General features: G+C 71.8%; 52 protein-coding genes and 3 pseudogenes (1 of these 55 cut by a window edge). 28 read left to right on the top strand and 27 right to left on the bottom strand.

What is annotated here, in order from left to right:
- On the bottom strand, window positions 1–284 hold the 5' end (the start) of the coding sequence (locus tag AB4K12_RS29980; protein WP_368437832.1) for a serine protease. 670 nt of this gene lie to the left of the window's left edge; 284 of the gene's 954 nt are visible here — the first part of the coding sequence; its start codon is at window positions 282–284; the stop codon falls past the left edge of the window.
- A 213-nt stretch (window positions 285–497) separates the two neighbouring features.
- Here AB4K12_RS29980 and AB4K12_RS29975 point away from each other — a divergent pair, with 213 nt between their 5' ends.
- The 6 genes from AB4K12_RS29975 (at window position 498) to AB4K12_RS29950 (ending at window position 7,569) form a co-directional block, all read left to right on the top strand.
- Window positions 498–1,874, top strand: coding sequence for a M14 family metallopeptidase (locus AB4K12_RS29975; RefSeq protein ID WP_368437830.1), 1,377 nt, complete (start codon window positions 498–500; stop codon window positions 1,872–1,874).
- A 156-nt stretch (window positions 1,875–2,030) separates the two neighbouring features.
- The gene (locus AB4K12_RS29970; RefSeq protein WP_368437828.1) at window positions 2,031–2,612 is read left to right on the top strand and encodes a hypothetical protein; all 582 of its coding nucleotides are present in this window, start codon (window positions 2,031–2,033) and stop codon (window positions 2,610–2,612) included.
- Window positions 2,613–2,800: 188 nt separating this feature from the next.
- Complete coding sequence (locus tag AB4K12_RS29965; protein ID WP_368437827.1) at window positions 2,801–4,087, top strand: alanine racemase; 1,287 nt, start codon at window positions 2,801–2,803, stop codon at window positions 4,085–4,087.
- Between the two features lie 153 nt (window positions 4,088–4,240).
- Window positions 4,241–5,845: an amidohydrolase family protein gene (locus tag AB4K12_RS29960; protein WP_368437826.1), complete on the top strand. Its 1,605-nt coding sequence runs from the start codon at window positions 4,241–4,243 to the stop codon at window positions 5,843–5,845.
- Window positions 5,846–5,921: 76 nt separating this feature from the next.
- On the top strand, window positions 5,922–7,133 hold the full coding sequence (locus AB4K12_RS29955; protein ID WP_086569915.1) for a pyridoxal phosphate-dependent aminotransferase: 1,212 nt from the start codon (window positions 5,922–5,924) through the stop codon (window positions 7,131–7,133).
- Between the two features lie 49 nt (window positions 7,134–7,182).
- Window positions 7,183–7,569 carry a hypothetical protein gene (locus tag AB4K12_RS29950; protein WP_362252062.1) on the top strand — a complete coding sequence of 129 codons (387 nt, stop codon included), beginning with the start codon at window positions 7,183–7,185 and terminating at the stop codon, window positions 7,567–7,569.
- A gap of 52 nt (window positions 7,570–7,621) precedes the next feature.
- On the opposite strand, the gene AB4K12_RS29945 is transcribed toward AB4K12_RS29950, so the two are convergent.
- A complete protein-coding gene (locus tag AB4K12_RS29945; protein ID WP_368437825.1) occupies window positions 7,622–9,451 on the bottom strand; it encodes a phosphoenolpyruvate carboxykinase (GTP) in 1,830 nt (609 codons plus the stop codon).
- Between the two features lie 263 nt (window positions 9,452–9,714).
- Here AB4K12_RS29945 and AB4K12_RS29940 point away from each other — a divergent pair, with 263 nt between their 5' ends.
- Together AB4K12_RS29940 and AB4K12_RS29935 are read left to right on the top strand one after the other, a co-directional pair.
- Window positions 9,715–10,428, top strand: coding sequence for a hemolysin III family protein (locus AB4K12_RS29940; protein ID WP_368437823.1), 714 nt, complete (start codon window positions 9,715–9,717; stop codon window positions 10,426–10,428).
- A gap of 376 nt (window positions 10,429–10,804) precedes the next feature.
- Window positions 10,805–11,431: a TetR/AcrR family transcriptional regulator gene (locus tag AB4K12_RS29935; protein WP_368437822.1), complete on the top strand. Its 627-nt coding sequence runs from the start codon at window positions 10,805–10,807 to the stop codon at window positions 11,429–11,431.
- Window positions 11,432–11,503: 72 nt separating this feature from the next.
- On the opposite strand, the gene AB4K12_RS29930 is transcribed toward AB4K12_RS29935, so the two are convergent.
- From AB4K12_RS29930 to AB4K12_RS29895, 8 genes are all read right to left on the bottom strand, one after another.
- Entirely contained in the window at window positions 11,504–13,531 is a 2,028-nt protein-coding gene (locus tag AB4K12_RS29930) for a thioredoxin domain-containing protein (RefSeq protein WP_368437820.1), read from the bottom strand.
- Window positions 13,532–13,620: 89 nt separating this feature from the next.
- Window positions 13,621–14,916 carry an MFS transporter gene (locus AB4K12_RS29925; RefSeq protein ID WP_368437819.1) on the bottom strand — a complete coding sequence of 432 codons (1,296 nt, stop codon included), beginning with the start codon at window positions 14,914–14,916 and terminating at the stop codon, window positions 13,621–13,623.
- A 116-nt stretch (window positions 14,917–15,032) separates the two neighbouring features.
- On the bottom strand, window positions 15,033–15,875 hold the full coding sequence (locus tag AB4K12_RS29920; RefSeq protein WP_368437817.1) for a PhzF family phenazine biosynthesis protein: 843 nt from the start codon (window positions 15,873–15,875) through the stop codon (window positions 15,033–15,035).
- Between the two features lie 7 nt (window positions 15,876–15,882).
- Complete coding sequence (locus AB4K12_RS29915; RefSeq protein WP_368437816.1) at window positions 15,883–16,764, bottom strand: phytanoyl-CoA dioxygenase family protein; 882 nt, start codon at window positions 16,762–16,764, stop codon at window positions 15,883–15,885.
- 314 nt (window positions 16,765–17,078) lie between these two features.
- The gene (locus AB4K12_RS29910; RefSeq protein ID WP_368437814.1) at window positions 17,079–17,828 is read right to left on the bottom strand and encodes an iron-containing redox enzyme family protein; all 750 of its coding nucleotides are present in this window, start codon (window positions 17,826–17,828) and stop codon (window positions 17,079–17,081) included.
- A gap of 67 nt (window positions 17,829–17,895) precedes the next feature.
- On the bottom strand, window positions 17,896–19,212 hold the full coding sequence (locus tag AB4K12_RS29905; RefSeq protein ID WP_368437813.1) for an acetyl-CoA carboxylase biotin carboxylase subunit family protein: 1,317 nt from the start codon (window positions 19,210–19,212) through the stop codon (window positions 17,896–17,898).
- A gap of 32 nt (window positions 19,213–19,244) precedes the next feature.
- A complete protein-coding gene (locus tag AB4K12_RS29900) occupies window positions 19,245–20,336 on the bottom strand; it encodes a DUF1611 domain-containing protein (RefSeq protein ID WP_368437811.1) in 1,092 nt (363 codons plus the stop codon).
- A 56-nt stretch (window positions 20,337–20,392) separates the two neighbouring features.
- On the bottom strand, window positions 20,393–21,634 hold the full coding sequence (locus AB4K12_RS29895) for an acetyl-CoA carboxylase biotin carboxylase subunit family protein (protein WP_368437809.1): 1,242 nt from the start codon (window positions 21,632–21,634) through the stop codon (window positions 20,393–20,395).
- Between the two features lie 290 nt (window positions 21,635–21,924).
- On the opposite strand from AB4K12_RS29895, the gene aroA reads away from it, so the two are divergent.
- Window positions 21,925–23,508 (top strand): 3-phosphoshikimate 1-carboxyvinyltransferase, encoded by a 1,584-nt coding sequence (gene aroA / locus AB4K12_RS29890; protein ID WP_368437807.1) that lies wholly within the window; start codon window positions 21,925–21,927, stop codon window positions 23,506–23,508.
- Window positions 23,509–23,747: 239 nt separating this feature from the next.
- Complete coding sequence (gene hisC, locus AB4K12_RS29885) at window positions 23,748–24,815, top strand: histidinol-phosphate transaminase (RefSeq protein ID WP_368437806.1); 1,068 nt, start codon at window positions 23,748–23,750, stop codon at window positions 24,813–24,815.
- Window positions 24,816–25,072: 257 nt separating this feature from the next.
- On the opposite strand, the pseudogene AB4K12_RS29880 reads toward hisC, so the two are convergent.
- The 5 genes and pseudogenes from AB4K12_RS29880 to mca all read right to left on the bottom strand — a co-directional run.
- A pseudogene (locus AB4K12_RS29880) lies at window positions 25,073–25,270 on the bottom strand (LuxR C-terminal-related transcriptional regulator); the annotation flags it as partial.
- Between the two features lie 111 nt (window positions 25,271–25,381).
- Window positions 25,382–25,558 (bottom strand): annotated as a pseudogene (locus tag AB4K12_RS29875) (response regulator transcription factor); the annotation flags it as partial.
- Between the two features lie 575 nt (window positions 25,559–26,133).
- Window positions 26,134–26,553 (bottom strand): annotated as a pseudogene (locus AB4K12_RS29870) (DUF255 domain-containing protein); the annotation flags it as partial.
- Window positions 26,554–26,693: 140 nt separating this feature from the next.
- Window positions 26,694–26,924, bottom strand: a complete 231-nt coding sequence (locus AB4K12_RS29865; protein ID WP_368437804.1) for a hypothetical protein — start codon at window positions 26,922–26,924, stop codon at window positions 26,694–26,696.
- A gap of 4 nt (window positions 26,925–26,928) precedes the next feature.
- Entirely contained in the window at window positions 26,929–27,798 is an 870-nt protein-coding gene (gene mca / locus AB4K12_RS29860; RefSeq protein ID WP_362252103.1) for a mycothiol conjugate amidase Mca, read from the bottom strand.
- A 159-nt stretch (window positions 27,799–27,957) separates the two neighbouring features.
- On the opposite strand from mca, the gene AB4K12_RS29855 reads away from it, so the two are divergent.
- The gene (locus AB4K12_RS29855) at window positions 27,958–28,368 is read left to right on the top strand and encodes a DUF4307 domain-containing protein (RefSeq protein ID WP_368437801.1); all 411 of its coding nucleotides are present in this window, start codon (window positions 27,958–27,960) and stop codon (window positions 28,366–28,368) included.
- A 290-nt stretch (window positions 28,369–28,658) separates the two neighbouring features.
- Entirely contained in the window at window positions 28,659–29,156 is a 498-nt protein-coding gene (gene greA, locus AB4K12_RS29850; RefSeq protein WP_362252108.1) for a transcription elongation factor GreA, read from the top strand.
- A 104-nt stretch (window positions 29,157–29,260) separates the two neighbouring features.
- Here greA and AB4K12_RS29845 read toward each other — a convergent pair whose 3' ends face one another.
- The 3 genes from AB4K12_RS29845 to AB4K12_RS29835 form a co-directional block, all read right to left on the bottom strand.
- Window positions 29,261–30,121: an ABC transporter permease gene (locus AB4K12_RS29845; protein WP_368437799.1), complete on the bottom strand. Its 861-nt coding sequence runs from the start codon at window positions 30,119–30,121 to the stop codon at window positions 29,261–29,263.
- Window positions 30,118–31,098, bottom strand: a complete 981-nt coding sequence (locus tag AB4K12_RS29840) for an ATP-binding cassette domain-containing protein (protein WP_368437797.1) — start codon at window positions 31,096–31,098, stop codon at window positions 30,118–30,120. Before AB4K12_RS29840 ends, AB4K12_RS29845 begins: the two co-directional genes overlap by 4 nt.
- Window positions 31,099–31,245: 147 nt before the next feature.
- Window positions 31,246–32,541 (bottom strand): threonine ammonia-lyase, encoded by a 1,296-nt coding sequence (locus AB4K12_RS29835; RefSeq protein WP_368437796.1) that lies wholly within the window; start codon window positions 32,539–32,541, stop codon window positions 31,246–31,248.
- 149 nt (window positions 32,542–32,690) lie between these two features.
- Between AB4K12_RS29835 and AB4K12_RS29830 the strand changes: the two genes are divergently transcribed.
- Genes AB4K12_RS29830 through AB4K12_RS29820 form a run of 3 tightly spaced genes read left to right on the top strand, consistent with a single transcriptional unit; the run spans window position 32,691 to window position 33,938 of the window.
- A complete protein-coding gene (locus AB4K12_RS29830) occupies window positions 32,691–33,194 on the top strand; it encodes a MarR family transcriptional regulator (RefSeq protein WP_362252116.1) in 504 nt (167 codons plus the stop codon).
- 31 nt (window positions 33,195–33,225) lie between these two features.
- Window positions 33,226–33,675 carry a sigma factor-like helix-turn-helix DNA-binding protein gene (locus AB4K12_RS29825; protein ID WP_368437793.1) on the top strand — a complete coding sequence of 150 codons (450 nt, stop codon included), beginning with the start codon at window positions 33,226–33,228 and terminating at the stop codon, window positions 33,673–33,675.
- Complete coding sequence (locus tag AB4K12_RS29820) at window positions 33,672–33,938, top strand: hypothetical protein (RefSeq protein ID WP_368437791.1); 267 nt, start codon at window positions 33,672–33,674, stop codon at window positions 33,936–33,938. Before AB4K12_RS29825 ends, AB4K12_RS29820 begins: the two co-directional genes overlap by 4 nt.
- Before the next feature lie 63 nt (window positions 33,939–34,001).
- On the opposite strand, the gene AB4K12_RS29815 is transcribed toward AB4K12_RS29820, so the two are convergent.
- Entirely contained in the window at window positions 34,002–35,147 is a 1,146-nt protein-coding gene (locus AB4K12_RS29815) for a cystathionine gamma-synthase (protein WP_368437790.1), read from the bottom strand.
- Window positions 35,148–35,270: 123 nt separating this feature from the next.
- On the opposite strand from AB4K12_RS29815, the gene AB4K12_RS29810 reads away from it, so the two are divergent.
- From AB4K12_RS29810 to AB4K12_RS29785, 6 genes are all read left to right on the top strand, one after another.
- Window positions 35,271–36,362, top strand: coding sequence for a hypothetical protein (locus AB4K12_RS29810; RefSeq protein WP_368437788.1), 1,092 nt, complete (start codon window positions 35,271–35,273; stop codon window positions 36,360–36,362).
- Window positions 36,363–36,426: 64 nt separating this feature from the next.
- Window positions 36,427–37,095: a peptide-methionine (S)-S-oxide reductase MsrA gene (gene msrA / locus AB4K12_RS29805; RefSeq protein ID WP_368437785.1), complete on the top strand. Its 669-nt coding sequence runs from the start codon at window positions 36,427–36,429 to the stop codon at window positions 37,093–37,095.
- The gene (locus AB4K12_RS29800) at window positions 37,088–37,567 is read left to right on the top strand and encodes a hypothetical protein (RefSeq protein ID WP_368437783.1); all 480 of its coding nucleotides are present in this window, start codon (window positions 37,088–37,090) and stop codon (window positions 37,565–37,567) included. Before msrA ends, AB4K12_RS29800 begins: the two co-directional genes overlap by 8 nt.
- A gap of 12 nt (window positions 37,568–37,579) precedes the next feature.
- On the top strand, window positions 37,580–38,269 hold the full coding sequence (locus AB4K12_RS29795) for a hypothetical protein (RefSeq protein WP_368437781.1): 690 nt from the start codon (window positions 37,580–37,582) through the stop codon (window positions 38,267–38,269).
- Window positions 38,266–39,552 carry a nucleotidyl transferase AbiEii/AbiGii toxin family protein gene (locus AB4K12_RS29790; RefSeq protein WP_368437779.1) on the top strand — a complete coding sequence of 429 codons (1,287 nt, stop codon included), beginning with the start codon at window positions 38,266–38,268 and terminating at the stop codon, window positions 39,550–39,552. Before AB4K12_RS29795 ends, AB4K12_RS29790 begins: the two co-directional genes overlap by 4 nt.
- A 70-nt stretch (window positions 39,553–39,622) precedes the next feature.
- Entirely contained in the window at window positions 39,623–40,054 is a 432-nt protein-coding gene (locus AB4K12_RS29785) for a thioesterase family protein (protein WP_086566354.1), read from the top strand.
- Window positions 40,055–40,125: 71 nt separating this feature from the next.
- Here AB4K12_RS29785 and AB4K12_RS29780 read toward each other — a convergent pair whose 3' ends face one another.
- Window positions 40,126–41,367: a DUF2786 domain-containing protein gene (locus AB4K12_RS29780; protein ID WP_368437777.1), complete on the bottom strand. Its 1,242-nt coding sequence runs from the start codon at window positions 41,365–41,367 to the stop codon at window positions 40,126–40,128.
- A gap of 200 nt (window positions 41,368–41,567) precedes the next feature.
- Window positions 41,568–42,848, bottom strand: a complete 1,281-nt coding sequence (locus tag AB4K12_RS29775) for an Ig-like domain-containing protein (protein ID WP_368437775.1) — start codon at window positions 42,846–42,848, stop codon at window positions 41,568–41,570.
- Window positions 42,849–43,167: 319 nt separating this feature from the next.
- Between AB4K12_RS29775 and AB4K12_RS29770 the strand changes: the two genes are divergently transcribed.
- Window positions 43,168–43,437: a hypothetical protein gene (locus tag AB4K12_RS29770; protein ID WP_368437773.1), complete on the top strand. Its 270-nt coding sequence runs from the start codon at window positions 43,168–43,170 to the stop codon at window positions 43,435–43,437.
- Window positions 43,438–43,600: 163 nt separating this feature from the next.
- On the opposite strand, the gene hutH is transcribed toward AB4K12_RS29770, so the two are convergent.
- The 5 genes from hutH to AB4K12_RS29745 all read right to left on the bottom strand — a co-directional run bounded on the left by hutH (window position 43,601) and on the right by AB4K12_RS29745 (window position 49,855).
- Window positions 43,601–45,139 carry a histidine ammonia-lyase gene (gene hutH / locus AB4K12_RS29765; protein WP_086566348.1) on the bottom strand — a complete coding sequence of 513 codons (1,539 nt, stop codon included), beginning with the start codon at window positions 45,137–45,139 and terminating at the stop codon, window positions 43,601–43,603.
- A gap of 92 nt (window positions 45,140–45,231) precedes the next feature.
- Window positions 45,232–46,446 (bottom strand): diguanylate cyclase, encoded by a 1,215-nt coding sequence (locus AB4K12_RS29760; RefSeq protein WP_368437919.1) that lies wholly within the window; start codon window positions 46,444–46,446, stop codon window positions 45,232–45,234.
- 229 nt (window positions 46,447–46,675) lie between these two features.
- Entirely contained in the window at window positions 46,676–47,482 is an 807-nt protein-coding gene (locus AB4K12_RS29755; protein WP_368437771.1) for an enoyl-CoA hydratase/isomerase family protein, read from the bottom strand.
- Between the two features lie 95 nt (window positions 47,483–47,577).
- The gene (locus AB4K12_RS29750) at window positions 47,578–48,678 is read right to left on the bottom strand and encodes an adenylate/guanylate cyclase domain-containing protein (RefSeq protein WP_362252192.1); all 1,101 of its coding nucleotides are present in this window, start codon (window positions 48,676–48,678) and stop codon (window positions 47,578–47,580) included.
- 325 nt (window positions 48,679–49,003) lie between these two features.
- Window positions 49,004–49,855 (bottom strand): biotin--[acetyl-CoA-carboxylase] ligase, encoded by an 852-nt coding sequence (locus AB4K12_RS29745; RefSeq protein WP_368437769.1) that lies wholly within the window; start codon window positions 49,853–49,855, stop codon window positions 49,004–49,006.
- Between the two features lie 147 nt (window positions 49,856–50,002).
- Between AB4K12_RS29745 and AB4K12_RS29740 the strand changes: the two genes are divergently transcribed.
- From AB4K12_RS29740 to AB4K12_RS29720, 5 genes are all read left to right on the top strand, one after another.
- Window positions 50,003–51,601: an acyl-CoA carboxylase subunit beta gene (locus AB4K12_RS29740; RefSeq protein WP_368437767.1), complete on the top strand. Its 1,599-nt coding sequence runs from the start codon at window positions 50,003–50,005 to the stop codon at window positions 51,599–51,601.
- Window positions 51,602–51,682: 81 nt separating this feature from the next.
- Window positions 51,683–51,889 carry an acyl-CoA carboxylase subunit epsilon gene (locus AB4K12_RS29735; RefSeq protein WP_086574544.1) on the top strand — a complete coding sequence of 69 codons (207 nt, stop codon included), beginning with the start codon at window positions 51,683–51,685 and terminating at the stop codon, window positions 51,887–51,889.
- Between the two features lie 83 nt (window positions 51,890–51,972).
- A complete protein-coding gene (gene mmpB, locus AB4K12_RS29730) occupies window positions 51,973–52,101 on the top strand; it encodes a morphogenic membrane protein MmpB (RefSeq protein ID WP_278186344.1) in 129 nt (42 codons plus the stop codon).
- Between the two features lie 99 nt (window positions 52,102–52,200).
- Window positions 52,201–53,652, top strand: coding sequence for a peptidoglycan D,D-transpeptidase FtsI family protein (locus tag AB4K12_RS29725; protein ID WP_368437764.1), 1,452 nt, complete (start codon window positions 52,201–52,203; stop codon window positions 53,650–53,652).
- 29 nt (window positions 53,653–53,681) lie between these two features.
- On the top strand, window positions 53,682–54,290 hold the full coding sequence (locus tag AB4K12_RS29720; RefSeq protein WP_086574540.1) for a nucleoside triphosphate pyrophosphatase: 609 nt from the start codon (window positions 53,682–53,684) through the stop codon (window positions 54,288–54,290).
- A 63-nt stretch (window positions 54,291–54,353) separates the two neighbouring features.
- Here the strand turns inward: AB4K12_RS29720 and AB4K12_RS29715 are convergent, their stop codons facing one another.
- Window positions 54,354–54,719 carry a hypothetical protein gene (locus AB4K12_RS29715; RefSeq protein ID WP_368437762.1) on the bottom strand — a complete coding sequence of 122 codons (366 nt, stop codon included), beginning with the start codon at window positions 54,717–54,719 and terminating at the stop codon, window positions 54,354–54,356.
- A gap of 161 nt (window positions 54,720–54,880) precedes the next feature.
- Here AB4K12_RS29715 and AB4K12_RS29710 point away from each other — a divergent pair, with 161 nt between their 5' ends.
- Window positions 54,881–55,639, top strand: coding sequence for an IclR family transcriptional regulator C-terminal domain-containing protein (locus tag AB4K12_RS29710; protein WP_362263432.1), 759 nt, complete (start codon window positions 54,881–54,883; stop codon window positions 55,637–55,639).
- Window positions 55,640–55,948: the final 309 nt, after the last annotated feature.

The raw sequence follows: 55,948 nt of genomic DNA, 5'->3' as shown, positions 1-55,948 counted from the left end.
GCGGGGTCGTTGTCGCCCGAGCCGGGGAGCCGGATCAGCGAACCGGAACAGTTGCTGAGCGCGACGGTGCCGGCGAAGTCGACGGCCTTGGGCTTCGCGGCGGCGGCCGGACCCGTGGCGGACACGGCCTGGGCGGACGCGACCCGGGCGGACGCGGGCGCGGCCTTCGCGGGCGCGGCCGGGGAGTCGCCCTGCGGGGTGGCGGCCGTGGCGGTGCCGGCGCCCGCGACGCCGGCACCGGCGAGCAGCAGCGTGGTGAGCGCACCGACGAGAGGTCGTCTCATGGGGGGTGGTCCTCTCAGATCACATGCTCGTCTGTTTTGACGTGTGCATTGTGGGGCTGGTGAGGCCGCGCGGCAATCAACCGGTCTGAAGTGAGGGGGAAGTTGGCCTGATTCACCCATCCGGCAGCTATTGACCCGTCCATGTCAGCAATCGAACACTGGTAAGGCTCACCCCCCTCATTCGTCGCACGAACGGACCCCTCAGGAGGTCTCATGCGACCCCCCACCCCCCGACTCCGCAGGCCGAACGGCAGAGTGACGGCTGCCGCCATCGCCGGTCTGCTCGCCCTCGCGGTGGCCACCCCCGCGTCCTCGAACACCACGCCGGGCCCGGACGCCCGGGAGCGCGTCCACGAGTACGAGGTCACCGGCCCTCGCACCGCCGCCCAGCGCACCGCCGTCGCCGCGACCGGAGCATCCGTCGACGCCGTGCGCAAGGACTCGGTCGTGATCACCGCGGACGCCGGTCAGGCCGAGCGGATCCGCCGGATGGGCTACCGGCTGCGCGTTCTGCCCGGGCCGCCGGACCGTAGCGACGGCATGAAGCCCGCGCCGTTCGACTTCCCGCCCGCGGACGCGAAGTACCACAACTACAAGGAGGCCATGGCGGAGATCGACGCGGACGTCGCCGCGTACCCGTCCCTGATGAGCAAGCAGGTCATCGGCAAGTCCTACGAGGGCCGGGACATCATCGCCGTGAAGATCACCGGCAGCGCGAAGGCGGCGGGCGGCGCGGGGACGGCCGACGCCGCGAAGGCGGTCGCGAAGGCCGCCGCCAAGCCCGAGGTGCTGTTCACCGCCCACCAGCACGCCCGTGAGCACCTCACCGTGGAGATGGCGCTCTACCTGCTCAAGGAGCTCGGCTCGCAGTACGGCAAGGACGACCGCGTCACCAAGATGGTGGACAGCCGCGTGATCTGGGTCGTGCCCGACCTCAACCCCGACGGCGGCGAGTACGACATCGCCTCCGGCAGCTACCGCAGCTGGCGCAAGAACCGCCAGCCCAACAACGGCTCGTCCTCCCGGGGCACCGACCTCAACCGCAACTGGGACTACAAGTGGGGCTGCTGCGGCGGCTCCTCCGGCAGCACCGGCTCCGAGACGTACCGCGGCTCCGGTCCCGAGTCGGCGCCCGAGGTGAAGGTCGTCGCCGACTTCGTCCGCACCCGGGTCGTGGGCGGCAAGCAGCAGATCAAGGCCGCCATCGACTTCCACACCTACAGCGAGCTCGTGCTGTGGCCGTTCGGCTGGACGTACGACGACACCGCGGCGGGCATGACCCAGGACGACCGCGACGCCTTCGCGAAGGTCGGCACGTCCATGGCCCGCAGCAACGGCTACACGCCGGAGCAGTCCAGCGACCTCTACATCACGGACGGCACGATCGACGACTGGCTGTGGGGCAACCAGAAGATCTTCGCCTACACGTTCGAGATGTATCCGTCGTCCGCCGGCGCCGGCGGCTTCTACCCGCCGGACGAGGTCATCGACCGGGAGACGGCGCGCAACCGGGACGCGGTGCTGCAGCTGCTGGAGAACGCCGACTGCATGTACCGGTCGATCGGGAAGGAGCAGCAGTACTGCACGTGACCGGGCGCGGGCCCGGTCCGGGGGCGGGCGCGGGGCGGACGATCCCGCCCCCGCGCCCGGCTCCGGCGGGAATTGGATCTCCCTCCCGTTCTGCGGTAGAACTCACCGTCGATCAATCATGGTCACGACAAGTTCTTCGTACGGGGGATGGACTCAATGCGCTCCACTCGGCATGTCATCGGCACACTCGCGCTCATCACCGCGCTCGGCGCCGGCCTCACCGCCTGCGGGCCGGAGGAGGACAAGGCGAGCGACGGTTCGGCGGGCGCCACCGCGGCGGCGAAGCCGTCGCAGGGCGCCAAGGGCGGCGACCACGCCGGCCACGGCGGTGACAAGGGCGGTAAGGACGGTGGCGACGGCGAGAACGACTGCGGCAAGCCGCCGACGCTGCCCGCGGGCATCAAGATGATCGAGGTGGGCCTGCACCGCGACATCAGCGTCGTGGAGGCCTTCAACGCCGTGCCCAAGTGCACGCCCAACGACTGGATCTACCACGGCGACGGCGGCACTCCCAAGGGCTACAAGCTCCCCGCCGACATCAAGGCCGAGCTGTCCACGGGCTCCGGCAGCCACAAGAAGGTGACCCGCGAGGAGCTGTCGAAGCACATCGACGCCTGCCTGCGCAACGACTACAGCCAGATCAAGGCGCCCCTCTCCTGCCACGGCAACGTCTACGAGGTCACGCTCAACGCCAAGGGCGACGAGATCAGGACCATGAGCGAGCGCTGGTCCGTCTGACGCGCCGACGGCGGTGCCGGGCGTCCGTCCCGGCATCGCCGCGCGCCCGTGTCCCGGCTCTTTGCGTGCGTTGCGTACCTTTGGTCCGTTGACCCGGTCCGTGCCGGAGTGTTAAACAGCCGCGAGCGCCTCCCGCATCGCAGGGTGTGGGTGGTGTGGGTGTTGCACACGATCCGACGGGAGACCCCATGGCCCCCATAGCCGACGACGCCGTCGCCCGGCTCGCCGGAGAACGGCTGGACCACCGCTTCAAGGGGCTGCCCCCGGACGCGGACGGCCGGACCGTCGGCGAACTGGCCGCCGAGCGCCGGTCCCTGTTCACCGGCGGCTTCACCACCCCCGTGCTCGCCCTCTCCGCCGAGGCGCTCGAGCACAACCTCGCGCTCATGGAGCACTACAGCGCCGAGCACGACCTGGCCTTCGCCCCGCACGGCAAGACGTCCATGGCCCCCCGCCTCTTCCAGCGCCAGCTCGACCACGGCGCCTGGGGCATCACCGCCGCCACCCCGGCGCAGGTCCGCGTCTACCGCGCCTTCGGCGTCCGGCGGATCTTCCTCGCCAACGAGGTCGTCGACGCCGTCGCCCTGCGCTGGCTCGCCGCCGAGCTGGCCGCCGACCCCGCCCTCCGGCTCGTCACCTACGTCGACTCGGTGCGCGGCGTCGAACTGATGGACGCCGCCCTGCGCGACGCCGGCGCCGGCCGCCCCCTCGACGTCGTCGTCGAGCTCGGCGCGGACGGCGCCCGCACGGGCGTGCGGAGCGACGAGGAGTGCGAGCGCGTCGCCGACGCCGTCGCCGCCACCGGCACTCTCCGCCTGGTCGGCCTCGCCGGCTACGAGGCGGAGATCCCGGACGCCGACGGCGAGGTCGTACGGGCATGGCTGCGCCGCCTCACCGGCCTCGCGGTCGCCTTCGACAAGGCGGGCCGCTTCGCCGGCGTCGAGGAGATCGTCGTCAGTGCGGGCGGCAGCGCCTGGTTCGACGCCGTCGCCGAGGTCTTCGCGCAGCTGCCCACGCTGTCCGCACCGGTGCTCAAGCTGCTGCGCAGCGGCGCGTACGTCACCCACGACGACGGGCAGTACCGGAACAAGACCCCCTTCAACCGCCTCGCCGGGGAGGGCGCGCTGCAGCCCGCGCTGCGACTGTGGACGCAGGTCGTCTCCCGCCCCGAGCCGGGCATGGCCTACCTCAACGCCGGCAAGCGCGACGTCTCCTACGACCTCGGCCTCCCGGAGCCCCAGGTCGTCCGCTCCGCCCGCGACGGCTCCGTCCGCCCGGCCACCGGACTGACGGTGACGAGGCTGGCCGACCAGCACGCGTTCGTCGCGGTGGCGGACGAGGCGCGGGCCCTGGAGGTCGGCGACTGGGTGGGCCTGGGCGTGTCGCACCCGTGCACGGTCTTCGAGAAGTGGCCGATGATTCCGCTGGCGTGGGCGGACGGCACGGTGACGGAGTACGTCCGCACGTTCTTCTGAGCCCGCGCCCCGTAAGGGGCGCGGGGAACCGCGCGGCCGGCCCCCACCGGCCCGCGGACAAACGCGAACGCAGCCTTCCCCGTCCCTTCCCCGCCGGATCCGGCCGCGGAGCCCCGGGGTTTCGGGAAGGGGCGGGGTGGGGGAGGTCACCGCATGGACCTCGTCATCCGCGGAGCAGCGGTCATCGACGGCACCGGCACCCCGGCCCACCGTGCCGACGTCGCCCTGGCCGACGGCCGGATCGCCGAGGTCCGGCGCGAAGGCGAGGGCCGCAGGCCCACCGCCCACCGCGTCCTCGACGCGGCCGGCCTCGCCCTGAGCCCCGGCTTCATCGACATGCACGCCCACAGCGACCTGGCCCTCCTGCGCGACCCCGCGCACGAGGCGAAGGTCGCGCAGGGCGTGACGCTGGAGGTCCTCGGCCAGGACGGCCTGTCGTACGCGCCGGCCGACACGCGCACGCTGGCGGAGGTGAACACGGCGATCGGCGGCTGGAACGGCGACGCCGGGGACGTGGGCGTCGACTGGCGCACGGTCGGCGGGTACCTGGACCGGCTCGACCGGCAGGGCATCGCCGTCAACGCCGCCTACCTCGTGCCGCAGGGCACGGTGCGGGCGCTGGTCGTCGGCTGGGAGCGGCGGCCCGCCGGCGCCGAGGAGCTGGCGCGCATGAAGCGGCTGGTCGCCGAGGGGCTGGAGCAGGGCGCGGTGGGGATGTCGTCCGGGCTCACCTACGCGCCCGGCATGTACGCCGACGACGCGGAGCTGACCGAGCTGTGCCGGGTCGTGGCGGCGTACGGCGGCTACTACTGCCCGCATCACCGCTCGTACGGGGCGGGGGCGCTCGCCGCGTACGCGGAGATGATCGCCGTGGCGCGCGAGGCGGGCTGCGCGCTGCACCTGGCCCACGCCGTCCTGAACTTCCGGGGCAACGAGGGGCGCGCGCCCGAGCTGCTCGCGCTCCTCGACTCCGCCCTGGCGGCCGGCGCCGACATCACCCTGGACTCCTACCCCTACACCCCCGGCTGCACCACGCTCGCCGCCATGCTGCCGGGCTGGGCGAGCGAGGGCGGACCGGCGGCCGTGCTGGCCCGGCTGCGGGAGGACGCGACGGCCGAGCGCGTCCGGCACGCCATGGAGGAGGAGGGCGCGGACGGCTGCCACGGCGTGCCCATCGACTGGGAGGCGATCGAGGTCTCGGGGGTGGGCGAGCCGTCCCTGGCCTCGCACGTCGGCCGGACGGTGGCGGCCACGGCCCGTGAGCGCGGCGAGCGGCCGTGGGCCACGGCCCGCCGGCTGCTGCTGGACGACCGGTTGGGGACGACGATCCTGCAGCACGTCGGCCACGAGGAGAACGTCGTCGCGATCATGCGCCACGCCGTGCACACCGGCGGAAGCGATGGAATCCTGCACGGCGCGAAGCCTCACCCGCGCGCCTATGGCACCTTTCCGCACTACCTCGGCCGGTACGCGCGCGAGCTGGGCGTACTGCCGCTGGAGGAGTGCGTGGCGCATCTCACGTCGCGGCCGGCGAGGCGGCTGGGGCTGTCCGACCGGGGTCTGGTGAGGCCGGGACACGTCGCCGACCTCGTGCTCTTCGATCCGGATTCCGTGGCCGCCGGCTCCACTTTCGAAGCCCCTCGCGCACTTCCGACCGGCATTCCTTATGTCCTGATTGCCGGACGCTTTGCGATGGAAGACGGGCGCCGGACGGACGTTCTGGCGGGGCGCACGATCCGGCGCGCCGGCTCCGCCTGAGCGGCGCCGCGGGGCGGGTGTCGGACGGGCCACAAAGGGCGCGCGGGGCGCGTGACGTCCCCGTAGGGTGGCCGTCATGCAGGTGATCCAGTCAACGAAGCTCGCCAACGTCTGCTACGAAATCCGTGGCCCGGTGCTCGAGGAGGCCATGCGGCTGGAAGCGGCAGGTCACCGCATCCTCAAGCTGAACACCGGCAACCCCGCGATCTTCGGGTTCGAGTGCCCGCCCGAGATCCTCGAGGACATGCTGCGCAACGTCGGCGACGCGCACGGCTACGGCGACGCCAAGGGCCTTCTCTCGGCCCGGCGCGCGGTGGTGCAGCACTACGAGACCAAGGGCATCGAGCTGTCCGTCGAGGACGTCTACCTCGGCAACGGCGTCTCCGAGCTGATCCAGATGTCGATGCAGGCACTGCTCGACGACGGCGACGAGGTCCTCGTGCCGGCCCCCGACTACCCGCTGTGGACGGCGTCCGTCTCGCTGGCGGGCGGCACCGCCGTGCACTACCGCTGCGACGAGCAGTCGGACTGGATGCCGGACCTGGCCGACATCGAGCGCAAGGTCACGGACCGCACCAAGGCCATCGTCATCATCAACCCCAACAACCCCACGGGTGCGGTCTACGACGACGAGATGCTGCGCGGCCTGACCGAGATCGCCCGCCGCCACAACCTGATCGTCTGCTCCGACGAGATCTACGACAAGATCCTCTACGACGGCGTGACCCACACCCCGACCGCCGCCATCGCCCCGGACCTGCTGACGCTCACCTTCAACGGCCTGTCCAAGTCCTACCGCGTGGCCGGCTACCGCAGCGGCTGGATGGCGGTCTGCGGCCCCAAGGCCCACGCCGACAGCTACATCGAGGGCCTGACGATCCTGGCCAACATGCGGCTGTGCGCCAACATGCCCGCGCAGCACGCCGTCGCCACCGCCCTCGGCGGCCGGCAGTCGATCAACGATCTGGTCCTGCCGGGCGGCCGGCTGCTGGAGCAGCGCGACGTCGCGCACGAGCTGCTGACCCAGATCCCGGGCGTGACGTGCGTGAAGCCCAAGGGAGCGCTGTACGCCTTCCCGCGCCTCGACCCGAAGGTCTACAAGATCAAGGACGACCGGCAGATGGTCCTCGACCTGCTCCGGGCCGAGAAGATCATGGTCGTGCACGGCACGGGCTTCAACTGGCCGGAGCCGGACCACTTCCGCCTGGTGACGCTGCCGAACGCCAAGGACCTGGCCGAAGCGGTGACCCGGATCGGCAACTTCCTGGATGGCTACAGCCAAGTTTAGACTCTGTCTAAGTTAGGATGGCCTTCAGAGGTAACTCAGGAGGCCATCCATGTACGAGCCGATCCGCACGAAGTCGGTCCGCGCACACGGGCCCCACCGCTCCCGCGAGGAGGAGCTGGAGATCCGGCTCGCCGGACACCTGACGGCCCTGCTCACGGTGACGGACGAGCTCCGCGCGCTACGACCGTCCGCCGCGCTGGACGAGGCCGCGCGCCGGCTGGCCGCCGAGGCCGACCGTCTGAGCGGCCACCCGCCGCTGCGGGCCGCACCGACGACGGGGGCCGGGGCTCCGACCGCCCTGCACCAGCGGGCGCACACCCTGGCCGGCCAGGCCCTGGTGGTCGCCACCCAGCGCGGCGACGCCGCCGGCGCCGCCCTCGCGGCCGAGCGGCTGCACGCCCACGCGACCGCACTGGGCATCACGGACGCGGCATGACGAGCGCCGGGCGGGCCGAGGTCCTCGGCCCGCCCGGCGCTCGTCAGGGCTGTCAGCCCAGGCGCTCGACCAGCGCGCGGTACTCGTCCCACAGCTCCTTCGGGGTGTGGTCACCGAAGGTGTCGAGGTGCGCGGGCACCAGCGCCGCCTCCTCGCGCCAGATCTCCTTGTCGACCGTCAGCAGCAGGTCGAGGTCGGCGTCGGCCAGCTGCAGGCCGTCCATGTCGAGGGCCTCCTTCGTCGGCAGGACGCCGATGGGGGTCTCGACGCCCTCGGCCCGGCCGTCGAGGCGCTCGACGATCCACTTCAGCACGCGGCTGTTCTCGCCGAAGCCGGGCCAGACGAAGTCGCCCGCCTGGTTCTTGCGGAACCAGTTGACGTAGTAGATCTTCGGCAGCTTGGCCTGGTCCTTGTCGGCGCCGACCTTCACCCAGTGACCCATGTAGTCGCCCATGTTGTAGCCGCAGAACGGCAGCATGGCGAACGGGTCGCGGCGCAGCTCGCCGACCTTGCCCTCGGCGGCGGCGGTCTTCTCGGAGGCGACGTTGGCGCCGAGGAAGACGCCGTGCTGCCAGGAGAAGGACTCGGTCACCAGCGGCACGGCCGTGGCGCGGCGGCCGCCGAAGAGGATGGCCGAGATCGGCACGCCCTTGGGGTCCTCCCACTCGGGCGCGATGATCGGGCACTGCGAGGCGGGCACGGTGAAGCGGGCGTTGGGGTGGGCGGCGGGGGCGTCGCTGCCCGGCGTCCAGTCGTTGCCGCGCCAGTCGGTCAGATGCGCGGGCTTGTCCTCGGTCATGCCCTCCCACCAGACGTCGTTGTCGTCGGTGAGGGCGACGTTGGTGAAGACCGAGTTGCCCCAGAGGGTCTTCATGGCGTTGGCGTTGGTGTTCTCGCCGGTGCCGGGGGCGACGCCGAAGAAGCCGGCCTCGGGGTTGATGGCGTAGAGGCGGCCGTCCTCGCCGAAGCGCATCCAGGCGATGTCGTCGCCGATGGTCTCCACGGTCCAGCCGGAGATCGTGGGCTCCAGCATGGCGAGGTTGGTCTTGCCGCAGGCGGAGGGGAAGGCGGCGGCCACGTACTTGGCCTCGCCCTGCGGCGGGGTCAGCTTGAGGATGAGCATGTGCTCGGCCAGCCAGCCCTCGTCGCGCGCCATCACGGAGGCGATGCGCAGGGCGTAGCACTTCTTGCCCAGCAAGGCGTTGCCGCCGTAGCCGGAGCCGTAGGACCAGATCTCGCGGTCCTCGGGGAAGTGCGAGATGTACTTGGTGGAGTTGCACGGCCAGGGCACGTCGGCCTCGCCCTCGGCGAGCGGAGCGCCGAGGGTGTGGACCGCCTTGACGAAGAAGCCGTCGGTGCCGAGCTCGTCGAGGACGGCCTGGCCCATGCGGGTCATGGTGCGCATCGAGACGGCGACGTAGGCGGAGTCGGTGATCTCGACGCCGATGGCGGAGAGCGACGAGCCGAGCGGGCCCATGCAGAAGGGCACGACGTACATGGTGCGGCCGCGCATGGAGCCGCGGAAGATGCCCCCGTCACCCTCCTTGCCCGCGAAGAGCTCCCGCATCTCGGCGGGGGCCTTCCAGTGGTTGGTCGGGCCCGCGTCCTCCTCCTTCTCGGAGCAGATGAACGTACGGTCCTCGACGCGCGCCACGTCGCTGGGGTCGGAGGCGGCGTAGTAGGAGTTGGGGCGCTTGACCGGGTCGAGCTTGCGGAAGGTGCCCTTGGCCACGAGCTCTTCGCACAGACGCTCGTACTCGGCCTCGGATCCGTCGCACCAGACCACGCGGTCCGGCTGTGTGAGGGCGGCGATCTCGTCGACCCAGGAGATCAGCTCCTGGTGGTTGGTGGGGGTGGTGGGAGCCGCACTGCTGCGCGCCACGATCGCTCCGTTCCGCCGGGACCCGCTTGCCCGGCGTCAGATGGTTGAGGGTGTACGGGCCCTACGGTGTCCGCAAGGTCCGTCTCTGCACATGTATGCCCCTTGGGGGCTGCGACCCAGACGCTTCGTGACCGCTCATCCGGTGCCGCCCGCACTCATTTGATCATCCGACTACTCATCCGATCTGTCCAGGGGGCACCTTCGTGAGCATCACCACGTGGTACCTGTCCGTAACCTACGGTCCCGTAGGTAGCATGGCGCCCATGACTCCCGCGCCCGACGCAGCGCAACTCGCGCTCTCCGCGCCCTCCGCGCCCCTCACGCCCACCGTGCCGGACGTCCCGGTCAAACCCCGGCTGCGCGGCTGGCTGCACGCCGGGATGTTCCCGGCCGTGCTGATCTCCGGCGTCTTCCTCACCGCCCTGGCCGACAGCACGCGCGGCCGCGTCGCCTGTGCGGTGTACGTGCTCAGCGCCTGCCTGCTGTTCGGCATCAGCGCGCTGTACCACCGCGGCGACTGGAGCCCGCGCGCCACCGCCGTGCTGCGCCGCCTCGACCACGCGAACATCTTTCTCATCATCGCGGGCACCTACACCCCGCTGACCATGCTCCTGGTCCCCGGCGGCCGGGGCCAGGTGCTGCTGTGGGCGGTCTGGGCGGCGGCCGCGGCAGGCATCGCCTTCCGTGTCTTCTGGGTCGGCGCGCCGCGCTGGCTCTACATCCCCTGCTACATCGCGATGGGATGGGCCGCCGTCTTCTTCCTGCCGGACTTCCTGCGCAAGGGCGGCATCGCGGTCCTCGTCCTGGTGATCGTCGGTGGCCTCCTCTACTCCGCGGGCGGCGTGATCTACGGGATCAAGCGCCCCAACCCCTCACCCCGGTGGTTCGGCTTCCACGAGGTGTTCCACTCACTCACCCTGGCGGCGTTCATCGCGCACTATGTGGGCATCTCCCTCGTGGCCTATTCGCACGCCTGAGGCGCCTGAGGCACTCGAGATGCCCGAGGCGCCCAAGGCGCCTGAGGACGGCGCGCCCGCACGGGGCGCGCGTCCCATGCGCGGTGGCCGCGGCCTGGAGGCCGCGGCCACCCGCCATGCCAGCCCGCCCACGCCCGCGAGCACCACCGCGACCACGGCCTCCTCACCGATCAGCACATACCCGCCGACGCACAACAGCGCGGTCAGCACAGCGGCAATCGTCATGCCCCTCCCCTTTCCGATCCTTACGACCGGTTCCCTTCCCTGCACACAGGGTCACACACCCCACTGACAATCAGGGACTCGTCAGCGTTCTCGCCCGGAACGCCGGGAATGCCCGCCGGGGCCGCAAGATCGATACCGGAGAATGCTGTCCATGGCCTCAGTACAGACCTCCTCCGGCCCGCAGCCCGGCTCCCGGCTCGGGCTGCGCGAACGGAAGAAGATCCAGACCCGCCAGGCGATCCGCCGCGCCGCCTACCGGCTGTTCGAGGAGCACGGGTACGACGCCACGCCTGTCGACCGGATCGCCGAGGCCGCCGACGTCTCCCCCAGCACCGTCTTCCGCTACTTCCCCACCAAGGAAGACATCGTGCTCAGGCGGGAATGCGACCCGATGCTGGCCGCCGCCGTCCTGGCCCGCCCGGCGGACGAACCCCCGATGGAGGCCGTCCGGCAGGGCGTCGTGGAGGCCATGGGCCGGGCCGTCGAGGGCGACATCAGTGACCTGCGGCAGTGCTCCCGGCTCATCCGCGACGTGCCCGCGCTGCGCGGCCGCGCGGCCGAGAGCGCGGTCGAGAGCTGCCGCCTGTTCGCCGACGCCCTGGCCCGGCGCACCGGCCGCTCCCCCGAGGAGCTGGAGCTGCGCGTCGCGGCCGCGGCCGTCCTCGCTGTGATCAACGAGGCGCTCATGTACTGGGTCGACCACGGGCAGCCCAAGGAGCTGCTGGTCCCCGCGCTGGACCGCGCCCTGCTGACCCTGGCCGGCAGCCTCACCCCTTGAAAGCGCGCCGGCCCCTGAAAGCGCGCCGGCCCCGGCCCCTCAGCCGCGCTGAAGCACCGCCGGCCCGCGGCCTCAGCCGCCCAGCCGCCGCGCGAGGGCCTTCGGGTCCGCCGTCGGCGCATCGCACGTGAAACGACGGCAGACGTAGGCCGCCGGACGCCCCTCGAGCAGCGGGCGGTCCTTCAGCAGCGGCACCTCCTCCGAACCCGGCTCGCCGAGCGCCACGGCCAGGCCGGGCGCGGTCGACAGCAGCGCGGTGTGGTGCAGCTGACGGGTGACGGGATGATCGACGGGTCCCACGACGGCGACCTCGCGAGGGCCGTCCAGCAGGGCCTCGGCGACCGCCAGGCCCCAGCTGATGAAGCGCGGCGCCTTCGGCCCCAGGGTGCGCACGACGCCCAGCGCCTTCTCGGCGGCCTCCCGGTGCGCGGTGCTGCCCGTGTAGGCGGCGTACGACAGGAGGGCGCCGGCCGCCGCCGTCCAGCCCGAGGGGGTGGCGCTGTCGGTGGGGTCCTGCGGGCGGCGGATGAGGATCTCGGCGTCGTCGGCGGTGTCGAAGAGCGCGCCGCTGACGTCGGTGAAGTGGACCAGCACGGCGTCCAGCAGCAGCCCGGCGAAGTCCACCCACACGCCCTCGCCGGCGACAGCGGCGAGCGCGAGGAAGCCCTCGGCCACGTCCGCGTAGTCCTCCAGGACGCCCACGTGGCCGCCCACCGTGCCGTCGAGGGAGGTGCGCGAGAGCCGCGCGTGCCAGTCCATGTGGGTGCGCACCAGCAGGTCGGCGGCGTCCGTGGCGGCCTGGATCAGGTCCGGCCGGTCGAAGTAGGCGCCGGTCTCGGCGAGCGCGGCGATCGCCAGGCCGTTCCAGGCGGCCACGATCTTGTCGTCGCGGCCCGGGCGGGCCCGCCGCTCGCGGGCCGCCAGCAGCCGCTCCTTCACGGAGGCGATCTTCGAGGCGTCGACGAGCAGCTCGGTGTCGGGGAGCTGCAGGACGGAGGCGCCCTCCTCGAAGGTGCCCTCCTTGGTGACGCCGAAGTACGCGGCGGCGAGCGCCGCGTCCTCCTCGCCCAGCACCTCCCGCAGCTGCCGGGGCGTCCACACGTAGTACGCGCCCTCGACGTGCCGGCCGGTCCCGTCGTCGCTGTCGGCGTCGAGCGCCGAGGCGAAGCCGCCCTCGCCCGTCCGCAGTTCGCGGACCATGAAGTCCGCCGTCTCCAGGGCGACGCGCCGGGCGAGCGCGGAGCCCGTGGCCCGCCACAGGTGGGCGTACGCCCGGCACAGCAGGGCGTTGTCGTAGAGCATCTTCTCGAAGTGCGGCACGGTCCAGGAGGCGTCCACCGAGTACCGCGCGAAGCCGCCGCCGAGCTGGTCGTAGATGCCGCCCCGGGCCATGGCCTCGCAGGTGGCCTCCGCCATCTGCAGAGCCGCCTCGGAGCCCGTGCGCACATGGTGGCGGAGCAGGAACTCCAGCGTCATGGACGGCGGGAACTTCGGCGCCCCGCCGAAGCCGCCGCGCACGGCGTCGAACTCGCGGGTCAGCCCCAGCAGCGCGGCGTGGAGCTCCTCGGGGCCGGGCGGGGTGGAGGTGTCGACGGCGAGCGCCCGCTCGGACAGGTCCCGGACGATCCGCCGCGCCACCTGCCCGACCTCGTCCCGGCGGTCGCTCCAGGCGGCCCGCACGCCCTCGAGCACCTGCCCGAAGCCGGGCATGCCGTGCCGGGGCGCGGGCGGGAAGTAGGTGCCGAAGTAGAAGGGCTCGGCGTCGGGGGTGAGGAAGACGGTCATGGGCCAGCCGCCCTGGCCGGTGGCGGCCTGGACGGCCTCCATGTAGACCGCGTCGATGTCGGGCCGCTCCTCGCGGTCGACCTTGACGGAGACGAAGTGCTCGTTGAGGTAGTCGGCGACGGACGCGTCCTCGAACGATTCGTGAGCCATCACATGGCACCAGTGACAGCTGGAATACCCCACGCTGAGCAGCACCGGCACACCCCGGCGCCGGGCCTCGGCGAAGGCCTCGGGCGACCAGGGCCACCAGTCGACCGGGTTGTCGGCGTGCTGGAGGAGGTACGGGGACATCTCGTGCGCCAGGCGGTTCGGCATGGCCCCATCCTTACCCACCGGCAGGCCGGGGCGGCGCTACGGCACCCACGTGCCGTGCCGGTGCGCCGGGCCCGGCCCCCTGCACGGTCCTAGCCCGGGCTGTGCGTGCGCGTGCGCTCGGACCACCTCACGACGAGCGGTACGAACTGGCCGGCGACGAGGAAGAGCACTCCCACGGCGAGCCAGCCCGGCTCGCCCCAGCCGAGGCAGAGCAGGCCGAGCACCGGCGGGCCGATCGCGTTGGACAGGCCCTGGCCGATGGCGAACAGACCCGAGTACTGGCCCTGTGCGTGCTCGGGAGCGAGGCCGAAGGACAGCTCGAACGAGGCGGCCGCGTACCACAGTTCGCCCACGGTGAAGGAGACCACACCGAGGAGGACGACGACCATGGCGACCCACCCGGGCGCGCCGCCCGCCACCGCGATGAGGGCGGTGGAGAGGAGGAGCGCGGCCCCCGCGCGGCGCATGGTGCGGCCGGCCGACATGTTGTCGACGACGCCGCGGCTGACCCGCACCTGCAGGCAGACCACGATGGCGGTGTTGACGGCCACGCTCGCACCGACGAACCACCGTGGAGCGTCGGTGTGCCCGATGATCCACAGCGGCAGGGCGAAGCTCAGCATCTGGTTCTGGATGGACATGATGCCGTCCAGGACCGTGAGCACCACGTACGGCTTGTCCTTCAGGACCGGCCAGCGGCCGCCTTCCACCGGGACCTCCACCGGTGGCACGGACGGAACGCGGGAGCAGGCGGCCGCGGAGGCGAGGAACAGGACGGCGGTGCCGAGCATGAGGCACACGTATGCGGTCCTGGTGTCCAACTGGACCACGACGCCGGCTGCGAGGGCTCCGCAGCCGATGGCGATGTTGTTGAGGGCACGCAGGTAGGAGCGGTAGCGGGTGGGGTTCGGGGCGCCCAGGGCGCGGTTCAGCGGGCCGCGGGCGGCCGTGCCGGCCGAGACGGCGAGCTCGGCCACGCACAGGCACGCGACCAGCGACGGGAAGGAGCGCACGAACACCAGTCCCGCCACGGCGAGGGCCTGCACGAAGAGCGTGAGCCGGAAGACCTCGCGCGGGCCGTACCGGTCGGCCAGGTGACCCACGGGGACGCCGGCGGCGAGTCCGATCAGGGCGGCGGCGCCCAGGGCGAGTCCGACCTGGGCGACCGGGAGGCCCACGGAGCGGGTGAAGAACAACGCGGCCCCGGACATGAAGAGGCCCTTGCCGATCAGGCTGATGAAGGTCGCGACGGCGAAGGCGCGTTTGGGGCTCGTCTCGGGTATCAGGCCGCGGGCCACCAGCCAGGCCATCAGCCCTCGTTCGACGCCCTTCCCGGCCGTCGGCTCAACTTGTTCGCTGGGCTTGCGCCGACTGATGGTCTCCAACTGGCTGTCGCTCCAACTCCGTGATGGCTGGGGTCGGATGCCCAGCCGTCACGAGTACGACGAGAATCCGCCCCGCGTCGAGTACTCGGTCGTTCTCAAGAGAGCCGATAAGCCGGTCACGCCGTCACGACCAGTGCGGTGCCGCCGACTTCGACTCTCAGGTCCGGTCCCGCCGTGGCGGTGACGGTGGCCGGGCTGCCGAGGGAATCGCCCATGTCGACGGCGATCCGGTGGACGCCCCCGCCGGCCAGGTGTGCGGCGAGACAGGCCGTACTGTTGGCGTTGGCGAGGTCCTCCGGAACGCCGATCGAAGGGGCGAACATCCGTGCCGCGAGCGCACCCTCGGGCGAAGGTTCCGAGTGGACGTACGCGCCGAGCAGGCCGAGCCGGTCACAGGCCGCCCTGAGGCGGTCGAGGTCCGGACGCAGCGCGGCGAGCGCGGCCCGGGTGGGAACCGGCACCAGAAGGCGTTCGCGGCCCACACCGGCGATCCGGATGTTCGGCCCGACCTCGTCCGGCGCGAGCCCGAGGGTCGGGAGAACGAGGGCGCGTTCCTCCGCGGTGGGTTCGCGCAGATCGACGGGGCCGGGGTCGAAGGCGGCGGTGATCAGCTCGCCGACACGCTCGGCCCGCCCGGCGAAGTCGCGCCCCCCGGCACGGAGGGTGGCCCGGTAGGGCCCGGCGCCGCCGTGCCGTGCCGCGAGGAGGGCGAGGGCGGCGACCGTGCCGTGCCCGCAGGCGGGCAGTTCCCCCTCCGCGGTGAAGAAGCGCAGCTCGGTCGTGTCGCCGACGTGACGTACGTACACAGCGTGCGAGGTGCCGTGTGCGACCGGGATCCGGCGCCGCTCGTCGTCGCCCGGCGCGACGGCCGCGTCGTCCTCCAGGACGACGGCCGTGGGGCTGCCGCCCTCGCCGCCCCGCACACAGGCGCGGACGACCGTCACGTTCGGCGTGCTCATGGGGCTGTCACTTCGCCTTCTCCACCGTGGCGTACCCGGTGGTCGCCGCGTCCGCGGTCTGGTTGGCGCCCTCCTGGAGCTGGAAGAGCGAGCCGAAGGGGCGCTCCGCGAGCGGGAGACGCCAGGCCCCGGCTTCCACCCGCGCCGTGTCCGACACCTGGCCGCGCAGCAGTGTCACTCCGGCCTCGTTGTGGCCGGCGTGCGGGCCGAAGTGGATCGGGTAGGCGTCGGCCGCCCGGTAGGCCGGCAGGAAGGCGCGACGGTACCGGTCGGAGCGGTTCGGGGAGGAGTAGTGCAGGAGCAGGGGGTGGATGAAGACCACACTGCCCGCGGGCGCCTCGAGGGCCACGGCGAGCGACGGGTCGGGAGCGTCGGCGCCCACCACCTTGCCGCGGAAGTGGCCGTCGACGTAGTGGTCGGCGAGGCCGCGGAGGTGGGAGCCGGGGACGACCTGGAGGGCGGAGTTCTCGGTGGTGGTGTCGTCGAGGTAGACGAGGGCCGTCACCAGGTCGGTGTTGGTGTGGGGGTAGTAGGCGAAGTCCTGGTGCCAGTCCACGACACTGCCCACCTGCGGGGCCTTGAGGTGGAGCTTGCTGTAGTGGAACAGGATGTCGGGGCCGATGAGTGCCTCGACGTGGTCGAGCAGTTCGGGGTGGGCGGCGGCCCGCTCGAACGCGGAGTGCTGCTTGGTGGGCGACCAGATCCGGCGCGCCATGCCGTTGTCGCCCGGCTCCACTTCGGCGACGGAGCTGACGTCGGAGACGTCGAGGATCTCCGTGATGGCGGTGTTGAGCTCGGCGACTTCGCTCGGATCAAAGAGACGTTCGGCGACCGCGAAGCCGTTCTCGCGGTACTCCTTGGCGAACGTGGCTGTGTCGGCTGCGGACATGGCGGGGTTCCTCTCTGGTGCGTGGCGGGGCGCGGTGGGGTGGGGCTCGTCCGGGTCCGCCCGGCGACGACCGCCCGGTGGACCCGCGATGGCTCGAGGGCGCCATCGGCCGGCATCGCGGCCTGGCCCCGTACGGGCCGGGGAGGGCGGCCGCGAGCGTCCCTCGGCCGGGACGCTCGTGGCCGCCCGTTGTTTCTCCGGTCCGAAACGGGGACACGGAAGGTCCCCGTGCATCCCTCGACCGGTTCACCCCTCAGGCGCCCGACGTCCCGGCGTGCCGGTTCTGTCGTCGGCGCGGGTCCGGGACGTGCGGGTTACGCGGCGGTCTTCGCGTGCTTGGCGACGGTGTCCTCGTAGATCTCCCGGAAGAACATCGCGAGGATGTCCTGGACGTCGTCGATGTACTTGAACACCTTCTGGAAGTCCTCCTCGCTGAAGAGCAGCTGGTGGAGGATGTCCCACATCTCCTGGGAGTGGTCCTCGGTGCTGTCGACGTGGAGGTGGGCGGCCTGCCCCTTCACCTTCTCCTTGCCGAGCCGCTCCTGGAGGTTCTCGACGATCGCCGGCTGGAGCTTGATCTGGGTGTACTCCACCAGGTAGTTGGAGACGACCGGGGCGAGGTACGACTCGTGCTCCAGGGTGTAGTAGAAGAAGCCCTCCAGAAGACGGGTGGAGAGGTAGGGCTCGGTGGCCTGGATCTCCTCCTCCGTGACGCCGGCGGCCGCGGCGTCGCTGACGTACAGCTTGTCGTGGAGCATCTCGTCGGCCTGGTACTGCGCGTAGTCGCGGGCGGCCCGGGGCGAGACCTGGGCGATCTTGTAGATGGCCTTGGACTGGCTGACCCGGGAGAGGCGGATACGCCACACGTGCTCGATGAGGGTGCGGCGGTAGTACGCCTGGTGGAGCTCCGGCTCGCTCAGGTGGGACGCGAAGGGGACGGTGGCCTTCCACTCCGCCATCTTCTTGTCCAGGTAACGGTCGAGCTCGGCCTTCTTCAGACGGCTCTGCTCCTCGTTGTAGAACGGCTTCGGGTAGGTGATCCCGGAGTTCTGCACGCGGTTCATCGCGTTCTCCTTACACAAGAGGGTTCGCAGGGGATGTTCACTGAGGGGGCGGAGTGTGGTGCCGCGGTCAGCGGTAGCTGACGTGGAAATGCTCCGTCGCGTGTCGGTCGAGGAAGTCGGTCTCGGCCTCGAGGTCGTCGGCCGCCGCGTCCCACAGGGCATCCATCAGGCAGATGCCCCGGTCGGACGCGTCAAGTTCGGTTCCCTCCGCCACGTGGATGCGCAGGATCCGGGGCGGGCGGGTGGGCGGCTCGAAGCGGATCGCGTCGACGGTCCGCCCCTTCTCTCCGTACTTGCTGAGGAACACGGTCGCCCGGGTGGGTGCGCCGGTGCGCAGGTCCTCCAGCTGGGAGGCGCCGGTGAGCCGGTCGTGGAAGGCGTCCCGCTCACCGTCGGGCAGCACCAGGGACTCGGCCCACAGGTCCAGGAGGGAGTGCCCGGTGACGGTCTGGACGCTGGCGTCGATCAGGCTGCCGCCCATCCGGGGGTTGATCTCGATGATCTCCCAGCGCTTCTTCGACTCCCAGTACTTCGCCTCGATGTGGAAGACGCCGGCGACCGTCCCGTGCTCCGCCAGCGCGGCGAGGCAGCGGGTGACGTGGTCGGCTCCTTCCAGGACGATCTCACGGTCGAGGCTCACGGGCGGGCTGACCGACATCCCCTCCAGGACGGTCCGCTCCAGGCGTTCCACGCGGGCCTTCTCGTGGACGCACAGGTGGTGGACCCGGCCGTCGAGGACGACGGTCTCGAAGCTGAACTCCGGCCCCTCGACGTACTCCTCGACGAGGAAGTCGTACCGGTCCATGAAGATTGCCTTCATGCGCTGGTCGGCGCGCATCTGCTCCTGGAGTGCGGGCAGGTCGGCCAGGTCTTCGACGTCGTTCAGGACGAAGGTCGCGAAGGACGAGGCACCGCGTACCGGCTTGACGAACCACTGCGCGGAGGGATCGAGATCGGGGGTCACACCGGGGGTGAGCCGGTGGAGCCGGACCTCGCTCAGCCCCTCGGCGAAGAGGTGGCGGCGCAGTTCGTACTTGTCGAGGCAGAGGCGCAGCACGGCCTCGGCGGAGTCGTGCACGCCGAGCCGCTCGTTGAGCTCCGCCATCAGCAGCCGGTAGCCCTCGAAGGTGGCGAGGGCGGCCTCGACCCGGTAGCCCCGGTCGGCGAGTTCGAGAACGGCCTTGTCGAGGTCGCCGGAGCCCAGTTCGGATTCCTCGGTGACCACGCAGTCCGCCAGATGCCGGCGGCTCGCCTCCAGCACCTCCGGCGTCTCCGGCCGGGAGCTGAGGGCGACCAGGGCCAGATCGAGCCCGGCGGCAGCCGCGGCGATCTCCTCGGTGTACGACTTGCCCTGGTGCATGAGGAGCAGGATCGCTCTCTTCATCGGTGCATCTCCTCGGAGTTCCGTCGTCGCGCTCAGCGCCGGAGGTCGGACAGCCGGTCCGCGGTCTCGCGCTGGTGGGCGCGCAGGATCTCCACGAGCCGGGCGCCGCCCTCACGGACCGGGTCGACGACAGGCAGTCCGGTGTCGACCTCCAGCTTCTCGACCTCGCGGCGGTAGTCCTCGTCGGAGAAGCCGAAGCTGTTGACGCTGATGGCGGCGACCTTGGCGGGCCGCTCGAAGACGGAGAGCTCCTCGTTCAGGCGGATGAGCTCGGGGATGGGGATGATGGGCGTCTCCCAGACCTTGGTCCGGTCGGCGCCGAGGCGGTGGCAGAAGACCAGAGCATGCGGCAGGGCACCGTGGAGGATGGCGAGGGCGACGCTGCTGAACCCGATGTGGTTGAGCGAACCCTGACCCTCGACGACGACCCATTCCTTGCCGGCCGCGGCCTCCATGACCACCTGCTCGACGGCGCCGGCCATGAAGTCGCCGGGGACGCCGTCGACCGCGATGCCATGGCCGGAGATCAGCATGCCGCTCTGGCCGGTGGCGGCGAAGCCGGTGCTGATGCCGCTGCGGTTGGCCTCTTGCCAGATCTGCAGAGCGGCGGTCTTCTTGCCGATGTTGGAGTCGCTGCCGACGGTGTGGATGACCCAGGTGTCCAGGCCCAGGACGCGGGCCTTGTTGAGCTCCACCGGCGGGGTGTCCTTGGTCTCCCAGACGGTGACGCCCTTGTCCCGAATGGCCCGGGCGATGTCCGGGTCGCCGGCGAGGCGGTAGTGGATCGAGTTGATCAGGTGCAGGCCGTTCTGGACGGCCGAGAGGATGTGCGGCTTCCAGTTCGGGGGCAGGTCGGCGGAATGCAGGCCCTTGCCGATGATCAGGACCTCGGGGCTCAGGTGCAGAGCGTCCTCGACACGGCTGACGATCGGGATCGGGCCGCCGTAGCCGAGGACGTCCTGGACGGTCCGGCCGGCTTGAAGGCTGTCGATCACGGCGACACAGCGGTCCCCGTTGTAGCGGACCAGTGAGGCGGCAATCTTGCTCGTGAAGAGTCCGAAGCATTCCTCGGCGAACAGCACGAACTTCTTCTCAACCAGCTCCGCATGGCTCAACTGGCCCATGTCTACCTCCGGACTCGATGGTTCTCTGGCCTATGACACGCGATGGTTCGGGCGACCTACGGGAGGGGCTCGGTCGTCAGGCGGTACTGCGCACTCGCCTGGCTCACGGCCTCCTCGATCTGCTTCTGGGTGCCGCCCCGGAACAGGAAGCGGCCGCCCTGGAGCGTGGCGTACGAGCCGGGCCGGGAGATCAGGACTTCACCCGGCCTCGGCACCAGCTCGCGGTACACATACGGAACGTGACCCAGGAGCGGGGTGGCGGCGGCGACCTTCCGGGGCAGCGGCTTGGGACCTTGGACGATCAGCCAGCCGCCGCTCAGCCCCGGGTCGTGGACCGGCAGGTGCACCGGGCGGCCGAGCAGCACGTCGACCCACAACCGCCAAAGGTTCACGCCGTGGACGTCGTCGATGACATAGGCCACGTCGGCGCCCGGCACCCGGGCCCCGACCTCCAGGAACACCAACTCGTCGCCGGTGTCGAAGAGCTCGAGATGGAAGGCGGAGCCGCGCAGACCGAGCGCGTCCAGGCAGCGCACGGCGAAGTCCTCGCAGCGGTCGCGCACCTCGGGGTCCGTCTGGAAGACCGAGCCGAGCGGTGCGCCCAGGGCCTCGTAGTCCAGGCAGGTGGAGATGTAGCGCGAGGTGCACAGGAACAGCGGTTTGCCCTCGGCGTCCAGGACGCCGTCGACGTGCAGGATATCGCCCTGCACGAACTCCTCGATCTCGAGGTCGTCCAGGCTCCGTTCGGCGCACAGGGCCCGCAGCTCCTCGGCCGAGGCGATCTCGCGCACACCCTGGCTGGACGACCCTCGCACCGGCTTGACGATCACGGGGTAGCCGAACTCCTCGGCGGCCGCGAGGGTCTGCTCCTCGGTGCGGCAGGGCGCCCAGCGCGGCACTCGGAGGCCGGCCCGCGACACCCTCTCCTTCATGACGCTCTTGTCGCGGAACCGGGCGGTCTCCTCGATGCCGGAGCCCTGGATGCCGTACCGCTCGCGCAGGATCGCCGCGAGGTCGAGCAGCATTTCGGAGAATCCGATGACGTGGTCGAACGGACCCTCGTCGCGGACGACGGCGTCGACGAGCTCCAGCACACCGTCCACGTCATCGAAGTCCGGTACGACATGGACCCGTTCGGCGTCGGCGGGCACTCCGCTGCGGCCGGCCTCGTCGCAGAGGTACGTGACGCGGTCGGTCTCCGGGTCGAAGACCAACTCGGCAGCGGCAAGGCGGTTCTCCCAGCGCCGCTGGTCCTCGTACAAGGGCCAGCGGTTGAGGAACAGGATTGCGCTGGACATGGGATGTCGCCTCACGGTTCACAGGAAACATGGATGTGCCCGGCCGCGGGCCGGTTGACGCCGGTGAAAGGCGGGCCTTTCGGAACCGAAGGATGAACCCGAACCCGAATCCCGGGACCAGCCCTCAATGCGTTGATCGCGCTGCCACAGCCTCGCACGGGACCGGGACCGGTCAGAATAGGACCTAAGTCCCGCCCCCGGCCCCGGTGATGCCGCTGAGCGCCGACGGCCGCGCCACGCCTCGGCAACGGAGGCTCCGGACCACCATGCGCCGGAAACGCCATGGGTAGATGGACCTATTGCCGCTCCCGCCCCACGGGACGCAGAATTCCCATCGCGCCCTCCAGGTCGGCGGAGGGTTGCCATGCGCGCCAGGAGAGTTTTCCGAACTCCCGCCCCGACATCGAAGCGCCAAGCGGCGGGACGACATGTTCCCGCTCCGCGAATATCGCCGGCCCAGACCTCAAAGCGACGTCGCCTGCAAGACATCAGGCGGCGAACGATGCGAAACGGGAGACATGAGGATGCTGCTGAAGGTTGATCCGATCGATTCCTTTTCCGGAACTTTCCGCGTCCCTTCCTCGAAGCCGGAGACGCAACGGGCCATTCTGGTAGGCACGCTGGCCGAGGGAACGTCACGCGTCTACAACGACCTCCGTTGCGACGAGACGGAGACGATGAAGATCGCCTGCCGTGCCCTGGGCGCCGAGATAACCGAGCACGACGGTTTCCTGGAGATCAAGGGCATCGGAGGGACCCTCCCGGACATCCGGCGCGTCGTCCAGTCCCGCGGCTCGGGTCTGGTGTTCCGCATCGTGACGGCGCTGGCCTCCGCTCTGCCGTCGCCGACCGTGGTGACGGGCGACGCGACCCTGCGCAAGCGCGTGATGGCGCCCCTGCTGGACGCGCTGCGCGAACTCGGCGCGGACATCGAATCGATCGCCGACGAGGGCAAGGCTCCGGTCGTCAACTGGGGAGGCGGCCTGAAGGGCGGCACCTGCCGGCTGCCGGGTGACATCAGCTCGCAGTTCATCACCGCCATCCTGTTCGCCGCGCCGCTGGCCGAAGGCCCGGTGGAGATCGAGGTGACGGGCGAGGTCTACTCCCAGTCGTACATCCGGCAGACGCTGGCGAGCCTGACCGACGCGGGCATCAAGCTGGCCGTCTCGGAGGACATGCGTCACTACCACGTGGAGCCCTCCCACTACCAGACCCAGGATGTCACCATCCACGAGGACTACACCTCTGCCTCGTACCTGCTGGCCGCCGCCGCGCTCTTCCCGGGCCGGACCGTCCTGACCAACGTGTACGGCGGCAGCCTGCAGGGCGAGTTCGCGATCGTCCCGATCCTGGAAAAGCTCGGGGTGAGTGTCACCTTCGACGAGGACAACCTGTCGATGATCGTCGACAACCCGGAGGGCAGCCTGCGCGGCGACTTCGAGGTTGACGTGATGGACTGCCCCAACATCGTGCCCACGCTCGCCGCCCTCGGGGCGTACGTGCAGGGCAGCCTGAAGGTGACCGGCGGACGCCTCACCCGGTTCCACAAGGCGTCACGCATCGAGGCCATGGCCGCCGAACTGACCCGCGCGGGCGTGGACATCGAGGTCCTGTACGCCGACGGGGTCTGCGACGGCTTCCTGGTCCGCGGCGCGCAGACGTACCCCGGTGGAGTGACGCTGTCCAGCTGGGGTGACCACCGCATCTTCATGTCGCTCTTCGTGGCCGGCCTGCGGATGCAGTCCGCCAACCGGTTCTCCGGCTTCGAGGACGTCAAGCTGTCCTTCCCCAGCTTCATGGAGGAGTTCACCAAGGCTGGGGCGCGGACCACGGCCGTCGAGGAGGAGGACGCGCCCGCCGGGGCCGTCGCCTGACCCTGTCTGCGGCAACCCCGGCGGTCCGCCCTGCCTCAGTAGCGCGCACCGCCGGACCCGACAGACGAGCGAGACGCGCTGCCGGCCATGGCAGAGGTGCGGCGCGCGGGCCGGATCTCACGCCCGCGCGCCTCGCCGCAGCGCACGGCTCCCGGAGTCCCGGAGTACCGGACTCCGGGACTCCGGGATGAACGACGCACCCGCACGACCGTCCGCTCCCCCGTTCAGGAAGTTCCCCCATGCCCTCTGCACCTGCCCCCCGGCTGCGCGTCGATATCTCCGGGTTGCCGCGCTATGTCCCAGGCCGGGCCGCGCCCAGCGACCTGGTGGACAAGCTGTCGTCGAACGAGAACCCCTACCCCCCGCTGCCGTCGGTCGTCGCCTCGATGCGCGAGGAACTGGGGCGCGTCAACCGCTACCCCGATGCGAAGAGCAGCGAACTGATCGCGGAGCTGTCCGCGTCCCTCTCCGTACCCCCGGAGCACCTCGTGCCCGGCACCGGTTCGCTCGGCGCCATCAAGGACTTGCTGTGCGCCGCGGCCGGCGAAGGGGACGAAGTGCTGTTCGCCTGGCGCTCGTTCGAGGCGTACCCGATGCTCGTCTGGGCCACCGGGGCCACCCCTGTGCAGATTCCGCTGCGTGACGAGCGGCATGACCTGGAGGCCATGGCCGACGCGGTGACGGACCGCACTCGCATGGTCATCGTGTGCAACCCCAACAACCCGACCGGCACGGCCGTGCACCGCGGTGAGCTCGAGCGCTTCCTCGACCGGGTGCCGGACGACGTGCTGGTGGTGCTCGACGAGGCGTACCGCGAGTTCGTCGACGACACCGACGTACCCGACGGCATCGAGCTCTACCGCGACCGACCCAACGTCGCCGTTCTGCGCACCTTCTCCAAGGCGTACGGGCTGGCACGACTGCGCGTCGGCTACGCGGTCGCGCATCCGCCGGTCGCGGCCGCGCTGCGAGCCTGCACCGTGCCGTTCGGCGTCAGTGGACTCGCCCAGACCGCCGCGCGGGCCTCGTTGAAAGCGGAATCCGAACTGTTGGAGCGGGTCCGGTCCCTGGTGGCCGAGCGCACTCGGGTCACCGGTGCTCTGCGGGCCGCGGGCTGGAGCGTTCCCGACAGTCAGGCCAACTTCGTCTGGGTGCGCCTCGGTTCGCGCACGCCGGCGTTCGCCGACGCGTGCGAGGCGGCGGGAGTCATGGTGCGCCCCTTCGGCGACGAGGGGGTGCGGATCACCATCGGCACTCCCGAGCAGAACGACCGCCTGCTGAAGATCGCGGGCGACTGGCGGATGTGAGGCCCCCGCTGCGGACCCCGCGCAGCGGCCCCCGTTCGACAGACCATCGACAGCGCCCACGCCGAGTGCCGGCCGGCCTGACGCACTCCCCCGCCCGGCACTCCTGCTTCGAGGAGTGCCGGGACGAGGCGAGCAAGCCGGCGGAGGTTCCTCGTCGAGGAGGAATGCTCGCGGGCGACGGAACGCGACCGCGGGAGAGCGAGCGCACCGAGCGACAGCGGAGATCCACTCGGAGAAGAGGTCCGGCCGCGAGCCGCTCAGGAAGCGAGGTCGACGTATTGGGCGTAGAGCGCGGCCTGAGTACGGTGGGCGGCACCGATCTTCAAGTAAATGCTGCTGAGGTGGTTTTTCACGGTCTTCTCCGAGATGCCCAGCCTCCGAGCGATGACCCGATTGCTCAACCCCCGGGCCAGTAGATGGAGTACGCCCCGCTCGCGCGCGGTGAGGGCGGGGCCCGTCGGCGGCGAACCCTCGTCGGGGACGGGATCGGGGGCCAGAGCAGGCGCCGGGGCGGGCGGAGCCGCTTTCCCGGGGTCGGTCAGGCCGACGTGTTGGGCGTAGAGCGCGGCCTGAGTGCGGTCGGTGGCACCGATCTTCAAATAAATGCTGCTGAGGTGGTTTTTCACGGTCTTCTCCGAGATGCCCAGCCTCCGAGCGATGAGCCGGTTGCTCAACCCCCCGGCCAGCAGGCCGAGCACGTCTAACTCCCGGTAGGTGAGTTTTTCAGCCAGCGCTTCTTCCATGTCCTGTCTCCTCTTTCCCTCTCTCAAAGAGCATGAGAAAAACACCCAAGGGCTTCGATCACGCGGCACCCCCGGCGCTGAGCGGTGAGCGCCGACAGGTCACTCTGACGCCCGGTGCCGCCGTCCAGGCCGGCAGGACGTCAGAAGGGGCGGGGAGAGGCGAAGGCCGCCTATGACCGGGCAAGGAGACGGAAGTCCTGGAGGGTGGCGTCCACGACGATTTTTCGCCACTCGCCACTCGCCACGGGAGGCATCGGCCAGTGTGGCGACCTCTCTTCCGGCCTCCCCCGATCAAGCCATGCCCTGGCATTGACCAAGCCGTAACCCGCCGGGTGGATCGACTATCACTGCTGGACCAATGGCTCCCGGATGGGGAGTATCACCGCGAATACAGGAGCCGGCGAATCCATGGAAAATACACATAAGTAGGACGTCAGTGCGATCTCCCCCGTGCTAGCGCACCAAATTATTCGCGGGCGAAAATGGCAACACCGTAAAGAATCGGTGCGCGACCATAAAGCAGCGCTTCATGACCAGGCGAAGCCCCCTTGACGCATGCCGCAACTAGCTTGAGGCTACACGCTGGCGCAATCGGTTGACCAGCACTCTTGGCCAAAATTCGACGTTTGACCAAAGCCGCAGGCACCCCCGTCATGGAGCGAGGGCCGGCGGAATGGCGGATTCCACAGCGGGGGCGGCCCGGCGACTTCATTCATAGTCGACCGGGGTCTGATGTGGGGCAGCCGTTGGATTTCGCCGAAGCTGGTGATCCAGTCGCGATCGCCGACCGGGCCTCGGTGCGGGTGGCGAGTATGCGCCGGTGGACGCGTGCGACCTCGAGGGCGCTGCGGAACGCCTGGCCGACGGCATTGCCGAAGCGAATACCCCACGCCGAGCAGCACCGGCACGCCCCGGCGCCGGGCCTCGCCGAAGGCCTCGGGCGACCAGGGCCACCAGTCGACCGGGATGTCGGCGTGCTGGAGGAGGTACGGGGACGTCTCGTGCGCCGGGCAGGCTTCGGCATGGCCCCGTCCTTACCCACCGGCAGGCCGGGGCGGCGCTACGGCACCCACGTGCCGTGCCGGTGCGCCGGGCCCGGCCGCGAGGACGCGGCCGGGGGCCGTCCGCCCGGTCCTCAGGCCGTTCGCTCGGCCGTGCCGCCCTCGCCGGAGGGCTCGGGAGCCTCCTCGAAGTCGACCCGCTTCATGTGCTTGTTCATGCTCTTCATCAGCAGCCACACGGCTCCGCCGATGACGGCGAAGACGAGGAAGCCGAGCACACCGGGCGTGACCTTGTTCTTGTCCAGTTCCTCGGCGGCGAAAGGCACGAGGTGGGTGGCGGCGAGGGATGCAGTCGCGCTCATCATGGGGTCAATTGTTGCGGATGCCCGCGAAGAGGTCGTCCTCGGGGAGGGAAGTGTCGACGAGGGACTTCGCGAGCTCGTACTCCTCGGTCGGCCACACCTCGCGCTGGATGTCCATGGGGACCTTGAACCAGCCGCCGTCGGGGTCGATCTGCGTGGCGTGGGCGATCAGGGCCTTGTCGCGGATCTCGAAGAAGTCCGCGCAGGGCACGAAGGTGGTCAGCGTGCGCTCGCGACCCATGTCGTCCCAGCGCTTGAGCCACTCGCCGTAGGGCGAGTCCAGGCCGCGCTCGATCAGGGCGTCGTGCAGCGCCTGGGTGCGCGGCCGGTTGAAGCCCTGGTTGTAGTAGAGCTTCTGCGGCTGCCAGGGCTCGCCGGCCTCGGGGTAGCGCTCGGGGTCGCCCGCCGCGTCGAAGGCCACCATCGTGATCTTGTGGGTCATGATGTGGTCGGGGTGGGGGTAGCCGCCGTTCTCGTCGTACGTGGTGACCACGTGCGGACGGAACTCGCGGATCAGCTTCACCAGCGCGCCGGCCGCCTCATCGACGTCCTTGAGGGCGAAGCAGCCCTCGGGCAGCGGGGGCAGCGGGTCGCCCTCGGGAAGGCCCGAGTCGACGAATCCCAGCCACTCCTGCTTGACGCCCAGGATGTCGCGGGCCTCGTCCATCTCCTTGGCCCGGACCTCGTGGATGTGCTCCTCGATGTAGGGGTCGCCCTGGAGCTTGGGGTTGAGGATGGAGCCACGCTCACCACCCGTGCAGGTGGCGACCAGCACGTCCACCCCCTCGGACACGTACTTGGCCATCGTGGCCGCGCCCTTGCTCGACTCGTCGTCGGGGTGGGCGTGAACGGCCATCATTCGCAACTGCTCAGTCAAGGCTCGATCCTCAGTCACAGGTCTTGGGCCCCTCCATCGGTGTCCGGGGCCGCCTCCTATAGTGACCGAAGCGGGCGTCTTTTCATTCCGAGTTCGCGGGACGACGACCCCCGCCGGCAAGGGATGCGCCCGGAACCGGCCCTACCAGGAGGAACGATCATGGCTGCGGACCGCGGAGCCCTGCCCGAGGGCCGCTACGGCCGCTCGGCGGACGAGCGCGCCGACCGCAAGCTGAAGATCGTCGGTGCGGTGCTGGGCGCGGCGATGCTCACCTTCATCGGCTGGGCCGCTGTGCACTACATCACGAAATCGGACGGCAGCACCCAGCTGATCCGTTCCAAGACCATCAGCGACGACACCGTGCAGGCGGTCCTGGAGATCCGCAAGGACGAGAACGCCGTCGCCGTGTGCACGCTGCGCTCCCTCGGCGCGGAGGGCGGCGAGGTGGGCCGCAAGGACTTCCGCTTCGACAAGGCCGAGACGCACTTCACCGAGCGGGTCACGCTGCGGACGACCGCCCACGCGGCGGCCACCGAGCTCAAGGGCTGCCGGACGGAGAAGCGGGGCTGACAGGCCGGGGCGACCGGAGCTGACAGGTCCGGGCGACCGGGGCCCGGAGGTCCGGTCGACCGGGGCTGACAGGCCGGGCGGGCCGGCCGTGATCAAAGCTGCTGTCACGCCGCTGACCTGCGCTGACGCGATTCTTGTGCGGTTCCTCCCCGTCGGTTCTTCCCCCTTTCCGGACGTAATTGTTAGGCTCGTGGTTTCGCCCACCTTTGAAGGTGCACCCTTCTGAGTAGGGCGTTCATTTGTATCGAGATGCATCCCCCAGCATTCCCCAGTACCGACGAGGAGCACCTGTGACCCAGACCAGCGACAACGTCACCTGGCTGACTCAGGAGGCGTACGACCAGCTCAAGGCCGAGCTGGAGTACCTGTCTGGTCCCGCTCGCACCGAGATCGCGGCGAAGATCGCGGCGGCCCGCGAGGAAGGTGACCTGCGAGAGAACGGCGGTTACCACGCGGCCAAGGAGGAGCAGGGCAAGCAGGAGCTTCGCGTCCGTCAGCTGACCCAGCTGCTCGAGGCCGCGAAGGTCGGCGAGGCCCCGGCCGCGGACGGCGTGGTGGCCCCCGGCATGGTCGTCACCATCGCCTTCGACGGCGACCCGGACGACACCCTGGACTTCCTGCTGGCCTCGCGCGAGTACGCCAGCTCGGACATCGAGACGTACTCCCCCCAGTCCCCGCTGGGCTCGGGCGTCAACGGCAAGAAGATCGGCGAGGACGCTCAGTACGAGCTCCCCAACGGCAAGAAGGCCATGGTCCGCATCCTCGAGGCCAAGCCCTACTCGGGCTGACGCCCTCGCGGACGCCGGACGCGTCAAGGCCCCGGGCCCCGGATCTCCGGGGGCCGGGGCCTTCCGCATGCCGGGGTCTTCCGAGTTCCCGGGACCGCGGCCGCCTACGCCGTCGCCGAGCGGTATTTGCGCACCGACAGGGCCCGGAAGGCGGTGATGATCAGCAGGGACCAGATCAGCGACGCCCACACCGGGTGCTGCATCGGCCACGCCGACGGCACCGGATAGCCGGCCGGCAGGTTGCCGAAGAGCTCGCGCGCCGCCTGGACGGTGGCGCTGAAGGGGTTCCACTCGGCGATCGTGCGCAGCACGGTGGGCATGTTGTCCGCGGGGACGAACGCGTTGGAGATGAAGGTCAGCGGGAAGAGCCAGATCAGCCCGCCCGACGTGGCCGCCTCCGGGGTGCGCACGGACAGCCCGATCAGCGCGCCGATCCAGGAGAAGGCGTAGCCGAGCAGGAGCAGCAGGGCGAAGCCGGCCAGGGCCTTGAGCAGCCCCTCGTGGATCCGCCAGCCGACGATCACGGCGACGATCGCCAGCACCACCAGCGTGAGGGCGGTCTGCACCAGATCGGCGAGTGTACGGCCGGTGAGCACGGCCCCGCGCGCCATGGGCAGCGAGCGGAAGCGGTCGATGAGGCCCTTGTGCATGTCGTCCGCGATGCCGGCACCCGCGCCGGCCGTGGCGAAGGTGACGGTCTGCGCGAAGATGCCCGCCATCAGGAACTGGCGGTAGGTGTCGGGGTCCGTGCTGCCGCCCACGGCGATGGAGCCGCCGAAGACGTAGCTGAACAGCACCACGAACATGATCGGCTGGATCAGCCCGAAGATGACCACTTCGGGGATGCGCATCATGCGGATCAGATTGCGCTGGGCGACGACGAGGGAGTCGCGTACGGACTGCACGGCGCCGCCGCGTGCCCTGGGCACCGGCCGCCGGGAGAGGGTGCCACCGGGCGCGGTCATTTCGCCGCCCCTTCCTGCTCGAGGGTCTCCTCGCCGGCCTCGGCGACGTGGCCGGTGAGCGAGATGAAGACGTCGTCGAGGGTGGGGCGGCGCAGGCCGATGTCGTCGATCTCGATGCCCCGGGTGTCCAGCTCGCGGATGACCTCGGCGAGCAGCCGGGCGCCGCCGGAGACCGGCACGATGACCTTGCGGGTGTGCTCCTCGACGGTGAACCCGCCCTTTCCGAACGGGCGCATGACCTCGACGGCGAGCGGGATGTGTTCGCGTTCGTGCACGACGAGCTCGACGCGTTCGCCGCCGGTGCGGGCCTTGAGCTGGTCGGAGGTGCCGCGGGCGATGACCTTTCCGTGGTCGATCACGCAGATGTCGTGCGCGAGGTGGTCGGCCTCCTCCAGATACTGCGTGGTGAGGAGCAGGGTCGTGCCGCCGGCGACCAGTTCCTGGATGACCTCCCACAGGGCCTGGCGGTTGCGCGGGTCCAGGCCGGTGGTGGGCTCGTCCATGAACATCACGGGCGGGCTGACGACCAGGGCGGCGGCGAGGTCGAGGCGCCGGCGCATGCCGCCGGAGTAGGTCTTGGCGGGGCGGTCGGCGGCGTCGGCGAGGTTGAAGCGCTCTAGCAGCTCGCCCGCGCGGGCCTTCGCCTCGCGCGAGCTCATCTGGTACAACCGGCCGACCATGCTGAGGTTCTCACGCCCCGTCAGATATTCGTCGACGGCGGCGAACTGGCCGGACAGGCCGATGGAGTGGCGCACTTCGTTGGGCTTCTTCAGTACGTCGATGCCCGCCACGACGGCCTTGCCTCGATCGGGCCTGATGAGGGTGGTGAGTACACGCACGGCGGTGGTCTTGCCGGCGCCATTGGGGCCGAGCAGTCCTAGAACGGTTCCTTCCGGGACGTCGAGATCGACGCCGTCCAGAGCCGTGACGTCGCCGAAGGTCTTGACCAGGCCTTCGGCGTATATAGCGCCTGGCATGGAGGTTCTCCCCGTTGAGGTGACGTAATATACGATTTTACGTTCGCGGGCTCCGTCCCGCCCTGTGAATGATTCCCACCGGATATTCACCGGAAATCCGTGACGGCCGTCCGCGGGCCATTCCGGCCGCCCGCCGAGGGCGCGATATCAGGACATCACCGGATAGCCGGCCGCGCGCAGCGCCGCCCGGACCGCCGCGCAGTGCTCCGGTCCCGCCGTCTCCAGGTGCACCTCGACCTCGGCCTCGGTGAGCCCCAGCCGCGGGTCGGTCCGTACGTGCGAGACGTCCACGACGTTGGCGCCGGCCGCCGACAGCACCTCCAGCAGCGCGGCCAGCGCGCCCGGACGGTCCGTCAGCAGCAGCCGCAGCGACAGGTACCGTCCGGCGGCCGCCATGCCGTGCCGCAACACCCGTTGCAGCACCAGCGCGTCGACGTTGCCGCCCGACAGGACGGCCACCACCGGCCGTCCCTCCGCGTCTTCCTCCGCATCCCCCTCCCCCTCCCCGTCTCCTCTCGCCTCTCCCACCTCTCCCGTCCCGCCCGCCGCGTCCCGGAAGGCCGCCGGGTCGGCCAGCAGCGCCGCCACCGGGCTCGCCCCGGCCGGCTCCACCACCAGCTTCGCCCGCTCCAGGCACAGCAGCAGCGCGCTCGACAGCTCGTCCTCGGACACCGTGCGCACCTCGTCGACCAGTTCCTCGACGATCCGGAACGTCAGCTCCCCCGGGCGTCCCACCCGGATGCCGTCGGCCATCGTCGTGGGTGCCTCCACCGTCACCGGGTGCCCGGCGGCCAGCGACGGCGGGTACGCGGCCGCCCCCGCCGCCTGCACCCCCACGATCCGTACGTCCGGCCGCAGCGCCTTGACCGCCACCGCGACGCCCGCCACCAGCCCGCCCCCGCCGACGCCCATCACGACCGTGCCCACCCGTGGGCACTGCTCGAGGATCTCCAGCCCCACGGTGCCCTGTCCGGCGATGACGTCGGGGTGGTCGAAGGGGTGGATGAAGACCGCGCCCGCCGCTCGCGCGTACTCCCGCGCTGCGGCCAGCGCCTCGTCCAGCCCCTGCCCGCACACGCGCACCTGGGCGCCGTAGCCGCGGGTGGCGGCCACCTTGGGCAGCTGAGCCTCCTCCGGCATGAACACCGTGGCCCGCACGCCCAGCAGCGAGGCGGCCAGCGCCACCCCCTGCCCGTGATTGCCGGTGCTGGCGGCGACGACCCCGGCGGCCCGCTCCCCGGCGCTCAGGCCGGCGATCCGCACGTAGGCGCCGCGCACCTTGAACGAGCCGGTGCGCTGCAGGTTCTCGCACTTGAGCCGGACCGGCGCGCCCACCAGCCGGGACAGGTGGCGGCTGGGCTCCAGCGCGGTGCGCTGGGCCACCCCCGCCAGCGTCCGCTGTGCCCGTCGGACGTCGTCCAGACAGACCGGTCGTGCGGCCATGGGATCAGTATCCCGCCGCCCCCGAATACCGGCATACCGACCGGTTTGCCGAGCACTGGTACGAACGGGCGCCGGGCCGCGTACTCTGTCCCCCATTCTCAGCAGTTCCCCGCCCATATCCCTGCCGTCGTACGAAGTGAGTCCCAGCCATGCCCACCCCTCAGGACATGACGACCGACCTCGCCCCCGGCGTCCTCGACGCCCTCCAGCACCAGGTTGCCGTCTTCGCCCGCCGTGCCGAGCAGACCCGGCTCGGCGGCGTCGGCCGGGTCCACAACTCCATGGACCGCGCCGCCTACCTGCTGCTCAACCGCCTCGACCAGGAAGGCCCGATGGGCGTCAAGGCGCTCGCGGCCGGCATGGGGATCGACTCCTCGACCGTCACCCGCCAGGTCGCGCCGCTGGTGGACACGGGCCTGGTCAAGCGCACCTCGCACCCGGAGGACGGCCGTGCCGTCGTCCTGCAGCTCTCCCCGCGCGGCAAGGCCCGCCTGGAGGAGGTGCGCGCCTCGCGCCGCGAGCTGATGGCGCTGGTGACGGAGGGCTGGGCGGAGGACGAGCGCGAGATCTTCTGCAACCTGCTCACCCGCTTCAACACCGCGCTCTCCGAGATTCACTTCACCCAGGCCCCGCAGGTGCCGCCGACCTCTTGACCGGGCGCGCCACCTGCCCTGTCCTGGTGGGATGCGGGAGCGGCAGTCCGCCCGGGAACGCCGCCGGGCCCGGGAGTTCGAGGCGTTCGTCGCGGGTGCGGGCGGCAGGCTGCTGCACGCGGCGCGGCTGCTGACCGGCGAGCGGACGGCCGCCGAGCGCCTGCTGACCGCCGCCCTGGCCCGTACGTACGCCGCCTGGGACGCGCTCGGCGGCGAGGACCCGTACGACCACGCCCGCCAGGAGCTCGCGCGGTGCTACGCCCGTACGGCCTGGCGTCGCCGCCCCGCCCCCGGCGGACCGCTGGCGGCCTTCCCGCCCCGCGACCGCCTGGTGCTCGTCCTGCGGCTGTACGAGGACGTCCCCGAAGAACAGACCGCGGCCAGGCTGGGGCTTTCCGTGCGGCGCGTACGCGCCGTCTGCGCGCGGGCCGCCGCGACGCTGCCACGCGACGCCGTCATGGCCAGCCCCACGCCGCCATGAGCGGCCTCGACCGCCGGGAGGCCCGGCTCCGGAACCTGCTGGACGGCCCTCGCGCACAGGTCCCCCCGGACCTCGCCGCACGGGCCGCCGAGCGCGGCCGGCTGCTGCTGCGCCGCCGCAGGGCGCTGCGGGCGGCGGCGTGGGCGCTGCTCGTGGCGGCGGCGGTGGCCTTCGGCGTCTGGGCCGCGACCGCCGAGCCGTGGGAGGCCCGGCCGGCGCAGCAGGCCCCACCGCTGCAGACCCCGCCGCTGCGGAACCGGTGAGGACCGCCGAAGCGGTCCGCGGCGGGATCGGCCACGGGGAGCGCGGGCTCCCCGGTCCGGCTGCTAGCCCAGCGCCTGCGTGAGGTCGGCCAGCAGGTCGTCCGCCGACTCGATGCCCACCGAGGCGCGCACCAGGTCCGCCGGCACCTCGAGCTGGGAACCGGCCACCGAGGCGTGCGTCATGCGGCCCGGGTGCTCGATCAGCGACTCGACGCCGCCCAGCGACTCGCCCAGCGTGAACAGCTTGGCGCGGTTGCAGACCTCGACCGCCGCCTCCTCGCCGCCCGCGACGCGGAAGGACACCATGCCGCCGAAGGCGCGCATCTGCTTGGCGGCCACCTCGTGCAGCGGGTGCTCGGGCAGGCCCGGGTAGTACACCTGCGTCACCTTCGGGTGCGCGACCAGCAGCTCCACCACGCGCTCGGCGTTGGCGGTGTGACGGTCCATGCGCACGGCGAGGGTCTTGATGCCGCGCAGCGTCAGCCAGGAGTCGAAGGGGCCGGCGACGGCGCCCATCGCGTTCTGGTGGTAGGCCAGCTCCTCGCCGAGACCGGCGTCGGAGGTGATCAGGGCGCCGCCGACGACGTCCGAGTGACCGCCCATGTACTTGGTGGTGGAGTGGACGACGACGTCCGCGCCCAGCGCGAGCGGCTGCTGCAGGTAGGGGCTGGCGAAGGTGTTGTCCACGACCAGCTTGGCGCCGGCCTCGTGGGCGACGGCCGCGACGGCGGCGATGTCCGTGATGCCGAGCAGCGGGTTCGAGGGGGTCTCGACCCAGATCGCCTTGGTCTGCGGACGGATGGCGGCGCGCACGGCGGCCGGGTCGGAGGTGTCGGCAACCGACCACTCGACGCCCCAGCGGCCGACGACCTTGGCGAAGAGACGGAACGTACCGCCGTAGGCGTCGTTCGGGATCACCACATGGTCACCGGGCGCGAGCAGCGTGCGCAGCAGGCAGTCCTCGGCCGCCAGACCCGACGCGAAGGCCAGGCCCCGGACGCCGCCCTCGAGGGCCGCCAGGTTCTCTTCCAGGGCGGTACGCGTGGGGTTGCCGCTGCGGCTGTACTCGTAGCCGCCACGCAGCCCGCCCACACCATCCTGCTTGTAGGTGGAGACTTGGTAGATGGGCGGCACGACGGCCCCCGTCAGCGGGTCCGCCTCCTGCCCGGCGTGAATGGCGAGGGTCTCGAAGCTGTGCTGGTCGCTCATCCATCCGAGAGTACTGCCCGTTCCGCCGAACGCTCCTGTTCACTTGTAACGTACGGATGAACGATCCGCCGGTTTGTCGCGTTGTACCCTCGTCGGCCTTCGTTTCCAGCCCTCAGGACAATCATGGAGTTTTTCGTCATCCTGCTGCTCGTCGTACTGGTGTGCGGCCTTGTGGCGATGCCCGCGCTGCGCCGCCGGCGCGCCGGGCAGGCGGCCGCGGCGGGCGCCGGACCGGCCGTGGACCCCTTCGGCCCCCACGGCTTCGTGCCCCCCGGGCAGCTCGACGTGCGCCTGCCCGGCCCCGACCCGGAGCTGCTGGCCGCCGTCGACGAGGCCCGCCGCACCCAGGACTGGAAGCCCGCCGCCGACCTGCTGCGCCGCACCGACGCCACCACCGCGGCCGAGCTGCGCTGGCAGCGGGTGCAGACCCTGGCCGGCGCGGCGGTCCGCGAGCTGGCCGAGGCCCCCGGCACCGGCGGCATGTGGCTGCGCCACTGGCGCGTGGTGGCCCCCGAGGACGCGGGCGGCGCGATGGTGCAGGCCGAGTTCCTCGCCCAGCAGGCGCTGCGCGACCCCTCCTCGCAGGACTTCCGCATGATCCTCGAGGAGGCCCGTACGGTCTGCGCCGAGGCCGAGCGGCTGGCCCCCGGCGACGTGGTGCCCGCCATCACCGGCCTGGGCGTGGCGCGCGGGCTGGGCGCGAGCGAGGCCGAGTTCCAGTCCGCGTGGGAGGCCGTCACGGCCCGCGCCCCGCAGCACATGGGGGCGCATCTGGCCGCCCTGCGCTACTGGAGCGCGAAGTGGCACGGCTCCCAGGACCAGGCCGAGGCCTTTGCCCGGCGGGCCGCGGCGAGCGCGCCGCAGGGCAGCCTGCTGCCCGCGCTGCCGCTGTTCGCCGTGTACGACCACCTGCCCGACGTACAGCTGGTGCGCGGCCTGTTCCAGAGCGTGGTGATCCGCGACGCCATCGAGGCCGCCCAGTACGCCGTCACGCACGCCCCGGAAAGCCACCCGGTGCTCCCGCACGTCCGCCACCTGCTGGCCTGGTTCCTGGTGCGCGCCGAGCGCTACGGCGAGGCCCTCGAGCAGTTCCGCAAGGCCGACGGCCACATCGGCGCGATCCCGTGGACCTACGAGCCGGATCCCGTCGCCGCCTACGCCTCGTACCGCGCGGTGGCCGTCGCCGGCTGGGAATCCGGCCGGAATTCCGCGTGAACGACCGCCGTTGTAGCCGGTGACGCCCGCCGCCCGCCCCGCCGCACCCACGTTGGAGACATCCATGCTGTTCGGCCGCCGCGAGACCCGCCTGCCCACCCCCGCCGAGGCCCTGCCGGGCCGCCCGGCGCCGGAGTTCCCCCTCCAGGAGCGCCACACCGTCCTGGGCACCCCGTTGGCCGGCCCCTACCCCGAGGGCCTGGAGGTGGCCGACTTCGGCCTGGGCTGCTTCTGGGGCGCCGAGCGCATCTTCTGGCAGACCGAGGGCGTCCGGACCACCCTCGTCGGCTACCAGGGCGGCCACACCCCCCACCCCACCTACGAAGAGGCCTGCAGCGGCCTCACCGGCCACACCGAGGCCGTCCGCGTCGTCTTCGACCCCTCCGTGATCCCCTACGCGACCCTGCTCAAGCTCTTCTGGGAGTCCCACGACCCCACCCAGGGCCACCGCCAGGGCAACGACCAGGGCACCCAGTACCGCTCGGCGGTCTACACCCACTCCCCCGCCCAGCAGCAGACCGCCGAAGCCTCCCGCGACGCCTACCAGCCGGTCCTCGACGCCAACGGCTACGGCCCCATCACCACGGAGATCCACCCGGCGGGGCCCTTCTACTACGCCGAGGCGTACCACCAGCAATATCTGGCGAAGAACCCGGCGGGCTACTGCGGCATCGGCGGGACGGGCGTGAGCTGCCCGATCGGGGTGGCACAGGCCCCGTCCCCGGATGCGTGAGGGACGGCGCACCACCCACTACCGGCTGCTGCGGGGCCCATGGGGCATCTGGATCGAGCTGACGGCATCGGCGACGGTGACGGCCGGGCCGCCGGCTCGCGGTGAGCAGGTCACGGACGGGGTATGGCTCGACGCCGGCCCCGTCCTGACCCATCCCCCCACGGACCGCGAGGGCAAGCGCCTGTCCCCCGCCGAAGCGGCCTGGCTCCACCACGGCCTGACCCTGGCCGCCCCGGCCCTCACCGCCGCCGCACCGGGCCCGCACACCCTCGTCACGGTCCACCGCGTGCGGTTCCCGGAGACGGACTACCAACTGGAGGGCCTGGCAGCGGCCCTCCTCCAATGGACAGAGCAGGAATTCGACCTGCCGCCCCACCCGCTCCCCGTCGCCTTCGACCGCCCCGCCAACCGCTACGTCTACGCGTGGGCGGCACCTGCGTCAGCGGGCCGGAGACGCTCCGGGACGGCCTGAGATCATCTGGCGGTGATACCGACCACCGCCACCTCTTCCATCACCACCTTCAGCGGCTTCAGCGGCTTCAGCGGCGACTTCGAGGCGCACATCACCGTCCGTGCCGACGGTCCCGCCGACGTGGCCGCTCTCGAGGCGCACGCGGGGGCGCGCGGCGTGAAGTTCACGCACATCGTGCTCGACCGGGGGCGGACGCCCAGCCAGCCGATGCTCACACTGCGGGGGCGCGGGGCGCTGGAGGAGGTGCGGGGGGGGGTCGAGGAGGCCGCTCGCGCGCTGCGGGAGGACGGGTTCGACGTCGTACGGACGAAGATCGAGGCGACCCCGTGGGCCGAGGGGGTGCCGGGGACCGACGAGGAGGCCGTGGCGCTCGGGGAGCGCTACTACTTCGAGCACCACGTGAAGCTGCTCCTCTCGCCCGGCGCGGACACCGCCGCGCTCGCGGACGTCGCCTCCCGGCGCGCCGCCCACCTCTCGCGCAACGCCCGCCGGGTGCGCGCGGACGGCCGCACCGAGCGGTTCGTCACCCAGCGGTGCCGGCTGGTCGGCGGCCGCACGGCTCAGGAGCGGCTGGATGCGCTGGTGGCGGCGCTGCGCACGCGCTGCGATGAGATCGTTTCCGTCGAGCGGGAGTTCGTCGTGCACGACAGCGACGAGTCGCTCGACGCGGGGTGGATCGACGAGGAGGGTACGGGCAGATGACGGCGACACCGTGGGAGCGGTTCGGCTACGGGCCGTGGGACGACGACACGGTCGTCCCGCAGACGCCGCCGGACGAGGCGACGCGCGCGAAGCAGGACCTGCCGCTGACGCTGCGCCCGGTGGCCGGCGACGGCGTGCTGCAGCGTCCGGCGTACGACCCGGCGGTCAACCACCGCAGGCTGGGCATGCGGCTGAGCGAGCCGCAGTTCGCGGACGGGCGCAGGGGCGAGGCCTGGTACGCGGCCCGGCGTGTGGCCCTGGAGGAGACGCTGGCGGCCGTGGCCGGGTCCGCGTGGGCCGGGCACCTGGTGCTGCGCGGCAGCATGCTGCTCGCCACCTGGTACGGGGACGCGGCCCGCGAGCCCGGTGACCTGGACTTCGTGGTCGTACCCGGCACGTGGCGGCTCGAGGACGAGCGCACCGACGCGATGCTCGACGACATCGCCCGCGCCGCCGAGGAGCGGACGGCGGGCGGGCCGGTCCGTATCGACGCCGCCGGCGCGGTGAGCGACGAGATCTGGACGTACGACCGGGTGCCGGGCCGCCGCCTCGTGCTGCCCTGGTCCGCGGAGGACGACGGCGTACCGGCGGGCACGGTCCAGCTCGACTTCGTCTTCAACGAGAAGCTGCCCGCCCCCGCCGTGCCGGCCGACGGCACGGCCCTCATGACGGCGAGCCGCGAGGTGTCGCTCGCGTGGAAGATCCTCTGGCTGGTGACGGACCACCACCCCGAGGCCAAGGACCTCTACGACGCGGTGCTCCTCGCCGAGGACGCGGACACCCGGCTGTCGTACGAGCTGCTGAACCGGGTGCTCCTGGCCGAGGGCGAGCCCTGCGAACTCGGCTGGATCCTCTCCCAGGCCGCCGAGGCCGACTGGGACGAGTACGCCAAGGACCGCCCCCGGCTCGCCGACACCGGCGTCGGCTACCTGACCCGCCTGGCCATCGCCCTCGCCCCCACCTTCGCCCCCGCCGAGGACGGGCCGTACGCGCAACTGGCCGCCGTCTTCGCCCACCTGACGCAGACGCTGCGCGACGAGCACGAGGCGGGCGGCATGGAGGCCGTGGCGGAATGGTTCGCCTGCCGGCACGTACCCGTCGTGGAGGCGCTCGTGGCCGTACGCGAACTCCTCGGCCGCGACGAACACACCCTGCACCGGACCGCCGACGTGCTCGCGACCTTCCGCGACATCCGCGACACCCCCAGGTACCCGACCGGCTGGACCGGCGGCCCCCACGAGACGGCCACCCGCCTGGAGGCGGCCGAAGGCGACCGTACGTAGGGCGCCGGCCGGAATCAGGCCGGGCCCACCGACGGGAATGCGCCACCGTCCCGCGACGGTTGGAGGGGCCATGAGCGATCCCTTCAGCGTCACCGTCACCGTTCGTGGCTACGAGACCGATTCCCAGGGCCACCTGAACACCAGCGTCTACATGCAGTACGCCGAACACGCCCGCTGGGCGTGCCTGGAGGCGGCCGGAGTGCGGCAGAGCGCGCTGCTGGAGAAGGGGGTGGGGCCGGTGAACCTGGAGACGAACCTGCGGTTCCACCGGGAGCTGCGGGCGGGTGACGAGGTGCGGGTGAGCTGCGCGTTCTCCTGGGAGGGCGGGAAGACGTTCCGGGTCGAGCAGCGGCTGACGAAGGCCGACGGGACGCCGGCCGCCGACGTCACGAGCGTGGGCGGGCTGTTGGACCTGCACACGCGCCGACTGGTGAGCGACCCGGCGGCGCACTTCGAGGCCCTGGCGGCCGACATGCGCGTCCTCGGCATCCGAGGCGTCTGAGGTGTCTGAGGTATCCGAGGCGTCTGAGGCCTAGGGACACCCGAGGCCTCCGCCGCCTCCCCCGAACCCCGTCAGGCGCCCTGCCGGCGCGAGATCCGGGCCTCGTCCGCGGCCCGGCGGCCCTGCTCCCAGCCCTCCGCGTCCCGGCCCTTGAGCCGGTGCGAGGTGGTCTCGGGGAACAGCCGCCCGGCCGTCTCCCCCACCGCCACGTCCCGCGCCGCCAGCACGGGCAGCACCTGGGGGCGCGCCTCCTCGGCGGCGACCTCCCGCACGGCCGCCGAGAGCCGGTCGCCGACACGGCCCGCGTAGGCGATCAGGAAGGACTCGCGGAAGTCGCGGGTTCGGCGGGAGCGGCCGCGGGCGTGGTGGTCGTCGGCGGCGCGCCGCATCGCCGTGGTGGCCTGCACCAGCAGCGAGGTGTAGAGCAGCTCCACCAGCTCCAGGTCCGCGTCGAAGCCGACGACGGTGGAGAAGCCGTACTCGGACGACCACACGGCCTGGCAGTGGTTGGCCGCCGCCACCGCGTCCAGCAGCAGCGCCTTGGCGGACTCGTACGGTCCGTCGATCCCGATCCGGCAGGCCCCGGGCCCCTCGGCGGGGGCGCCGTCCTCGACGGCCAGCAGCGCCTCGTCGATCGAGTGCCGGGCCATGAGCTCCTGCGCCTTGGCCGAGAGGGCCTCGGCCTCCTCGGGGAACTGCGTCGACTCCGCCTTGGCCAGCAGCGCGCGGATCCGCCCGAGCATCCGGGGCGCGGCGGGTGCGGCGGGTGCGGCGGATACGTCGGACGCGACCCCGGGCCGTATGTGGGCGGTGCCCGGCAGCGAGCCGACCGCCCCGATCCTCGGCAAGGCGTCGACCAGCCGCAGCGCGCCGAGCGCGCACGCCGCCGTCTCGAACCGGCTCAGCCGCTCGCGCCGCGCGAACCCCTCGAGGAACGCGTCGTCCCCCTGCCACCACTCGCTCGCCTCGAGGTCCCGCAGCTGGGCCGCCCACCGCGCCCCGAGCGTCTCGGGGGCGTAGCGGCGCGCCTCGGCGGCGATGACGTCGACGGCGAAGCGGGTCTCGGGGCCGCCCAGTTCGCGGCGTACGAGCCGTACGACGTCGGCGGGCTGCCATCCGTACTCCCAGCACCGCCGCAGGATCCCCGAGCCCACCCGCAGCACGGCCCCGCTGACGGCCTCCCACCCGGCCGGCGCGGCGGCGACGAGGGACGCGGCGGCGTAGACCGCGTCCTCGAGCGCCTCCCCGCGCACCGCCCGCAGGCCGCGCAGGGCGGCGGAGACGGTCTCGAGGGGCGGCTCATTGCTCTGCACGGCGGCGGGCTCTCTTCCTTCGGGGGGAGGGGCAGCCTCCATTTTCCCGCACGCCGCTTTCGCGCACGCCGCGCGGCCCCACGCCGGGACCTGCGGCGAGAGGCCGCCACCACCCTCGTCCGGGCACCCCGGAAACGGCGAGGGCCCGGCCCCGCGGAGGATTCCGCGGGGCCGGGCCCTTCAAGGAGCGGCAGAGTCGGTCAGGAGCCGGTGGCGCTGCCCGCGACCCACTTCGCCCAGTCCATGTTCCAGCCGTTGAGGCCGTTGTCCGGGGCGATGGTCTTGTCCTCGGAGTTCTTGACCTCGACCACGTCACCGATGAGCGAGTTGGTGTAGAACCAGGCGCCCGAGGTGTTGGGGTCGTTCGCGCCCTGCTTGTCCTCCAGGCCCACGCAGCCGTGGCTGGTGTTGGAGACGCCGAAGACGCCGCTGCCCCAGTAGTTGCCGTGGATGAACGTGCCGGACGTGGACAGCCGCATGGCGTGCGGCACGTCCTTGATGTCGTACTCGCCCTTGCCGTCGGCCTTGGAGAAGCCGACGGTGGAGCCGTCCATGCGGGTCTCCACGAACTTCTCGGAGATCACCATCTTGCCGTTGTACGTCGGGTTCGACGCGCTGCCGGCCGAGATCGGGATGGTCTTGATGACCTTGCCGTCGCGCACGACCGTCATCTGGTGGGTCTTGGCGTCGACCGTGGAGACCTGGGCGTGGCCGATCTTGAAGTTGATCGTCTTCTTCTGGACGCCCTTGATGCCCGGAGCGCCCTCGACGCCGTCGAGGTCCATCTTCAGCGTGACCTGGGAGCCGGACTTCCAGTAGTCCTGCGGACGGAAGTCCAGGCGCTGGTCGTTGAACCAGTGACCGACGACCTTCTGGCCGCTGGTCGAGGTGACCTCCAGGTGGGACTGGACGGCCTTGCGGTCCTTGATCGGCTTGTCGAAGTTGATCGAGACCGGCATGCCGGCGCCGACGGTCGAGCCGTCCTCCGGCGTGAAGGAGCCGATGAAGCTGTTGGTGGGCGAGACGGTGGAGAAGGCGGAGTTCTCCGCGGCCTTGCGGCCCTTGTCGTCCTTGGCCTCGGCGATGACCTTGTACTTCGTCGAACGCTCGAGCTGGTTGTTCGGCTTCCAGGTCTTCTTGTCCGAAGATATTGAACCCTCGACGGGGGTGCCCTTGTCCGTCGTCATCTTGACGCTGGTGAGCTCGCCGTCACTGACGGTGACGTTGACGGCGTCCGTCGTGATACCGGCGTTGGTGGTGCCGCCCTTGGGCGTGATCTTGATGTGCGCCTTGGAGGCGTCCTTGGCCGCCGCGGCGTCGACCTGACCCTGGGACTTGCCCTTGCCATCGCTGCTGCCGCCGCCGCTCTTGGCGTCGTCGTCCCCACCGCAGGCGGCCAGAGTCAGTACACCACCGAGCACAGCGGCCGCGGCCACGAGGCCCTTGCGGCGCTTGCCGTACGTCATCACACGCTTCTCCATTGCTCCTGGACCCCGGAATCCCCCGAGCCGATCGTGGGGCTCGTAGGGCTACACGTATCCCGGCTACTACTTAGGGAACGCCTGCGCCGCCCGGTCCGTTCCACGCCGCCGGGGATTGTGGGGAAGACCACCCCAGTAAATCCCCTCCAGGAGCAACCGCGGCAACCGGGGTCTTGACAAAGGCCGTACGTGCCCTCCGGGCACCGTCCCACCCCCGCGACTTCCCCCCGGGCCGCCGGTATCACTAACATCGTGTCAGTCGGGACTCGCCGAAGCTCCACGACCCCCAATCTCCATCGCCGCAAGGGGGATTCATCCCGTGACCACCCGCCGCCCGCTGCTCACCGCCATCGCCGCAGGCACTCTGCTGAGCGCGATGTGGTTCGTACCGAGCGCCAACGCGACGCCCGAGCACCACCCGGCGAAGCGACAGCCCGCGAACACCGCCCCGCGCACGGCGGAGCTGGCCCTCGCGGACAGCGGCAGCGTGGACACCACGCCGTACCTCTTCGGCGGCATCGCGTTCGTCGCGGCCGGCGGCGCCATGGTCACGGCCGCCGTGCGCAGGTCGCGCACAGCGGCTCGTTAGCAGCGGACCGTCACCGGCGGGTCGTCACCGGCGGGTCGTCAGAAGTGGACCGTTCAACGACGGTCGTCCGGCGGCGGCCGTCCAGCGGCGACCCGTCAGCAACGGGCCGCCGGAAGCGGACTCGTCACCGGCGGGCCGCCGGAAGCAGCCCGCCGGAGCAGGGTCAGGCCAGCGGCCCCGTCGCGGTCTCGGCCGCCTCGACCAGGCCGCCGGCCCGGACGAACGCCTCGGCCGCCGCCAGGTCCGGGGCCAGGAAGCGGTCCCCGCCCGGGCCCTCCACGCCGGCCGCCCGTACGGCGGCGATGACGGCCTTCGCCGCCGGGCCCGGCTCCAGGCCCTCGCGCAGCTCGATCGCCCGGGTGGCGGCCACCAGCTCCACCGCGACGACCCGGCCCAGCGCGTCGATGGCCGTGCGCAGCTTGCGCGCCGCCGACCAGCCCATGGAGACGTGGTCCTCCTGCATGGCGGAGGAGGGGATCGAGTCGACCGAGGCGGGAACGGCCAGCCGCTTCATCTCGCTGACGAGCGCGGCCTGCGTGTACTGGGCGATCATCAGCCCGGAGTCCACGCCCGCGTCCCCGGCCAGGAACGGCGGCAGGCCGTGCGAACGGTTCTTGTCGAGCAGCCGGTCGGTGCGCCGCTCGGCGATGGACGCCAGGTCGGCGGCGGCGATGGCGAGGAAGTCCAGGACGTACGCGACCGGGGCGCCGTGGAAGTTGCCGTTGGACTCCACGCGCCCGTCGGGCAGCACGACGGGGTTGTCGACGGCCGCGGCCAGCTCGCGGTCCGCCACCAGGCGGGCGTGGGCGAGGGTGTCCCGGCCGGCGCCCGCGACCTGCGGGGCGCAGCGGATCGAGTACGCGTCCTGGACGCGCGGCGCGTCGTCCTGGTGGTGCCCGGTGAGCTCGGAGCCCGCGAGGACGGCCAGCATGTTGGCGGCGCTGGCGCCCTGGCCCGGGTGCGGGCGGATGGCGTGCAGCTCCGGGGCGAGGACCTTCTCGGAGCCCAGCAGGGCCTCGAGCGACAGGGCGGCGGTGATGTCGGCGGAGGTGATCAGCCGGGCCAGGTCGGCGCAGGCCATGGACAGCATGCCGAGCATGCCGTCGGTGCCGTTGAGGAGGGCCAGGCCCTCCTTCTCCCGCAGCTCCACGGGCTCGATGCGGTGCTCGGCGAGCAGCTGGGCGGCGGGGCGCACCACGCCGTCGGGGCCCTCGGCGTCGCCCTCGCCCATGAGCGTCAGCGCGCAGTGCGACAGCGGTGCGAGGTCGCCCGAGCACCCCAGGGAGCCGTACTCGTGCACGACGGGGGTGATGCCCGCGTTGAGGATGGCGGCCATGGTCTCGACGACCAGCGGCCGGACGCCCGTGTGCCCGGAGGCCAGGGTCTTCAGGCGCAGGAACATCAGCGCCCGTACGACCTCGCGCTCCACGCGGGGGCCCATGCCGGCCGCGTGCGAGCGGACGATGTTGCGCTGCAGCTGGGCGCGCAGGTCGGGGCTGATGTGGCGGACGGCGAGGGCACCGAATCCCGTCGACACGCCATAGACGGGGTCCGGCTTGGCGGCCAGGTCGTCGATGACCTGCCGCGCGGCGGCGACGGCGGCCAGCGCTTCCTCGGAGACGACCACGCGCGCGGCTCCGCGCGCTACGGAGATCACGTCCTCAGCGGTCGTTCCGTGCGTCCCCACCACCACAGTGTGCATATCCATATTCAGGCACCCTAGGGACTGAATCGCGAACTGTCACTACCCCTCTTCACCGCTCTTTCATCACAACGCCGGCGAGGCCCGAAGCCCTACCCGCCGGCCCCCTCCCCCTGCCGGCCCCTGAAGCGGCGCCGCTCCACCCCGCCCCCGGCGGGCGGCTCCGGCGGCCGGTCCGCCAGCCGCACCACCGGGTCCTCCAGGCCCCCGCCCCGCCCCGCGACCACCGGCTTCGCCGACCGCGCCGCCTTCGCCCGGTACTGCGCGGCGTCCGCCAGCCGGAACAGCCGCCGCGCCGACCGGACGTCCCCGATCGGATCCCCGGTGGAGGCCACCCCGCAGGCGACACCCTCGCCGAGCTCCAACCCGCCCGCCCGGCGGCAGAGTTCCTCGGCCACCCGCACCACCTCGTCCGCCGTCGGACCCACCGTCAGCAGGCAGAACTCGTCCCCGCCCAGCCGCGCCGCCAAGGCGCCCGGCAGCTGTGCCCCGCACACCGACAGCACCGACCCGAAACGTTCCAGCAGCCGGTCCCCCACGGCGTGCCCCAGCGTGTCGTTGACGGCCTTGAGCCCGTTCAGATCGCAGACGACCAGGCTCACGACGACGCCGCTCGCCAGATGCGACTCCACGGCCTCGTCCAGCCGGGCGTCGACGGCGCGGCGGTTGGCCAGGCCGGTCAGGGGATCCGTGAAGGCGAGCCGACGCACCTCTTCCAGCCGCTCGGTCTGCGCGATCCCGGACGCCGTCACCGCCGCCAGCACGGTCGCGAAGTCCGCGTCCGTACGCCCGAACACGGGCGCCCCGACCCGGCGCGCCACATACAGCTCACCCCAGGCGCGCCCGTGCAGGACGATGGGCGCGACCACGCAGCACCCCCGCCCCCGCCGCCGCAGATCGGCGACCCGCCGATGGCGGTACGCCCCCTCCGCAGCGCCCTCGTCAGCACCCTCGGCAGCGACCTCCGCCACGGCCCCGGCAGCGGCCCCGGCGGCCCCCTGCCCGCCGCCCTCGGCCGTCTCGACCCAGGCGTGCGGCTGACCGCCCAGCCTCCCCCAGCCGTCGCCGGTAGGTGCCCCCATCCCGTGCGGGAACTCGGTGATCTCGGGGTAGTCGTTGACCGGGTAGGACTCGTCGACGGGGAAGCGTTCCTCGCCCGCCACCCGCTCCCCGGCGTTCACCAGGACGCGCAGGCGCCCGCGCTCGCGTTCCCACACCGACACCGCCGCGAACGTCCCGCCCAGCGCGATCCGCGCGCCCTCCGCGGCGACCTCGACGGCTTCCGACAGCGCCTGCGTCGCCGCCATGGCCTGCGCCAGCTCCACCACGGCCCGCAGGCGGTCGTCGCGGTCGTAGCGCTCCCCGTCACCCACCACCCGAGCCTCACATTCAGCCACCGTGTGCAGATCCTGCACTCCAGCGTAAGAACGTTGAGCTCATTCCGCTTTACAGGGCGCAAGGCCCGCTCCCACGCCCGGCGTGGGAGCGGGCCCGGGCCGGCCCCGGCCGGGGCCGGCCTTCGTCAGGCCCCGCGCGTCACTCCCCCGGCCAGTTCGGCTTCCGCTTCTCGTTGAAGGCCGCCACGCCCTCCGTCCGGTCGCCGGAGAAGGCCACGGTCCGCCAGGCGGCGTCCTCCACCTCGAGCCCGGCCCGCAGGTCCAGCCCGTGCCCGAGTCGCAGCGCCTTCTTGGCCGCCCGTAGCCCGACGGGCGAGTTGGCGGCGATCCGCGCGGCCAGGGCGAGGGCCTCCTCGCGGTCCCGGCCGGCCTCGACGACCAGGTCCACCAGCCCCAACTCCCCCGCCTCGGCGGCCTCCACCCGCCGCGCGCTGAAGATCAGCTCGGCGGCGCGGGCGGCGCCCACCCGGCGCGGCAGCAGCTGGGTGCCGCCGCCCCCGGGGATCACACCGACCGACACCTCGGGCAGTCCGACGACGGCCGTCGTGTCCGCCACGATCACATCGCAGGACAGCGCCAGCTCGAACCCGCCGCCCAGGGCGAAGCCGTGCACGGCGGCGACGGCCGGCACGGGCAGGTCGAGGACGCCGGTGTAGGCGGCGCGCGTGTACGGGCGCTGCCGGCCGAGGTCGGCGTCGGTGAAGGAGTTGCGCTCCTTCAGGTCGGCCCCGACGCAGAAGGCACGCTCGTGCGTGGAGGTGAGGACGACGGCCCGCACCTCGCGGTCGGCCGCCAGCGCGGAGGTGGCGTCCGCGATGCACCGGCCCATCTCGGTGGACACGGCGTTCATGGCCTTGGGCCGGTCCAGCACGAGCTCGGCCACATGACCGTCCTCGTGGCGACGCACGGCGACCCACTCCCCGAACCGCTGCTCACCCGTGCTCATACGACGACCTCCGGCGAAAAGTGAACGATCGTGAACTGCCGCAGATCATCGCAGCCGCACGTCCCGCCCGGAAGGGCCTCGCTGTCCCCCGGCCGTCAGCCGTTCCGCCGCGTCAACAGCCACGGCTCCACGACGCCCAGCCCCCGCACCGGCCGCTGCCACATCGGCTGCAGGGCGAAGCGGTACGTACCGTGCTCCTCGCCGGCCTGTTCGGCCGCCGTGACCTCCGCCTCCGACTTGGGGGCGTCGCCGCTGCGCGCGAGCTCCTCGGCGAGGGCGCCGTCCACGAGGACGGCGTCCTTCGGCGCTATCGACGTCAGCCGGCTCGCCAGATTCACGGTCGTGCCGAAGACGTCGCCCATGCGCGTCGTGACCGTCCCGAAGGCGATCCCGACCCGCAGCTCCGGCATGGTCTCGTCGTGGGTGAGGGTCTCGATCAGCCGCAGCCCGATCTCGGCGGCCGTGCCCGCGTCGTCGGCGGCGAACAGCACCTCGTCGCCCAGCGTCTTGATCAGCCGCCCGCCGTGCGCGGCCACCAGGTCGGCGGCCGTGGTCTCGAAGGCCTCGACCAGCTCGCCGAGCTCCTCCTCCTCCAGGCGCCGCGTCAGCCGGGTGAAGCCGACGAGGTCGGCGAAGCCGACGGCGAGCCGCCGGTCGACCATCTCCACGTCGTCGGCCGCCTGGACGACGCGGCCGGTGGCGGCGGCGAGCTGCCGCCGCCAGACGTAGATGAGGAACTCCTCCAGCTCGGGCAGCAGCAGCTCGACCAGCGGGTAGGTGATCTCGGTGCGGCTCATGCCCTCCTGAGGCTCGGTCAGGCCCTCCAGGAAGGAGTCGATCTGCCAGTCGGCGAGCCGGGCGGTGGTCTGGCCGGTGGACCGGGCGACCTGCACGGCCATGGGCTCGCTCAGCAGCCCCGCTTCTACCAGGCCCGCCAGCCGCCGCAGCGCGAGGACGTCCGCCTCGGTCAGCGCCCTGGCCTGGCCGATGTCGGCGAAGCCCATGGCGCGCCAGAAGCGGGCGGCCAGGTCCATGGAGACGCCGGCCGCGCGGGCGGCCTGGAAGGGGGTGTAGCGCCGCTCGGCGCCCAGGATCAGCGATTCCAGCCGGAGCGCGAGGGGGTCGCCGGCCTCCTCGCCGCCGTCGTCGCCGAAGTCCTGCCCGGCGGCCTCGCGTGCGGCGCTCTCCTCCCCCATGGCCTTGCCGGCACGGGAGGTACCCCCTTCGTCGGCGGTCACCGCCCGCCCCCTGTCCGATCCGTGCGCACTGCCCTGCCGATCGCTGCTCGCCCAGTTTCCGCGCACAACGATACGTCAGGTGTGCCGTAGCTCACTCTCCCGACGGCACGGCGCTCACTCTTTACGACCTCTACGGCACTCCTTTACGTCTCTTTACGCCCGGACCGGCACACAAAATGCCCCGAACCGGTCCGGATCGCTCCCGGTGACCCTCCGGGCACCCGCCGCATGCCGTCCGGTCACTTGCCCGGGCCGGGGCCTGTGCCGAACCGTCGGACAGGCCCTACGCCCCTGCCGGCCGCAGGTGGACGATGTCGCCCGCGCCCACCGGTTCCTGCACCCCGTCGGCCGTCGCCAGCACCAGCCGCCCGTCGCCGTCGACGGCCACGGCCTCGCCGACGAGCTCCCGCCCGCCGGGCAGTTCGGCCCGTACGGACCGGCCGAGGGTGGCGCAGCCGGCCGTGTACGCCTCCTGCAGGCGGCAGCCGGCCGGGTCGCCGCCCGCCGCGCGCCACGCCTCGTACCACTCCTCCAGCGAACGCAGCACGGCCCGCAGCAGCGGGTCCCGGTCCAGCACCTTGGCCCCGGCGAGCGCGAGCGACCCGGCGGCGGGCACCGGCAGCTCGTCGGCGCGCAGCGAGACGTTGAGCCCGATGCCCACGACGACGCTGTCGCCGGCGCGCTCGGCGAGGATGCCGCCGGTCTTGCGTTCGGCTCCGTCGACCGTCACCAGCAGGTCGTTGGGCCACTTCAGGGCGGTGTCGACGCCGGCGGCCCGGGAGAGCGCGGTGGCGGTGGCGACGCCGGCGAGCAGCGGCAGCCAGCCCCAGCGCTCGGTGGGCACGCCGGGGCCGGGGGTGAGGCGGACGGAGAAGAAGAGACCGGAACGCGGCGGCGCGGTCCAGGTGCGGTCCAGCCGGCCGCGGCCCGCCGACTGTTCCTCGGCGACGAGCACCGCTCCCTCGTCGCCGCCGGAGCCGGCGAGATCGGTGTTGGTGGACCCGGTGCGCTGGACCACGTCGAGGGAGGTCCACAGGCCGCCGGGGCGGACGAGCCCGCGTCGCAGGGCGGCGGCGTTCAGCGGAGGCCGGTCGAGGTCGGACCAGCGGTTGCCAGAGGCGTCGGAGGGCGTCATAAGGCCCACCATAGGAGGCCGGGAGGGGGGAAACCGGACGGTCGCGATGTGGCCAACGACGCACTGCCGCACCGCATCCGCGCGACTACCCTACGAACCGGTAGCACAGCCTGTCCCACCCCTCTGGACGAGCAGGAGCCGCATCCCGTGTCCGAGCCAGAAGCCAACGGATTCGACATCCACACCACCGCGGGCAAGCTCGCGGATCTGCAGCGCCGGATCGAGGAGGCGACGCACGCCGGTTCCGCTCGGGCGGTGGAGAAGCAGCACGCCAAGGGCAAGTTGACGGCGCGCGAGCGGATCGACCTGCTGCTGGACGAGGGCTCGTTCGTCGAGCTCGACGAGTTCGCCCGGCACCGCTCGACCAACTTCGGCATCGACGCCAACCGCCCCTACGGGGACGGCGTGGTCACCGGCTACGGCACGGTCGACGGCCGCACGGTGTGCGTCTACTCGCAGGACTTCACCATCTTCGGCGGTTCGCTCGGCGAGGTCTACGGCGAGAAGATCGTCAAGGTGATGGACTTCGCCATGAAGACCGGCTGTCCGGTCGTCGGCATCAACGACGGTGGCGGCGCCCGCATCCAGGAGGGTGTGGTGGCCCTCGGCCTGTTCGCCGAGATCTTCCGCCGAAACGTCCACGCCTCCGGAGTCATCCCCCAGATCTCCCTGATCGTGGGCCCCTGCGCGGGCGGTGCGGTCTACTCCCCGGCGATCACCGACTTCACGGTGATGGTCGACCAGACCTCGCACATGTTCATCACCGGCCCGGACGTCATCAAGACGGTCACCGGCGAGGACGTCGGCTTCGAGGAGCTGGGCGGCGCCCGGACGCACAACACCACCTCGGGCGTGGCGCACCACATGGCGGGCGACGAGAAGGACGCCATCGACTACGTCAAGGCGCTGCTGTCCTACCTGCCGTCCAACAACCTCTCCGAGCCGCCGGCCTTCCCCGAGGAGGCCGACCTCGAGGTCTCCGGCACCGACCGCGAGCTGGACACGCTCATCCCGGACTCGGCGAACCAGCCCTACGACATGCACACCGCGATCGAGCACGTGCTGGACGAGGGCGAGTTCCTGGAGACCCAGGCGCTGTTCGCGCCGAACATCATCACGGGCTTCGGCCGGGTGGAGGGCCACCCGGTGGGCATCGTGGCGAACCAGCCGATGCAGTTCGCCGGCTGCCTGGACATCAACGCCAGCGAGAAGGCCGCCCGCTTCGTACGCACCTGCGACGCCTTCAACGTCCCCGTGCTCACGTTCGTCGACGTCCCCGGCTTCCTGCCGGGCACCGACCAGGAGTACAACGGCATCATCCGGCGCGGCGCCAAGCTGATCTACGCCTACGCGGAGGCCACGGTCCCGCTGATCACGGTGATCACCCGCAAGGCGTTCGGCGGCGCGTACGACGTGATGGGCTCCAAGCACCTGGGCGCGGACCTCAACCTCGCCTGGCCGACGGCCCAGATCGCGGTCATGGGCGCCCAGGGCGCGGTCAACATCCTGCACCGCCGTTCACTCGCCGCGGCGGAGACGCCCGAGGCGCAGGAGGAGCTGCGGGCGAAGCTGATCGCCGACTACGAGGACGCGCTGCTCAACCCGTACGCGGCGGCCGAGCGCGGCTACGTCGACGCGGTGGTCATGCCGTCGGAGACCCGCCGCCACATCGTGCGGGGGCTGCGCGCCCTGCGCGAGAAGCGCGAGGTCCTGCCGCCCAAGAAGCACGGGAACATCCCGCTGTAGGACGCTGGAATCCACGGGCCGGCCGGGAAGCCGGCCGGCCCGCCCGCCCGAGGCAACGGTCACCGACGAAGGGACGCTGACGTGATCAAGGTCGTACGGGGCAATCCGACCCCGGAGGAGCTGGCCGCCGCACTGGCGGTGGTTCAGGCGCGCGCGGCGGCCGGGGCCGCCGTCGCGCCCCCCGCCCCCGCGCGCTCGGAGTGGTCGAGCCCGGCCCGGCTCGCGGCCGCGCACCGCGCGCCGCACCCGGGCCCGCGCGCCTGGCGCACCACCTACTGGCCCGCCTGAGCCTCTCCTCCCCGTACCGCACCCGTGGCGCCTGAGTACGCGTACTCAGGCGCCACGGCCTTTCCGGCCGGAGCATGGAGGTCATGCTCTGGTCAGACCCGTCCGATGAACCACCCGAGGAACTGCGCGAGGCGCAGGCCATGCTCCGCCGGGCGGGGGTCGTGCTGGCCGTGGGGGTCGTGGTGCTGTTCTTCCTGCTGGGAATGCGCTGAGATCACAGCAGCCTCATAGTTTTGCCCCGACCGCAACCGCATTCGCCCGATTCGCGTCATGCCCAGTGATATGCCGCGAACCGGGGAGTCCTTCACACCATGAACAAGCCCGTACGCCACATAGCCGTCCTCACCGGCGCGCTCGTGCTCTCGCTGCTGGTCCGGGCGACCTGGGTGCAGTTCGTCCGCGCCGACGAGCTCTCCCACCACGAGAAGAACCGCCGCGTGGCCATCGCGAGCTTCTCCCAGCCGCGCGGCGACATCATCGTCGGAGGCAAGCCCGTCACCGGCTCGGCGGCGAGCGACGGCGACCTGAAGTACCGGCGCACCTTCACCGACGGCGCGATGTACGCGCCGGTCACCGGCTACTCCTCGCAGAGCTACGGCAGCTCCTTCCTCGAGGGCGTCAACAACAAGCTGCTCAGCGGCACCGACGACCGCCTCTTCCTGCAGCGCACCGCCGACATGATCACGGGCAAGCCGCGGCGCGGCGGCGACGTCGTGACGACCATCGACCCCAAGGCCCAGAAGGCCGCCTACGAGGGGCTCGGCGACCGCAAGGGCGCGGCCGTCGCCCTCGACCCGCGCACCGGCAAGATCCTCGCCCTGGCCTCCACCCCCTCCTACGACCCGTCGGTCTTCTCGGGGAGCGGCAAGAAGGACCAGGCCGCCTGGGACGCTCTGCAGAAGGACAAGGACAAGCCGATGAACAACCGGGCGCTGCGGGAGACCTACCCGCCCGGCTCCACGTTCAAGATCGTGACGGCTGCCTCGGCCCTGGAGAACGGCCTGACCACCGACATCGACGCCGCCACCGACTCGCCCGACCCGTGGGTCATGCCGGGCACGGTGACACGGCTCCCCAACCAGAACCCCACCGCCCCCTGCAAGAACGCCTCGCTCAACGTCGCCATGCAGAACTCCTGCAACACCGTCTACGGCAAGGCCGCCTCCGACCTCGGCAAGGACAAGCTGCGCGCGACGGCCGAGCGGTTCGGCTTCAACCAGGAGTACTTCGTCCCCGTACGGGCCGGCGAGAGCACGTTCCCCAAGGACATCAACCGGTCCCAGACCGCCATGGCCGGCATCGGCCAGGGCAGCCTGACCGCCACCCCGCTGCAGGTCGCCATGATGACCGCCGCCATCGCCAACGACGGCAAGCTGATGAAGCCCTACCTGGTCGAGGAGCTCCGCGGCCCGGACCTGTCGACGATCGAGAAGCACAAGCCGGAGCAGATGTCCCGGGCGGTCTCGCCGGAGATCGCGAAGAAGATCCAGCGGATGATGGAGGACACCGCCACCAAGGGCACCGGCAAGGCCGCCCTCATCGACGGCGTCACCGTCGGCGGCAAGACCGGCACCGCCGAGCGCGGCAAGGGTCAGAAGAACCTCGCCTGGTTCATCTCCTACGCCAAGGCCTCCGACGGCTCGCCCGTCGCCGTCGCGGTCATGGTCGAGCCCGACGACAGCGTGCCGGACGCCGAGATCTCCGGCGGCAAGCTGGCCGGCCCGATCGCCCAGAAGGTGATGCGGGCGGTCCTCGGCAGGTGAGCGCCGGCGGCGCCCGTAGGCTGGCCCGTATGACCGACAGCTCCCGCCGCCGCCTCGTCCTGGCCTCCCAGTCCCCCGCCCGCCTCGGCCTGCTGCGCCAGGCCGGGCTGGCTCCCGAAGTGATCGTCAGCGGTGTGGACGAGGACGCCCTCGACGCCCCCACCCCCGCCGCCCTGGCGCTGGTGCTGGCCGAGGCGAAGGCCGCGGCCGTGGCCGGGCAGGAGGCGGCGGCCGGGGCGCTGGTCGTGGGCTGCGACTCGGTGCTGGAGCTCGACGGCCAGGCGCTCGGCAAGCCCGCCGACGCCGAGGAGGCCACGGCCCGTTGGAAGTCCATGCGCGGCCGCTCCGGCGTCCTGCGCACCGGACACTGCGTCATCGACACCGTCACCGGCCGCCAGGCCTCGGCGACCGCCTCCACGACGGTCCGCTTCGGCGAGCCGTCCGACGCCGAGATCGCCGCCTACGTGGCCTCCGGCGAACCGCTGCACGTCGCGGGCGCCTTCACCCTCGACGGCCGGTCGGCGCCGTTCGTCCGGGGCATCGACGGCGACCCCGGCAACGTCATCGGCCTGTCGCTCCCCCTGCTCCGCGACCTGCTCGCCGAGCTCGGCACCGGCATCACCGACCTCTGGGCGTAGTCGCTCCGGAGGCGGTCCCTCCGGGCGTAGTCGTCCGGACGTAGTCCCTCCGGGCGCGGTCGCTCAGAGCGGCAGCGCCTTCGTGGCCGCGCCGACCTGCCTCAGCTGATGGAGCTGATTCAGCTTGCCGAGGCCCTTGAGGACCCCGGGGTGCAGGCTCTGGTCCTGCGGAGGCGTGGCGTCCGGCATCTCCGGGGCGCCCATCGGCGCCTGGGACTTGGCCGGGCCGCGCTTGCCGGACTTCCCCCGGCCGGGCTTGGCCGGCGCGCCCTTCGCCGGCCTGCCCTTCGCCGGCGCGGTGACGTGCAGGCGGCCCGCGTGCGAGGACGGGGGCGGCTCGACCGGCGTCGGCGCGGCGACGGCGTCTGCGGAGGACACGGACAGAGCGGCGCCGGCCAGGGCGGCCGCGGCAGCGATGCGCTTGATCATGAATTCATCAACGATGTCCCGGTATTTCGGTCACGACGCGCTGAGCCGCCCGAGTGAATTTCCGGCCCGCCAGGCATAGTTCGCGAACGACCGGCCCGCACCCCGCCCGCACCACCACCAACACACACCGCGCCCGCCCAGCCGAAGGAGCCCGCCCCGCCATGCCGCAGTCCCTGGACCGCGCCCTGGACCTCCTGGACGCCGTCGCCGCGTCCGACGGGCCCGTGCCCGCCAAGGCGCTCGCCCGCCGGCTGGGCTGCGGGCTGTCCACGGTGTACGAGCTGCTGGGCACCCTCACCGAGCGCGGCCACCTGGTCCGTACGTCCTCCGGCTATGTCCTCGGCTACCGGTTGCCGTCGCTGCACCGCGCCTTCCAGCGGCAGATGCGCCTGGCCGAGGAGGTGCAGGAACTCCTCGCCGACGCCCGCCGCGCGGCAGGGGTGGACACCTACTTCAGCACCTACCGCGACGGCCGCGTCGCGGTGCTCGCCGGGGCCGCCGCCGGCCACCCGGCCACCGGCGGCTTCGGCGTCGGCCAGGACACCACGCCGCACGCCACCGCCCACGGCAAGGTGCTGCTGGCGGCCCTGCCCCGGGCCGTCCGGATGCGGCAGCTGGCGACGACCGGCATGCCCGCCCTCACCCCGCACACGATCACCTCCCCGGAGCGACTGGACGTTCAACTGCAGCGGGTGCGCCGGGAGGGAACGGCTGTGGAGATCGAGGAGTGCGCGCCCGGAGTCGCCTGTGTGGCGGTACCCGTGCCCTCGCCGGGAGCACCGGCGGCCGTGTCGGCGGCGCTGCCGCTCGCCGAGTTCCACCGCCGCGGGCACCAGGTGACCGAGGCGCTCCGCCAGGTGGCCGTGGAGGCCGCCAAGTTCCAGCGGGCCTTCGACATCAGCCGCCCTACTGGCGGGTAAATCTGTGGGAACCGGGGCTCACGGCCCGGGTCGGCACGCAAACTTTGTGTCACCCGTTCGTAGGGACTCCACAAAGAATCGGCGCCGCCGCTCCCGGGTGAGCGCCGAGACCTTGACCACAACATCAGGCGGCCGGTGCGCGAGATTTCCCGGCGTACCGTGGAGGACCTGGGGACTTCGGCCCGCGAACGGCTCCCCCTTCACGCTCCGTGTGGGCAAGGTCACCCCGGAAGTCGGGTCGGCACAGAGTGTCGCCAGTACCTAAACTCACCTTGTTTCAAGGAGGGAGCCATCGTGCGCAAGGTGCTT

The organism is Streptomyces sp. C36, from assembly GCF_040932295.1.
Classification (GTDB): domain Bacteria; phylum Actinomycetota; class Actinomycetes; order Streptomycetales; family Streptomycetaceae; genus Streptomyces; species Streptomyces triculaminicus.
This window is presented reverse-complemented; position numbering and strand designations above follow the sequence as displayed.

Coding starts and splice junctions, on each gene's coding strand:
- AB4K12_RS29975 (WP_368437830.1), top strand. CDS start 498: ATGCGACCCCCCACCCCCCGACTCCGCAGGCCGAACGGCAGAGTGACG.
- AB4K12_RS29970 (WP_368437828.1), top strand. CDS start 2,031: ATGCGCTCCACTCGGCATGTCATCGGCACACTCGCGCTCATCACCGCG.
- AB4K12_RS29965 (WP_368437827.1), top strand. CDS start 2,801: ATGGCCCCCATAGCCGACGACGCCGTCGCCCGGCTCGCCGGAGAACGG.
- AB4K12_RS29960 (WP_368437826.1), top strand. CDS start 4,241: ATGGACCTCGTCATCCGCGGAGCAGCGGTCATCGACGGCACCGGCACC.
- AB4K12_RS29955 (WP_086569915.1), top strand. CDS start 5,922: ATGCAGGTGATCCAGTCAACGAAGCTCGCCAACGTCTGCTACGAAATC.
- AB4K12_RS29950 (WP_362252062.1), top strand. CDS start 7,183: ATGTACGAGCCGATCCGCACGAAGTCGGTCCGCGCACACGGGCCCCAC.
- AB4K12_RS29940 (WP_368437823.1), top strand. CDS start 9,715: ATGACTCCCGCGCCCGACGCAGCGCAACTCGCGCTCTCCGCGCCCTCC.
- AB4K12_RS29935 (WP_368437822.1), top strand. CDS start 10,805: ATGGCCTCAGTACAGACCTCCTCCGGCCCGCAGCCCGGCTCCCGGCTC.
- AB4K12_RS29930 (WP_368437820.1), bottom strand. CDS start 13,531: ATGCCGAACCGCCTGGCGCACGAGATGTCCCCGTACCTCCTCCAGCAC.
- AB4K12_RS29920 (WP_368437817.1), bottom strand. CDS start 15,875: ATGAGCACGCCGAACGTGACGGTCGTCCGCGCCTGTGTGCGGGGCGGC.
- AB4K12_RS29915 (WP_368437816.1), bottom strand. CDS start 16,764: ATGTCCGCAGCCGACACAGCCACGTTCGCCAAGGAGTACCGCGAGAAC.
- AB4K12_RS29910 (WP_368437814.1), bottom strand. CDS start 17,828: ATGAACCGCGTGCAGAACTCCGGGATCACCTACCCGAAGCCGTTCTAC.
- AB4K12_RS29905 (WP_368437813.1), bottom strand. CDS start 19,212: ATGAAGAGAGCGATCCTGCTCCTCATGCACCAGGGCAAGTCGTACACC.
- AB4K12_RS29900 (WP_368437811.1), bottom strand. CDS start 20,336: ATGGGCCAGTTGAGCCATGCGGAGCTGGTTGAGAAGAAGTTCGTGCTG.
- AB4K12_RS29895 (WP_368437809.1), bottom strand. CDS start 21,634: ATGTCCAGCGCAATCCTGTTCCTCAACCGCTGGCCCTTGTACGAGGAC.
- aroA (WP_368437807.1), top strand. CDS start 21,925: ATGGACCTATTGCCGCTCCCGCCCCACGGGACGCAGAATTCCCATCGC.
- hisC (WP_368437806.1), top strand. CDS start 23,748: ATGCCCTCTGCACCTGCCCCCCGGCTGCGCGTCGATATCTCCGGGTTG.
- AB4K12_RS29865 (WP_368437804.1), bottom strand. CDS start 26,924: ATGATGAGCGCGACTGCATCCCTCGCCGCCACCCACCTCGTGCCTTTC.
- AB4K12_RS29855 (WP_368437801.1), top strand. CDS start 27,958: ATGGCTGCGGACCGCGGAGCCCTGCCCGAGGGCCGCTACGGCCGCTCG.
- AB4K12_RS29845 (WP_368437799.1), bottom strand. CDS start 30,121: ATGACCGCGCCCGGTGGCACCCTCTCCCGGCGGCCGGTGCCCAGGGCA.
- AB4K12_RS29840 (WP_368437797.1), bottom strand. CDS start 31,098: ATGCCAGGCGCTATATACGCCGAAGGCCTGGTCAAGACCTTCGGCGAC.
- AB4K12_RS29835 (WP_368437796.1), bottom strand. CDS start 32,541: ATGGCCGCACGACCGGTCTGTCTGGACGACGTCCGACGGGCACAGCGG.
- AB4K12_RS29830 (WP_362252116.1), top strand. CDS start 32,691: ATGCCCACCCCTCAGGACATGACGACCGACCTCGCCCCCGGCGTCCTC.
- AB4K12_RS29825 (WP_368437793.1), top strand. CDS start 33,226: ATGCGGGAGCGGCAGTCCGCCCGGGAACGCCGCCGGGCCCGGGAGTTC.
- AB4K12_RS29820 (WP_368437791.1), top strand. CDS start 33,672: ATGAGCGGCCTCGACCGCCGGGAGGCCCGGCTCCGGAACCTGCTGGAC.
- AB4K12_RS29815 (WP_368437790.1), bottom strand. CDS start 35,147: ATGAGCGACCAGCACAGCTTCGAGACCCTCGCCATTCACGCCGGGCAG.
- AB4K12_RS29810 (WP_368437788.1), top strand. CDS start 35,271: ATGGAGTTTTTCGTCATCCTGCTGCTCGTCGTACTGGTGTGCGGCCTT.
- msrA (WP_368437785.1), top strand. CDS start 36,427: ATGCTGTTCGGCCGCCGCGAGACCCGCCTGCCCACCCCCGCCGAGGCC.
- AB4K12_RS29800 (WP_368437783.1), top strand. CDS start 37,088: ATGCGTGAGGGACGGCGCACCACCCACTACCGGCTGCTGCGGGGCCCA.
- AB4K12_RS29790 (WP_368437779.1), top strand. CDS start 38,266: ATGACGGCGACACCGTGGGAGCGGTTCGGCTACGGGCCGTGGGACGAC.
- AB4K12_RS29785 (WP_086566354.1), top strand. CDS start 39,623: ATGAGCGATCCCTTCAGCGTCACCGTCACCGTTCGTGGCTACGAGACC.
- AB4K12_RS29775 (WP_368437775.1), bottom strand. CDS start 42,848: ATGGAGAAGCGTGTGATGACGTACGGCAAGCGCCGCAAGGGCCTCGTG.
- hutH (WP_086566348.1), bottom strand. CDS start 45,139: ATGCACACTGTGGTGGTGGGGACGCACGGAACGACCGCTGAGGACGTG.
- AB4K12_RS29760 (WP_368437919.1), bottom strand. CDS start 46,446: ATGGCGGCGACGCAGGCGCTGTCGGAAGCCGTCGAGGTCGCCGCGGAG.
- AB4K12_RS29755 (WP_368437771.1), bottom strand. CDS start 47,482: ATGAGCACGGGTGAGCAGCGGTTCGGGGAGTGGGTCGCCGTGCGTCGC.
- AB4K12_RS29750 (WP_362252192.1), bottom strand. CDS start 48,678: ATGGGGGAGGAGAGCGCCGCACGCGAGGCCGCCGGGCAGGACTTCGGC.
- AB4K12_RS29745 (WP_368437769.1), bottom strand. CDS start 49,855: ATGACGCCCTCCGACGCCTCTGGCAACCGCTGGTCCGACCTCGACCGG.
- mmpB (WP_278186344.1), top strand. CDS start 51,973: ATGCTCTGGTCAGACCCGTCCGATGAACCACCCGAGGAACTGCGCGAG.
- AB4K12_RS29725 (WP_368437764.1), top strand. CDS start 52,201: ATGAACAAGCCCGTACGCCACATAGCCGTCCTCACCGGCGCGCTCGTG.
- AB4K12_RS29720 (WP_086574540.1), top strand. CDS start 53,682: ATGACCGACAGCTCCCGCCGCCGCCTCGTCCTGGCCTCCCAGTCCCCC.
- AB4K12_RS29715 (WP_368437762.1), bottom strand. CDS start 54,719: ATGATCAAGCGCATCGCTGCCGCGGCCGCCCTGGCCGGCGCCGCTCTG.
- AB4K12_RS29710 (WP_362263432.1), top strand. CDS start 54,881: ATGCCGCAGTCCCTGGACCGCGCCCTGGACCTCCTGGACGCCGTCGCC.